General features: G+C 37.0%; 70 protein-coding genes (1 of these 70 cut by a window edge). 53 read left to right on the top strand and 17 right to left on the bottom strand.

Features of this window, described 5'->3' with window-relative positions; all coding sequences use genetic code 11:
• The first annotated feature begins 129 nt into the window (after positions 1-129).
• From P4V41_RS12715 to P4V41_RS12780, 14 genes are all read left to right on the top strand, one after another.
• Positions 130-651 (top strand): GrpB family protein, encoded by a 522-nt coding sequence (locus tag P4V41_RS12715; RefSeq protein WP_328085340.1) that lies wholly within the window; start codon positions 130-132, stop codon positions 649-651.
• A 102-nt stretch (positions 652-753) separates the two neighbouring features.
• Positions 754-1,320 (top strand): GNAT family N-acetyltransferase, encoded by a 567-nt coding sequence (locus P4V41_RS12720; protein WP_328085342.1) that lies wholly within the window; start codon positions 754-756, stop codon positions 1,318-1,320.
• A 114-nt stretch (positions 1,321-1,434) separates the two neighbouring features.
• A complete protein-coding gene (locus tag P4V41_RS12725; RefSeq protein ID WP_328085344.1) occupies positions 1,435-2,298 on the top strand; it encodes an aminoglycoside phosphotransferase family protein in 864 nt (287 codons plus the stop codon).
• A gap of 236 nt (positions 2,299-2,534) precedes the next feature.
• Entirely contained in the window at positions 2,535-2,771 is a 237-nt protein-coding gene (locus tag P4V41_RS12730) for a hypothetical protein (RefSeq protein WP_328085346.1), read from the top strand.
• A 690-nt stretch (positions 2,772-3,461) separates the two neighbouring features.
• Positions 3,462-4,181, top strand: coding sequence for an HAD family hydrolase (locus P4V41_RS12735; RefSeq protein ID WP_328085348.1), 720 nt, complete (start codon positions 3,462-3,464; stop codon positions 4,179-4,181).
• Positions 4,182-4,358: 177 nt separating this feature from the next.
• Positions 4,359-4,829 carry a hypothetical protein gene (locus P4V41_RS12740; protein ID WP_328085350.1) on the top strand — a complete coding sequence of 157 codons (471 nt, stop codon included), beginning with the start codon at positions 4,359-4,361 and terminating at the stop codon, positions 4,827-4,829.
• Positions 4,830-4,964: 135 nt separating this feature from the next.
• Positions 4,965-5,465: an Lrp/AsnC family transcriptional regulator gene (locus tag P4V41_RS12745; protein ID WP_419181312.1), complete on the top strand. Its 501-nt coding sequence runs from the start codon at positions 4,965-4,967 to the stop codon at positions 5,463-5,465.
• Positions 5,462-6,634: an aminotransferase gene (locus P4V41_RS12750; protein WP_328085353.1), complete on the top strand. Its 1,173-nt coding sequence runs from the start codon at positions 5,462-5,464 to the stop codon at positions 6,632-6,634. The genes P4V41_RS12745 and P4V41_RS12750 overlap by 4 nt, the downstream gene beginning before the upstream one ends.
• Before the next feature lie 148 nt (positions 6,635-6,782).
• Positions 6,783-7,322 carry an AAA family ATPase gene (locus P4V41_RS12755; RefSeq protein WP_328085354.1) on the top strand — a complete coding sequence of 180 codons (540 nt, stop codon included), beginning with the start codon at positions 6,783-6,785 and terminating at the stop codon, positions 7,320-7,322.
• Between the two features lie 84 nt (positions 7,323-7,406).
• Entirely contained in the window at positions 7,407-7,904 is a 498-nt protein-coding gene (locus tag P4V41_RS12760; RefSeq protein ID WP_328085356.1) for a DinB family protein, read from the top strand.
• Between the two features lie 14 nt (positions 7,905-7,918).
• Entirely contained in the window at positions 7,919-8,386 is a 468-nt protein-coding gene (locus tag P4V41_RS12765; RefSeq protein WP_328085358.1) for a DinB family protein, read from the top strand.
• A gap of 177 nt (positions 8,387-8,563) precedes the next feature.
• Positions 8,564-8,836: an autorepressor SdpR family transcription factor gene (locus P4V41_RS12770; protein ID WP_328085360.1), complete on the top strand. Its 273-nt coding sequence runs from the start codon at positions 8,564-8,566 to the stop codon at positions 8,834-8,836.
• On the top strand, positions 8,836-9,483 hold the full coding sequence (locus tag P4V41_RS12775; RefSeq protein ID WP_328085362.1) for an SdpI family protein: 648 nt from the start codon (positions 8,836-8,838) through the stop codon (positions 9,481-9,483). The genes P4V41_RS12770 and P4V41_RS12775 overlap by 1 nt, the downstream gene beginning before the upstream one ends.
• 185 nt (positions 9,484-9,668) lie before the next feature.
• Positions 9,669-9,827 carry an imidazoleglycerol-phosphate dehydratase gene (locus P4V41_RS12780; protein WP_328085364.1) on the top strand — a complete coding sequence of 53 codons (159 nt, stop codon included), beginning with the start codon at positions 9,669-9,671 and terminating at the stop codon, positions 9,825-9,827.
• A 90-nt stretch (positions 9,828-9,917) separates the two neighbouring features.
• Here P4V41_RS12780 and P4V41_RS12785 read toward each other — a convergent pair whose 3' ends face one another.
• Positions 9,918-10,451, bottom strand: a complete 534-nt coding sequence (locus P4V41_RS12785) for a hypothetical protein (RefSeq protein ID WP_328085366.1) — start codon at positions 10,449-10,451, stop codon at positions 9,918-9,920.
• A gap of 257 nt (positions 10,452-10,708) precedes the next feature.
• Here P4V41_RS12785 and P4V41_RS12790 point away from each other — a divergent pair, with 257 nt between their 5' ends.
• The gene (locus P4V41_RS12790) at positions 10,709-11,080 is read left to right on the top strand and encodes a hypothetical protein (protein ID WP_328085368.1); all 372 of its coding nucleotides are present in this window, start codon (positions 10,709-10,711) and stop codon (positions 11,078-11,080) included.
• Positions 11,081-11,197: 117 nt separating this feature from the next.
• On the opposite strand, the gene P4V41_RS12795 is transcribed toward P4V41_RS12790, so the two are convergent.
• The 4 genes from P4V41_RS12795 to P4V41_RS12810 all read right to left on the bottom strand — a co-directional run bounded on the left by P4V41_RS12795 (position 11,198) and on the right by P4V41_RS12810 (position 17,239).
• Entirely contained in the window at positions 11,198-12,745 is a 1,548-nt protein-coding gene (locus tag P4V41_RS12795) for a SagB family peptide dehydrogenase (RefSeq protein ID WP_328085370.1), read from the bottom strand.
• Positions 12,746-12,772: 27 nt separating this feature from the next.
• The gene (locus P4V41_RS12800) at positions 12,773-14,716 is read right to left on the bottom strand and encodes a TOMM precursor leader peptide-binding protein (RefSeq protein ID WP_328085371.1); all 1,944 of its coding nucleotides are present in this window, start codon (positions 14,714-14,716) and stop codon (positions 12,773-12,775) included.
• Positions 14,713-16,587: a bacteriocin maturation protein gene (locus tag P4V41_RS12805; RefSeq protein ID WP_328085372.1), complete on the bottom strand. Its 1,875-nt coding sequence runs from the start codon at positions 16,585-16,587 to the stop codon at positions 14,713-14,715. Before P4V41_RS12805 ends, P4V41_RS12800 begins: the two co-directional genes overlap by 4 nt.
• Before the next feature lie 340 nt (positions 16,588-16,927).
• Positions 16,928-17,239 carry a hypothetical protein gene (locus P4V41_RS12810; RefSeq protein ID WP_328085374.1) on the bottom strand — a complete coding sequence of 104 codons (312 nt, stop codon included), beginning with the start codon at positions 17,237-17,239 and terminating at the stop codon, positions 16,928-16,930.
• A 659-nt stretch (positions 17,240-17,898) separates the two neighbouring features.
• On the opposite strand from P4V41_RS12810, the gene P4V41_RS12815 reads away from it, so the two are divergent.
• From P4V41_RS12815 to P4V41_RS12835, 5 genes are all read left to right on the top strand, one after another.
• A complete protein-coding gene (locus P4V41_RS12815) occupies positions 17,899-19,095 on the top strand; it encodes a metallophosphoesterase family protein (protein WP_328085376.1) in 1,197 nt (398 codons plus the stop codon).
• Positions 19,096-19,286: 191 nt separating this feature from the next.
• Complete coding sequence (locus P4V41_RS12820; RefSeq protein WP_328085377.1) at positions 19,287-19,928, top strand: HNH endonuclease family protein; 642 nt, start codon at positions 19,287-19,289, stop codon at positions 19,926-19,928.
• 54 nt (positions 19,929-19,982) lie between these two features.
• Entirely contained in the window at positions 19,983-20,225 is a 243-nt protein-coding gene (locus P4V41_RS12825; RefSeq protein ID WP_328085378.1) for a hypothetical protein, read from the top strand.
• A gap of 158 nt (positions 20,226-20,383) precedes the next feature.
• Positions 20,384-21,358 (top strand): arsenic resistance protein, encoded by a 975-nt coding sequence (locus P4V41_RS12830; RefSeq protein WP_328085379.1) that lies wholly within the window; start codon positions 20,384-20,386, stop codon positions 21,356-21,358.
• A 241-nt stretch (positions 21,359-21,599) separates the two neighbouring features.
• Entirely contained in the window at positions 21,600-22,349 is a 750-nt protein-coding gene (locus tag P4V41_RS12835) for a sulfotransferase domain-containing protein (protein ID WP_328085380.1), read from the top strand.
• Positions 22,350-22,430: 81 nt separating this feature from the next.
• Here the strand turns inward: P4V41_RS12835 and P4V41_RS12840 are convergent, their stop codons facing one another.
• The 3 genes from P4V41_RS12840 to P4V41_RS12850 all read right to left on the bottom strand — a co-directional run bounded on the left by P4V41_RS12840 (position 22,431) and on the right by P4V41_RS12850 (position 23,840).
• Positions 22,431-22,877 (bottom strand): GNAT family N-acetyltransferase, encoded by a 447-nt coding sequence (locus P4V41_RS12840; protein WP_328085382.1) that lies wholly within the window; start codon positions 22,875-22,877, stop codon positions 22,431-22,433.
• Between the two features lie 391 nt (positions 22,878-23,268).
• A complete protein-coding gene (locus tag P4V41_RS12845) occupies positions 23,269-23,532 on the bottom strand; it encodes a hypothetical protein (protein ID WP_328085384.1) in 264 nt (87 codons plus the stop codon).
• A 101-nt stretch (positions 23,533-23,633) separates the two neighbouring features.
• Positions 23,634-23,840 (bottom strand): hypothetical protein, encoded by a 207-nt coding sequence (locus tag P4V41_RS12850; RefSeq protein ID WP_328085386.1) that lies wholly within the window; start codon positions 23,838-23,840, stop codon positions 23,634-23,636.
• A gap of 175 nt (positions 23,841-24,015) precedes the next feature.
• Here P4V41_RS12850 and P4V41_RS12855 point away from each other — a divergent pair, with 175 nt between their 5' ends.
• On the top strand, positions 24,016-24,558 hold the full coding sequence (locus P4V41_RS12855; RefSeq protein WP_328085388.1) for a GNAT family protein: 543 nt from the start codon (positions 24,016-24,018) through the stop codon (positions 24,556-24,558).
• 53 nt (positions 24,559-24,611) lie between these two features.
• Here P4V41_RS12855 and P4V41_RS12860 read toward each other — a convergent pair whose 3' ends face one another.
• From P4V41_RS12860 to P4V41_RS12870, 3 genes are all read right to left on the bottom strand, one after another.
• A complete protein-coding gene (locus P4V41_RS12860; protein ID WP_328085389.1) occupies positions 24,612-25,460 on the bottom strand; it encodes a mechanosensitive ion channel family protein in 849 nt (282 codons plus the stop codon).
• Between the two features lie 299 nt (positions 25,461-25,759).
• Positions 25,760-26,044 carry a hypothetical protein gene (locus P4V41_RS12865; protein ID WP_328085391.1) on the bottom strand — a complete coding sequence of 95 codons (285 nt, stop codon included), beginning with the start codon at positions 26,042-26,044 and terminating at the stop codon, positions 25,760-25,762.
• 66 nt (positions 26,045-26,110) lie between these two features.
• Positions 26,111-26,449, bottom strand: a complete 339-nt coding sequence (locus tag P4V41_RS12870; RefSeq protein WP_328085393.1) for a hypothetical protein — start codon at positions 26,447-26,449, stop codon at positions 26,111-26,113.
• 156 nt (positions 26,450-26,605) lie between these two features.
• On the opposite strand from P4V41_RS12870, the gene P4V41_RS12875 reads away from it, so the two are divergent.
• The 14 genes from P4V41_RS12875 (at position 26,606) to P4V41_RS12940 (ending at position 38,346) form a co-directional block, all read left to right on the top strand.
• On the top strand, positions 26,606-27,088 hold the full coding sequence (locus tag P4V41_RS12875) for a DUF4188 domain-containing protein (protein ID WP_328085395.1): 483 nt from the start codon (positions 26,606-26,608) through the stop codon (positions 27,086-27,088).
• Positions 27,089-27,143: 55 nt separating this feature from the next.
• Entirely contained in the window at positions 27,144-27,821 is a 678-nt protein-coding gene (locus P4V41_RS12880) for an HAD family hydrolase (protein ID WP_328085397.1), read from the top strand.
• A 126-nt stretch (positions 27,822-27,947) separates the two neighbouring features.
• On the top strand, positions 27,948-28,637 hold the full coding sequence (locus tag P4V41_RS12885; RefSeq protein WP_328085399.1) for a response regulator transcription factor: 690 nt from the start codon (positions 27,948-27,950) through the stop codon (positions 28,635-28,637).
• 3 nt (positions 28,638-28,640) lie between these two features.
• Positions 28,641-30,005, top strand: a complete 1,365-nt coding sequence (locus tag P4V41_RS12890; RefSeq protein WP_328085401.1) for a HAMP domain-containing sensor histidine kinase — start codon at positions 28,641-28,643, stop codon at positions 30,003-30,005.
• Positions 30,006-30,082: 77 nt separating this feature from the next.
• Positions 30,083-30,790, top strand: a complete 708-nt coding sequence (locus P4V41_RS12895) for a PepSY domain-containing protein (RefSeq protein ID WP_328085402.1) — start codon at positions 30,083-30,085, stop codon at positions 30,788-30,790.
• Between the two features lie 139 nt (positions 30,791-30,929).
• A complete protein-coding gene (locus P4V41_RS12900; protein WP_328085404.1) occupies positions 30,930-31,514 on the top strand; it encodes a PepSY domain-containing protein in 585 nt (194 codons plus the stop codon).
• Between the two features lie 436 nt (positions 31,515-31,950).
• Positions 31,951-32,730 (top strand): TerC family protein, encoded by a 780-nt coding sequence (locus tag P4V41_RS12905; RefSeq protein ID WP_328085405.1) that lies wholly within the window; start codon positions 31,951-31,953, stop codon positions 32,728-32,730.
• Between the two features lie 147 nt (positions 32,731-32,877).
• Positions 32,878-33,867: an aldo/keto reductase gene (locus P4V41_RS12910; protein WP_328085406.1), complete on the top strand. Its 990-nt coding sequence runs from the start codon at positions 32,878-32,880 to the stop codon at positions 33,865-33,867.
• Positions 33,868-33,870: 3 nt separating this feature from the next.
• On the top strand, positions 33,871-34,458 hold the full coding sequence (locus P4V41_RS12915; protein WP_328085407.1) for a TetR family transcriptional regulator: 588 nt from the start codon (positions 33,871-33,873) through the stop codon (positions 34,456-34,458).
• Between the two features lie 122 nt (positions 34,459-34,580).
• Entirely contained in the window at positions 34,581-35,342 is a 762-nt protein-coding gene (locus tag P4V41_RS12920) for a class I SAM-dependent methyltransferase (RefSeq protein WP_328085462.1), read from the top strand.
• 25 nt (positions 35,343-35,367) lie between these two features.
• Positions 35,368-35,520 carry a hypothetical protein gene (locus P4V41_RS12925; protein WP_328085409.1) on the top strand — a complete coding sequence of 51 codons (153 nt, stop codon included), beginning with the start codon at positions 35,368-35,370 and terminating at the stop codon, positions 35,518-35,520.
• Positions 35,517-35,939, top strand: coding sequence for a VOC family protein (locus tag P4V41_RS12930; RefSeq protein ID WP_328085410.1), 423 nt, complete (start codon positions 35,517-35,519; stop codon positions 35,937-35,939). Before P4V41_RS12925 ends, P4V41_RS12930 begins: the two co-directional genes overlap by 4 nt.
• A 60-nt stretch (positions 35,940-35,999) precedes the next feature.
• Positions 36,000-38,039 (top strand): molybdopterin-dependent oxidoreductase, encoded by a 2,040-nt coding sequence (locus P4V41_RS12935; RefSeq protein WP_328085411.1) that lies wholly within the window; start codon positions 36,000-36,002, stop codon positions 38,037-38,039.
• 154 nt (positions 38,040-38,193) lie between these two features.
• Positions 38,194-38,346, top strand: coding sequence for a DUF1540 domain-containing protein (locus tag P4V41_RS12940; RefSeq protein ID WP_328085412.1), 153 nt, complete (start codon positions 38,194-38,196; stop codon positions 38,344-38,346).
• 133 nt (positions 38,347-38,479) lie between these two features.
• Here P4V41_RS12940 and P4V41_RS12945 read toward each other — a convergent pair whose 3' ends face one another.
• The gene (locus P4V41_RS12945; RefSeq protein ID WP_328085414.1) at positions 38,480-38,617 is read right to left on the bottom strand and encodes an FbpB family small basic protein; all 138 of its coding nucleotides are present in this window, start codon (positions 38,615-38,617) and stop codon (positions 38,480-38,482) included.
• Positions 38,577-38,783: a Fur-regulated basic protein FbpA gene (locus tag P4V41_RS12950; protein WP_328085416.1), complete on the bottom strand. Its 207-nt coding sequence runs from the start codon at positions 38,781-38,783 to the stop codon at positions 38,577-38,579. The genes P4V41_RS12945 and P4V41_RS12950 overlap by 41 nt, the downstream gene beginning before the upstream one ends.
• 299 nt (positions 38,784-39,082) lie before the next feature.
• On the opposite strand from P4V41_RS12950, the gene P4V41_RS12955 reads away from it, so the two are divergent.
• From P4V41_RS12955 to P4V41_RS12970, 4 genes are all read left to right on the top strand, one after another.
• Positions 39,083-39,703, top strand: a complete 621-nt coding sequence (locus P4V41_RS12955; RefSeq protein ID WP_328085417.1) for a GNAT family N-acetyltransferase — start codon at positions 39,083-39,085, stop codon at positions 39,701-39,703.
• A complete protein-coding gene (locus P4V41_RS12960) occupies positions 39,700-40,662 on the top strand; it encodes an alpha/beta hydrolase (RefSeq protein ID WP_328085419.1) in 963 nt (320 codons plus the stop codon). Before P4V41_RS12955 ends, P4V41_RS12960 begins: the two co-directional genes overlap by 4 nt.
• Before the next feature lie 325 nt (positions 40,663-40,987).
• Positions 40,988-41,860 carry a zinc-ribbon domain-containing protein gene (locus P4V41_RS12965; protein ID WP_328085421.1) on the top strand — a complete coding sequence of 291 codons (873 nt, stop codon included), beginning with the start codon at positions 40,988-40,990 and terminating at the stop codon, positions 41,858-41,860.
• Between the two features lie 106 nt (positions 41,861-41,966).
• The gene (locus tag P4V41_RS12970; protein WP_328085423.1) at positions 41,967-42,338 is read left to right on the top strand and encodes an iron chaperone; all 372 of its coding nucleotides are present in this window, start codon (positions 41,967-41,969) and stop codon (positions 42,336-42,338) included.
• Between the two features lie 109 nt (positions 42,339-42,447).
• On the opposite strand, the gene P4V41_RS12975 is transcribed toward P4V41_RS12970, so the two are convergent.
• On the bottom strand, positions 42,448-43,209 hold the full coding sequence (locus tag P4V41_RS12975; RefSeq protein WP_328085425.1) for an AraC family transcriptional regulator: 762 nt from the start codon (positions 43,207-43,209) through the stop codon (positions 42,448-42,450).
• A 261-nt stretch (positions 43,210-43,470) separates the two neighbouring features.
• On the opposite strand from P4V41_RS12975, the gene P4V41_RS12980 reads away from it, so the two are divergent.
• The 8 genes from P4V41_RS12980 (at position 43,471) to P4V41_RS13015 (ending at position 51,402) form a co-directional block, all read left to right on the top strand.
• Positions 43,471-44,256, top strand: coding sequence for a sugar phosphate isomerase/epimerase family protein (locus tag P4V41_RS12980; protein ID WP_328085427.1), 786 nt, complete (start codon positions 43,471-43,473; stop codon positions 44,254-44,256).
• Between the two features lie 4 nt (positions 44,257-44,260).
• Positions 44,261-45,439, top strand: coding sequence for a Gfo/Idh/MocA family oxidoreductase (locus tag P4V41_RS12985; RefSeq protein ID WP_328085429.1), 1,179 nt, complete (start codon positions 44,261-44,263; stop codon positions 45,437-45,439).
• 35 nt (positions 45,440-45,474) lie between these two features.
• Positions 45,475-46,836 (top strand): ABC transporter substrate-binding protein, encoded by a 1,362-nt coding sequence (locus P4V41_RS12990; RefSeq protein WP_328085432.1) that lies wholly within the window; start codon positions 45,475-45,477, stop codon positions 46,834-46,836.
• Between the two features lie 127 nt (positions 46,837-46,963).
• A complete protein-coding gene (locus P4V41_RS12995) occupies positions 46,964-47,392 on the top strand; it encodes an SRPBCC family protein (protein WP_328085434.1) in 429 nt (142 codons plus the stop codon).
• Between the two features lie 194 nt (positions 47,393-47,586).
• Positions 47,587-48,279, top strand: a complete 693-nt coding sequence (locus tag P4V41_RS13000) for a response regulator transcription factor (protein WP_328085436.1) — start codon at positions 47,587-47,589, stop codon at positions 48,277-48,279.
• A complete protein-coding gene (locus tag P4V41_RS13005) occupies positions 48,257-50,458 on the top strand; it encodes a histidine kinase dimerization/phospho-acceptor domain-containing protein (protein ID WP_328085438.1) in 2,202 nt (733 codons plus the stop codon). The genes P4V41_RS13000 and P4V41_RS13005 overlap by 23 nt, the downstream gene beginning before the upstream one ends.
• Positions 50,455-50,592, top strand: a complete 138-nt coding sequence (locus P4V41_RS13010; RefSeq protein WP_328085440.1) for a hypothetical protein — start codon at positions 50,455-50,457, stop codon at positions 50,590-50,592. Before P4V41_RS13005 ends, P4V41_RS13010 begins: the two co-directional genes overlap by 4 nt.
• Before the next feature lie 357 nt (positions 50,593-50,949).
• Positions 50,950-51,402, top strand: coding sequence for a helix-turn-helix transcriptional regulator (locus tag P4V41_RS13015; RefSeq protein ID WP_328085442.1), 453 nt, complete (start codon positions 50,950-50,952; stop codon positions 51,400-51,402).
• Between the two features lie 86 nt (positions 51,403-51,488).
• Here the strand turns inward: P4V41_RS13015 and P4V41_RS13020 are convergent, their stop codons facing one another.
• Positions 51,489-52,670, bottom strand: a complete 1,182-nt coding sequence (locus P4V41_RS13020; RefSeq protein WP_328085444.1) for an FtsW/RodA/SpoVE family cell cycle protein — start codon at positions 52,668-52,670, stop codon at positions 51,489-51,491.
• Between the two features lie 157 nt (positions 52,671-52,827).
• On the opposite strand from P4V41_RS13020, the gene P4V41_RS13025 reads away from it, so the two are divergent.
• From P4V41_RS13025 to P4V41_RS13050, 6 genes are all read left to right on the top strand, one after another.
• The gene (locus tag P4V41_RS13025; protein WP_328085446.1) at positions 52,828-53,412 is read left to right on the top strand and encodes a TetR/AcrR family transcriptional regulator; all 585 of its coding nucleotides are present in this window, start codon (positions 52,828-52,830) and stop codon (positions 53,410-53,412) included.
• 2 nt (positions 53,413-53,414) lie between these two features.
• Positions 53,415-53,756, top strand: coding sequence for a multidrug efflux SMR transporter (locus P4V41_RS13030; RefSeq protein ID WP_328085448.1), 342 nt, complete (start codon positions 53,415-53,417; stop codon positions 53,754-53,756).
• Positions 53,756-54,070 (top strand): multidrug efflux SMR transporter, encoded by a 315-nt coding sequence (locus tag P4V41_RS13035; protein WP_328085450.1) that lies wholly within the window; start codon positions 53,756-53,758, stop codon positions 54,068-54,070. Before P4V41_RS13030 ends, P4V41_RS13035 begins: the two co-directional genes overlap by 1 nt.
• Before the next feature lie 66 nt (positions 54,071-54,136).
• Positions 54,137-54,331, top strand: a complete 195-nt coding sequence (locus P4V41_RS13040; protein WP_328085451.1) for an NUDIX domain-containing protein — start codon at positions 54,137-54,139, stop codon at positions 54,329-54,331.
• Between the two features lie 376 nt (positions 54,332-54,707).
• Positions 54,708-55,946 carry an ATP-binding protein gene (locus P4V41_RS13045; RefSeq protein WP_328085453.1) on the top strand — a complete coding sequence of 413 codons (1,239 nt, stop codon included), beginning with the start codon at positions 54,708-54,710 and terminating at the stop codon, positions 55,944-55,946.
• An 86-nt stretch (positions 55,947-56,032) separates the two neighbouring features.
• Complete coding sequence (locus P4V41_RS13050) at positions 56,033-56,506, top strand: GNAT family N-acetyltransferase (RefSeq protein WP_328085464.1); 474 nt, start codon at positions 56,033-56,035, stop codon at positions 56,504-56,506.
• 76 nt (positions 56,507-56,582) lie between these two features.
• On the opposite strand, the gene P4V41_RS13055 is transcribed toward P4V41_RS13050, so the two are convergent.
• Positions 56,583-56,711 carry a hypothetical protein gene (locus tag P4V41_RS13055; RefSeq protein ID WP_260858542.1) on the bottom strand — a complete coding sequence of 43 codons (129 nt, stop codon included), beginning with the start codon at positions 56,709-56,711 and terminating at the stop codon, positions 56,583-56,585.
• On the bottom strand, positions 56,708-56,908 hold the end of the coding sequence (locus P4V41_RS13060) for a tetratricopeptide repeat protein (RefSeq protein WP_328085456.1). It continues 879 nt past the right edge of the window; the window shows 201 of its 1,080 coding nt (coding positions 880-1,080); its start codon lies off the right edge, out of view; its stop codon occupies positions 56,708-56,710. Before P4V41_RS13060 ends, P4V41_RS13055 begins: the two co-directional genes overlap by 4 nt.

Raw genomic sequence — 56,908 nt, forward strand, 5'->3', positions numbered from 1 at the left:
GGCTCCGTTCTACTCGACTGGTCCAAGAAGGATTAACGCCTTCTTTATGGAATTAATTGAACAAATGTAACAGAATTGTGGAATGAATTACTAGTTTTGAAGAAGTGGAATTTTAAGCGGGAGGAGTAAATGCTGGTGAGAATGACAGAAATACTTCCATGGACTGAAGAATGGAAGAACCTTTATTTGAAAGAAGTAAGTAAACTTCAAGAAATTTTTAAAGATGAGATGATTGAGATTTATCATATAGGCAGTACTTCAGTACCTTCAGTTGGTTATGCAAAACCAATCATAGATATCTTAATCGTTGTGAAAGATATCGAGAAAGTAAATTTATTCAATGATGAAATGTCGTGCTTAGGGTATGAACCAAGGAATGAACACGGAATAACAGGAAGAAGATATTTTACAAAAGGGAAACTGAAAAGGTCTCATCACATTCACATCTTTCAACTTGGAAATAAAAACATTAAAGCACATTTAACGTTTAAAGAATACTTAAACAATAATCCAGAGGATGCAAAAAATTACGGAGATCTTAAAAAGATATTGGCTAAACAGTTCCCTGATGATACGCATCAATATCAAAAAGTTAAAGAGAAATTTGTTGATGGGTTAATGAAGAAAGCGGTTATTTGGAAAGAAACCTAAGATTCTTGTTCCTACGCTATTGGGTGCATTTTTTTTAGAAGTAGAAATGCTCTGGCTGCTTTTCATTATTCATTTAAAATAATTAAGGCGAGGGAAGATAACATGAACCCATTATTATTAGATATCCCTTTACAATTAGAAACTGAAAGACTTATTCTTCGAGCCCCACTTCAAACTGGAGATGGAGTGATTGTGCACCAAGCCATTAAAGATTCGTTTGATGAATTAAAAGCGTGGCTTTCACTTTTTCAAGAAATCCCTACTGTTGAAGAAACCGACATTCTACTAAAGAATGCTCATATACATTTTTTAAAAAGAGAAAGTTTTCGTTTTCTTATCTTTGATAAAGATGGCGGCAAGGACTTTATAGGAACTGCGAGCCTTCACAGGATTGACTGGGACATTCCAAAATGTGAAATGGGCTACTGGATTAACACAAAACATAGCGGAAATGGATATATGACCGAAGTAGTAAAGAAGTTAGTTAACTTTGGATTTGATTACCTTGCGTTTAAGAGGATTGAAATAAGATGTGAATCAAGAAACGTTAAAAGTCGCTTTATACCGGAAAAACTAGGGTTTATTTTAGAAGGTACTTTAAGGAATGATGATCTATCCGCAGATGGCAGCATGCTGACTGACACTTGTATCTATTCTAAAATAAATTAACATTACTAAGAGTAAAGGCAGCAAGTCTTCAAGAAAAGGGTTCTTTAAAGGAAGAATAAACTAAATAATTGTCTAAGTATGAAATGTTATTGTAGCAAAACAAGGAGTATACCAATGAATAATTATATTGAACGTATTAATGAAGTCTATCCTGAACTAATAATTAAGGATGTTTATCCAAATGATATTGGTCAAAATAATGATGTTTTAATTATAAACAATTCTCTTGTATTTAGATTTCCCAAGTACAGTAAAGGAATTGAAAGTTTAAAAGAAGAAACTAAAATCTTAGAATATATTAGTGGCACAATATCAATACCAATTCCATATCCCAAATATAAGTCGCTTCAACTATTTGAACCTGGTAAAGTATTTACTGGTTATGAACGAATAGAAGGTAATCCTTTATGGAACGAACATTTAATCAAAGTTAATCAAGTGGATTCTATGAAACTTGCAAAACAACTTGTAACATTTCTAATTGAAATTCATTCCATATCACAAGAGAGTTTGGATAAGTATCTAAATTTAAAAGATATTCATCCTTACGAAGAAATGAAAGAACTATTTAGTAATATACAAGACAAGCTTTTTCAATTTATGAATGAGAACGCTCAAAGAGATATTATCTACTCATTTGAGACTTTCCTTAATAATGAAGAACACTTAAAAACAACCCTTATACATGGAGATTTTGGAGCTTCGAATATCCTATGGAACACAGAAAATCTTACAATTTCAGGGATAATAGACTTTGGTAGTACCCGTATTGGTGATCCTGCATATGATTTTGCAGGAATTCTATCAAGTTATGGTGAGGATTTCTATAACAAGTGTATAGATCTTTATCCAAATGGTTCAAAAATAGCTAAACGTGTTACATTTTATAGGAGTACATTTGCTTTACAAGAAGCGTTACATGGTTTAACAAATAACGATGATCGTGCATTTGAAAACGGAATAAAAGAGTATCGCTAACTATTACTGTCGATTGCTTATGAACCTATTTACATAGATAGTTATTGCTCATTTAACACAGGGGTACGTTAATCTAAGAAGGATTAACGTCTTTTTTTTGGAACTTATTTAACAAACGCAGGATTGTGGAATTAAGATGAACATAGAATATTAAAGAACAAACCTTAATTAAATAGTCTCGAAACGTCTGAAGAACTAAGTAAGGAGTATTAAAATTTACTGAAAAGAGGGATGTTGTGAAAATCTGGATTTCATTAATAGCAGGGTTAGTGATTGGAGTCGTACTTTCTTACTTTTTCCTTAATTATAATGGTTCGAGTATAAATGAAGTTGGTAAAAACGGCGAAATAATTAAAACCACAAACGAATTGGATTTTAATTTGATAACCAATAGCTTTTTAATTATAATTTCTGTGTCGATTTTGATTTATGTATTCTGGACATTGGTTGAAAAAAAGGGAAGAGAGGTTTAAAACATTTATTCCAGAACGGGTGCATTTCTTCAAGAAGAGGTGTGCTTTTTTATTGGTTACAATCTAAGAAATAGACGTATTATTATTGATTATGATGATGAATATGGTACTGGCGTTAGTTTCAATAATATTTCTTAAAATGATGAGAGTAAAAATATTAAATAGTAATGTCATGAAAAAAACATGGATTCTCCATTGTTAATATATGGAGTAAAGATAAAATGAATATTAATAATGTATAATTTTGTAAGGGGGTTTAATGTGCGAAAAATAATCTTACCCACATTTACTATATTACTTGTGCTATTAGTTCTAACTAAATCCCTATATGTTCAGTATAATGAGCTATTCTTAATAATAGGGGCACTAATTATTTTAACTACAACCTATAACTTTGTTAATATTCGAGAGAAAAACGTGAAGATTCTTTTGCATACAGCAATTATCAGCTACTTCTCATGTTGGTTATTATGCATAGCTGATATAATAATTGATCATTATTCACTATCTAAAGGACAAGAAGATGGGGTTCCAATGACAATTGGATTTAAGATAGATGAGTTTAGTGAAGATATGTTATTAGCTAATTTGGTCTGTATGCTTATCGTAATTATCATCACATTTATTACTACTAAGACTATTTCATGGATGGTTAGTTCAAGAACATACTAATTGTGGAAAGAGGTAAAGATGAAAAAATTCAGGTTATTGTTACTTGATTTAGATGATACTTTGTTAAAAAACTCTTCCTGGTATTATGACGGATTAACTCATTGTTTAGCAGAACATCCACTTACGAATCAGTTAAACGCGACTACGGTATTAGATATGTTAAAACAACCACCAAGATCTTTAATAGATAAGTTGATATCTGGTGAATACAGTCCATCTGAATTTAAGCGAGTAAGATGGGAGCTTGTATTAAAACAGTTTAACTTAAAAATGGATAAGGATGCCTTAAATGAGTTGGACAACTACTTCTACCAAACGAGCATGAACTTCATAACACCAAATGAAGAAATAAGAAGTTTAGTAAAAGAGCTGAGTGAAAACTTTGACTTAGGGATCGTCACAAATGGTCTATATGATCCACAACAAAAGTTAATCAACATGGGATTAGGAGATATATTTAATAATGACAACGTTTTTCATGCTGAAAAATTAGGTTATCGAAAGCCCGACCCTCGGATTTACTACTATGTGCTAGACTATTTCAAACATGAACCGAGTAAGACGTTATTTATTGGAGATTCATGGACGCATGACGTGATCGCTCCCATGGAAATTGGTATGGAAGCCATTTGGATAAATCATAGAAATGTGTCAGCCCCCACATTACATAAGCCATTTGCAGTTGTATCAGATATCATAAAGATACGAGACATTCTACTGAATACAGTAAAGGAATAAGTACAGTTCAAGGAAAACTGCTCTTTTTATTGAACTATTTTAGGGGGATTTGGGGATCTTTTGTATAAAGAAAATATTCTTAACAATAATGGTATTACTAGCTGCATGTAATCAAAATAGCTGGAGTGAAAGTCCTTTATTTATTTTTAGTTTTATTTATCAGGAAGGATCTTAAATATGAACAAAACAAGATACATAATCATTCTCACGGCGATGATTCTTGTGCCTTTATTATTAACAGGCTGTATAGGCGAGGATTATTATGAAAGTCCACCAGAAGCATTTCTTCAGGTGGGGGATGAGTTGTACAAGCTTAAAGAAGGAAATCGAAAATGGAACTTTACTGACGAAGATTATGATAAAGAATACATAAATTTAAAAGAACTTGCTGCTAAGGAAAAGCAGATTTTCGTTAAACCTGGTAGTAGCGGTTTCTTAATTATTGAACAAAATGAAATCGAAGGGATATATCCATATTCAGGAGTTAGCATTGGTGTTGTAGCTCGAAAAGGGGACGATCTTACAATGCTTAATGATGCTGACAAAACGTTCTTTTTCCCGAAAGAAAAGGGTAATTATGTTCTAGAAATAGACTTTGATTCTGATCAAGGAGACACAGAGTTCGTTGCTAACATTAAAGTAGAATAGAGGATACAAGGAATTTTTGAGAAGCATTTCAACGTAACTAATTATCTAACATATTTCAATTCATTATGTAAATTCTAAGTGGCTTAACCTAGAGGGTTTGTTATAATGGTCAGCATAATCTACTAAAAGCGAGTGATTGATTTGGATTCTACAGAACGCGAATTATTGCAACTTATTGAAAAAAACGGACGTCTTGAAACAGCAACGATCGCAAAGTTAATGGGAATAACAGAGGATGAAACAAAACAAATCTTAGAGAAACTCGAAAACGAGAAAGTGATACTGGGCTATTCGGCCATTATTGACTGGACGAAAGGTACCGAGGATGGAGCTGTAACAGCCATGATCGATGTAAAAGTCACACCAAAGCGAGGTGTCGGCTTTGATAAGGTCGCAGAACGAATCTACCGTTTTCCTGAGGTGAAAGCCGTATATCTCATGTCTGGCGTATACGATTTGTCGGTGTCGATCGAAGGTAAGACGATGGCAGAAGTTGGACGATTTGTATCTGAAAAACTTTCGACTATCGATTCAGTCATCTCAACAACTACTCATTTCATTTTAAAAAAATACAAGCATGACGGCCTTGTATTTAGTGATAATGATGAAGATAAACGAATTGTGGTGTCGCCATGATTACTGAACCTACTTCAAAATATTTATCAAATACGGTGCAGTCCATTCAGCCGTCTGGTATCCGTCGTTTTTTTGATCTTGCTTCCTCTATGGAAAACGTTATTTCTCTAGGCGTTGGTGAGCCAGATTTCGTTACACCTTGGAACGTAATAGAAGCGAGTTACCATTCATTAGAACAAGGCTATACGGCTTATACAGCCAATGCCGGTTTGTTTGAGCTCCGAAAAGAGATCTCTCGCTATATGAAACGACGGTTTGGTGTTACGTATAGCGCTGAAGATGAAATGGTCGTTACAGTCGGTGCATCACAGGCGATTGATATAGCTTTGCGTGCGGTCGTTAATCCTGGTGAGGAAGTTATCGTTGTTGAGCCAAGCTTTGTTTCTTACGCACCAACGGTCACATTGGCTGGCGGAGTCCCTGTTCCGGTAAATACGTATAGCGAGGATGATTTTAAGCTTCAGCCTGAACAAATAGAAGCGGCTATCACTGACAAAACGAAAGTCATTATGTTATGCAGTCCGAATAATCCAACAGGAACTGTTTTGTCAAAAAGCGATTTGGAAAGAATTGCGGAGGTCGTGGAGAAACATGACCTGCTCGTTATTTCAGATGAAATATATGCTGAACTCACGTACGATGAACCGTATACAAGTTTTCCAGCTATAAGAAATATGCGCGACCGCACAATCTTGATTTCTGGATTTTCAAAAGCTTTCGCCATGACCGGTTGGCGTTTAGGCTTTGCTTGTGGACCTAAAGCTATTTTACAAGCCATGCTAAAAATACATCAGTATACGATGATGTGCGCTCCTACAATGGCTCAGCATGCGGCTCTTGAAGCTCTCGTTAACGGGCAGAGAGATGTAGTCAAAATGAAAGAAAGCTACCGGCAGCGCCGCAGTTTAGTTATTCATGCTCTAGAGGAGATGGGTTTATCGTGCCATGTTCCAGGTGGCGCTTTTTATGTATTTCCCTCAATTGAAAAGACGGGACTTTCATCTGAAGAATTTGCAGAACAGCTGCTGATGAAAGAGCAAGTTGCAGTTGTACCTGGTAGTGTTTTTGGCGAGAGCGGAGAAGGGCATGTTCGTTGTTCTTATGCGACCTCTGTTCAAAAGCTTGAAGAAGCAATGCGCAGAATTGAGCGGTTTTTACAAACGTTATAAGAAGATGGTTCGTGAAGGGTACATTTCTAGAACAAGGAATGTATCTTTTTTATGGAAAATTGAGTTGCAATTGTTGGTATTACGTTAATTAAACGTTTTACAAAGTTTAAAGAAGAAATAGAAATTTCACAATTGAGAGGGGATATTCATGAAAGTACAAATAATTGGTGGGTCAGGGACAGGCAAAAGTACATTAGCAAAATATATAAGTGAAAAAGAAAATATTAAGTGGATAGATACTGATTATTACCTTTGGAAGGACGATTCATTTTTAGAAAATCATCCGATTGATAAACGAATTGAAATGTACAATAGAGATATTATTTCGAACGATAGTTATATAGCTTCAGGTTCCGTTTTCATGTGGCTCCCAGAAGGTTTTAGTAACCGTGACCTTTTAGTATTTCTTTCCCTTGATGAAGAAATTCGAATGAAACGTTTAAGAAAAAGAGAATTTGAGAGAAATAGTCGCATGTGGCTAGATGAAAATAAGGAGTACACAAATAACTTTTTAGAGTGGTGTAAAACGTATTGGGAAGAAAAAGATAAGAATATGGCAGGGACATATTCGGAACAAGCCTATCAAATGAAAATATCAAATAGTCCTGTTTTAAAGCTCGACGCAACGAAACCTCTTGATGAACTTTATGCTGAAATAAGAAGATCGGTTCGTAAAGAAAAGTGTTAAATACAAACATTCTCAATCAACTTAAAGAAGGAAATCTCCTTACCGATAGGGAAGTAATCGTGAGTTAAAAAGGAGAGTGAGAGTATGAATTTGTTCAAAATTCAGTATGACTGGATTCGTTTAACGAGAGAGACTCTTTTTCAATATTGCGAGACGTTATCTCCAACCGATTATGAAAAGAAACTTGATGGATTTAGTGATGAGTCTATTCTGAGCTTACATGCCCACGTAGCGGGTTGTTACCAAGGATGGCTTGGTGCACGTGCTCTTGGAAAATCTCTGCCAGATATTACGCCTGAGTCCATACATAACGTACAGGAGATGCGTGAAATTTTCAGGAAAACAGATGAACTGGTATATGAATTTCTAGAAAAATTTGAAGACAATTGGGATCAATCGGTAGAAGTGACATTCAGAAATGGAAGTCAAGCAGACTTTACGGCTTTATGGCTATTTACGCACACGATGACTCATGAATTCCATCATAAAGGACAGATTGTGAAGATCGGCAGACAACTTGGATACGCTCCGCCAGATACAGACCTCATCGAACCGATGATAAAAAAACCTGCAAACCATTAGGAGGTCATGTACACATGAGCCGAGCAGAATTCTTAGTAAATGTGTTAGACTCGACGTTTGATAAAGAGAGTTGGTATGCGCCACTCAAAGCTTCAATGGAAGGATTAACTGCTAAGCAAGCGAGCTGGAAACCGCCGGGAGAAGCAACAAAATCCATCTGGGAGAATGTCAATCATCTTATTTATTACAAAGAAAGACTTGTTGCGACCTTGGAAAATCGTGAGTGGAAACGAATAGATGGGAACGACACCTTTTTTATTACAAAAGTAACAGAAGACGATGATGATTGGAATCTGACAATCGAGCGGGCTGATAACGTGCACAACAAACTAAAAGATTTACTCATTAAGATGAGTTCTGAAGATTTTAAAGAGAATGGATTAGAAAGTGATCTCATCGATATATTTCTTCACGATGCTTATCATACCGGTCAGATCATGTTATTAAGAAAAATGCAAGGATCATGGCCATCTCATCGTTGACTAAAGATAGAATATTCTCTTCTGTAAGCACATTTATTTAATTCATAAATGTGCTTATTTTTATTGCTCAATTATGTAGGAAAGATTGACATAATCGTAAAATTAACATAATATGTAATTAGATATTTAGACATTTATCTAAATTTCTAATAATGTAATTCATCCAGAGGTGACATGATGTCTATTAATGAAGCGTTTAAAGCATTATCCGATCCGACTCGGAGACAGATCCTAACATTGTTGAAAGAAGATGAGCTTACAGCGGGAGAAATCGCTTCACATTTTGACATTCAAAAGCCAAGTGTGTCACATCATCTGAAAATATTAAAGCATGCTTCATTAATCGATGATGAAAGAAGAGGACAGCATATCTATTATTCTTTGAACACTACGGTTTTTCATGAACTTATGAGTTGGTGTTTCACGTTTACAACTAAGGAGGGGAAATGATGAAAAAGTATGGGTGGAGTTATCTTCTTATTGTACTTAGTGTATTAATTGGTGTAATTGCTTATCCTTATTTGCCCGATCAAATGCCGATGCATTGGAACATCCACGGTGAGGTGGATGAGTATTGGGATAAACAAAATGCTGCATTCTTTCCACCACTTTTAATGATAGTAATGATGGCGTTGTTTATCTATATGCCGAGAATTGATCCGAAGAAGGAGAACTATAAGAAATTTTCTGGCAGCTATCTTATTTTTATTACAATAATGAACGCGTTCTTCTTACTTCTTCAATCCGTAACCATCGGCTATAGTCTAGGTCTTAATATAGACATCTCATTAGTCGTAAACTTAGGGATTGGGTTACTTTTTATCGTACTCGGAAATTATCTGCCACGAATTAAACATAATTATTTTATCGGAGTCCGCACACCATGGACGCTTGCGGACGAAAAGACATGGAGAAAGACACACCAGCTAAGTGGGAAACTCTTTGTAATTGCTGGAATTCTCCTTGTCGCGAATTCGTTTTTGCCAGGTATATATAAATTTACGGGTATGCTAGTAGTGGTGGTCGCAACCGTATTGATTTCAACCATTGCTTCATATATTTTTTACAATCGATACAAAAATGTAAGCAGTAATTGATCGAGTCATATTACCAAGAGGAATGAAAGAAACCATAAACACGACACAGTTTTTCCGTCTGCAAAACGAGTCATTATAAAATCAAATCTTTAAAATATGTGCTAGCAAAAAAGCTCGAGATGTGATTAAAAGGGGAAAGATTAGACATACTAAAACAGAATTTTTTTACCATAGGAGGAAACATAATGACAAATCGCAATGGTAGTGAAGGAAGTAAAAATCAAGGCTCTCCTAAAGCGCAACATGATCAAGAGTTCAGCAATGAGTTAATGAGTGGCGATAATAACAAAGGAAATGAATATCGTTCTCAAATAGGTAGTAAATCAAAAAATAAATCAAAGTAAACGTAACGAAAAAAACGTGAGATGTAGTAGACCTCACGTTTTTTTGTTTTCAGCTGAAAAAATCGCCGCAACTAATCGCTAATCAGCTAATTAAGATCGAGGGCCCCATCCGCCTAAATATTGTTGAACCCACCATGGTATCCCTTGTGGACCGCCTTGGCCCATTTGACCACCTTGCCCCATCTGTCCACCTTGACCCATTTGACCGCCTTGACCCATCTGTCCGCCTTGGCCCATTTGTCCACCTTGACCCATTTGACCCATTTGACCCATCTGGCCCATCTGACCGCCTTGGCCCATCTGACCGCCTTGGCCCATTTGTCCACCTTGGCCCATCTGACCCATCTGACCCATCTGACCCATCTGGCCCATGCCAGAACCGAAGACAGGAGGAATAGGTCCTTGGTAAGGAGCAATTCCGTACATATCTGTTTCGTGGACTTGTAACGCTCTTACTCCACTTGGTGTAAAAACGTTAAGTGTTGCCATCTTGCTCGCTTTATCGTATTTAACAACTTGTGCCACAACCTGCCCATAACCTGTAATGGCAGTAGTAATATATTGACCGACAAATTGTTCGATTGTTGAACCTGGTACTAAAAATGCTCTTTTATTTTGAAACAAAAAAACCCATCCTTTTATAAATTTTATTCCGTATATATATATGTTCATTGTAAAGATAAGTATGGACGAGAACCTAAAAAATACGATTATTTAAGGGGTAAAGAAAATGAATGAACAGCAACTTAATAAATATTCTTGTTGATTCGTCATAAAGAAGGGAGCTTATTAAAATATTTTATGTACTGATGTCTATACAAAAATTAATGTAAATTCATATACTTTAACAAATATACGCTATTTTGAAAGGATTGCTTTTTTTGTTTCAATACTCTAGATTGAGTGCTCAAGAAGTAAAAGATATTCTTAACACTGGAAACTTTTATGGGACAACTAATATAGTGGGTTATGGTCAAGCTATTGTTAGAATCTTAGATTATTATTTGAACCTTCAACAAAACACGGGATCAATACAATTTTTAATATATACCCCTACAGAAGATATTAAGATTGCTGTATCTATAGAGGACGTAATGGGGTGGACTCCTTATACTGGTCCTATTCCTCCTCAATTCGGACACCAAGGAGGTCTTCCAGGCGGCATGGGCGGCCAGGGATATGGTCAAGGTCAAACTTTTCCATCTGGTGGAAGTCAAGGCACTCCAGGTGGTTGGGGTACTTGGGGTTATTAATCTTCAATTGAAAATAGATATAGATCTAACGAGAAGAAGCTGCTGTGAACAGCCTCTTTTTTTTTAACTCAAGAATTTTTAGGAACGAAAGCTTTTGGTTTATATACAAATGCCCAACTACATATGCAAACTTCCTTGCAGTCTTGGATGTGGTCGGTTGTGACCGACCGGAATCTGTAGCAGACTGGTCGTGTCTTTGTGATAGAGTTGGTGAAGTTTATCATACGAAGCTACATCAAAACCAAGTATAGGATGGCCGTTCATGTCTCGTATAGAGGCAGCGAGGAGCAATTTATGAGCGAGAATGCCAACTTCCATGTGCTGAATCCGGTGACCTCGAAAACCGTACAGCTTTCGATTATGATTTCTGCTGCCGCTAAAATTAAAGGAAAGTGGTATTTGTGCCATGTTTACAAAATCGGAAAGAAGACCATCTTGTTGAGCAGTTCGATAATCTCCTAGCGAAATCAGCTTTATCTCATGAGTAGAATCAATGACTCTATACATGCCGTTAGAAAGTCCCTCTACACCATATGAGGTGAATTGAAGGGAAACACGGGAAGTAAGGCAAGAAATTTCTTGATCTAAATCGTTCCGATAGTGGCTCATTAAACGTAGATCATTTAAAAGATTAGAAACGGTTTCGGTTTGTAATGGTTTTAATACAAAATCTTGTCCTGGGGAATATCGATCTCTGCATGCTTTTACAAATGAATAGAATAAATCGTTTTTTTGCTGCAATATTACAAGAGATGGATCATTGTTTTTAGAATGCTTCATCTTATTTTTTGAAAAAGAATGTAACATACATGCTTCGTTTAATTTACACAGCATGTGATAGGGGCGTATAACTTTTGACTTCATGTAATGATGATGATGTATGGGCTCAAGCTTTGCACTTAATTTTTCGGTGGTGATCTCGGCGTCTTCTGTATCGTTAAACCACTTCATCTCTTTATCTACAGAAAGGGGAAGGACTGCATATACACTTTCTTCATCCGCATGAATTCCAAGTAGATGGTTGACTGCTCCGTCTAGGAATTGATAATAAACACCAGTCTCGAACCCCTTACGCTTTCCGACTTCTAACATCTGACCGATTAAAAAACCTGCATCTAGTCCTTGAAGACGATAAGAGAAGTTGTGATATTTAAAGAAGTTCTTCCAAAAGAAAGTAGAAACAAAAACGACAGCAAAACATTTTGACACGTTGCAACGACTTCCTAATGCTTGATCCAGATAACCGTCAAAGTTCCCTTCACGCAAACAAATTAACGCATGATGTGCGACGTCGTAATGATAGATGCCAGTAGGTAGTTCTTGTAACTTTAGATACAGGTACACTTCACTCGGATAGAGTGCACCTCCAGAAGGAGCATAACGACGATAAGTCATCCATGTTTCAGCTGTATCCATTGAAAGAAACGACTCACTGATTTGTGTGATTCCATATGAATACAGAAGAAACTGACTTAGATCAGCTAATATTGGTTTATTACTTGTTGAGAGAGTGTCTGAATGATTGGTACTCAATTCAACTACGGGCAGACCTGATTTGTACAATTTATAGGGAAGCGGGGCATCTTCCCAGTTTACCTCCCAATCGGGCGGTGTTATCTGATCGGTCTCGTAATGAAGTTTGTATAAAAACTCATCGAGGTTCATCATCAATGCCCCTTTCTTTTAAAGTTTTTACGGAAACGGATGAGGATGTTGATTCAGTTCGTCAGGCGATAACGGTTGTTTCACATATCCGAGCTTCATCGGAACAGTGAATACTCGGTCCAATCCTTGTAATCGGGTGAGATGATGTCCGAACGTCATCGGCAGCATGCCAGGTATGATCACTTTTACACAATGTAGGCCGTTCCGTTTTAATTCTGGTCCGGTCTGATCAACAACGATTACGTCAAGGTTCAGTTTCTTGAAGGTATCTAGCACACTATTAAGGTCCTCTAACAGATCGAGAGTATGGCGAACAGGCTTGAATTCTTCTTCAAAGTCTCTAACTTTCCGTTTATCTAACAAAAAGTACATCCTTTTTTCAGCTTCTTTTAAGCCATATACCATTGAGTGATCTTCCATATGACGAACCAGGTTAGAGTCTCTATACATCTTTTCGTATTTCTTCCGGTCTTTAACAAAGCTTTCTTCCATATTAAGCAGCATGCCCGATAGCTCCTGAACCGCTCCCTTAGCTGCTCTCAGTGGATCGAGGTGTGCACCTGCTGCGCAAAGCAGATTCAAGCCATCTTTCTTTGTATTCTTTGCCATGGCCCAAATACTTGGAATTTTGTTTTCAGTCGTAGCATTGAATAAATGAATTTCAAAACCTGTCACATGTTGGATACGCTGAACCATAAGCTGAAGCTCAGTATCATCAATTGATTTCATGTCAAGACGAGGAATAGGCAGTTCACCGTACCAAGTCATAAGAAAAGCGTCGCGTTCCACGATTTCAAAGATTCCGTACAGAATGGCTTCTTCCAAACTTCCTCCGACTGCACAGCCGTTTGACGTTTCATAAACAAAGCCCTCTCCACCACCCATGCTGTAATAGGCGAATGTTTCAGGTACTAAGATGGGTCGGTCCTTAGATAATGAATAGCCCCACACCCAATGGATCGAACGGTCTGGATCGAACGGCTGAAAAGGAAAATGGTGCTGACTGTATTGTTTCTGTGAATGAGTTCCGATCGATAGAGGATTCATCGCTACATTTTTCACTTTGTTGTAGGGTTCATAGACAATCGTTTGTTTACCTCGTGGCGCATAACCAGAATACCGTTCAAGCCCCTCCAAAATGCCCGCTTGTTCACTATGCAGATACGAATGTGTCCGGCCAGCATTTAGTTCGTTACCAGAGAGCAGCGGAAGATTAACGACGGTGTCCGCGAAAGGGGAAATCAAGTCATATCTTTTAAAGTTAAGAAGACCTGTGCGATTATCTAAATAATTTCGGCTTAATACGTTTTGTAGCTCATCTATTGAACGGCAACGATAGACGTCTCTTGAAATTTTCGGACTGAATTGCAGCGAAATCTTGGCGTAATCATCGGTATCAAGAGGGATGTCACCGCATGTTTCACAATATGGATCGGGTAAAAAGAAATGCTTTGATAGTTTATACGTTTGTAGATGCATCAAAAAGACATGTTCGGTTGTATGTGCTGCACCATCGTTCATGAAACGCTCTACCTCATTACAAACTAGAGTAGCCGTTTGACTGAGTGCTAGATTTGTTGCCCAAGGATCTTGTAAGAACTCTTGTTGTGACATCTGATAGTCTTTCATACGAAAATGCTCTCTACGATCCTGCCCGGTGATGAAAAAGCGAAGGTCTGCACATTGTGAGCAGCCCTGTTGATTTGGAAGTGCGAGAGGGCCAACATGTGCTTCACCAAAGAAAACAAAACCACGCAGCCAAGGCAGGTTGCTTGCTCGGAAGATTTCTTCTGCCTTCAGATGTTGAGCTGGATTCCAACTATCATGAAGAACCAACGCGAGCTTTTCGTCATTACTAATTTCCGCATCTTCTACCGTATTGTAGCGAGAAATCATGTAAGTTTCATTTAGTTGCTGATAGACATCGTTTGCAAGACTACTATTTCCAATGATAATCATTTTTTGAGTCATGACTGGACCTCCGAAGAGAGTGTGATTCCATACAAAGAGGTATTGTCGTTTAAAATTGATTCTGCATGAAGGGTGTAGAACTGGGCGTTGAAGTTGTTATCTTTTAACGTTTGTAGAGCTGTTGTTAAAGTTTCTGTTATAGAGACTTCTTTTTGTTCTGGAAAATTTATCATTTTTAGCTCGCTGTTTGGAATAATAGTAGATGAGATTACGCAGTTCATGCTTGAAACATTTTCTTTATTTTGCCGATGCATGAGCGCTCCTTGAAGTGCATTCTGTAATGTGAGTTTCTCGTTAAGACCTACACTTCCGTAGAACTTCTCATTCTGCTGCACCCAAATAACAGGAAAACCGAGCACTTTTTCTCCAAGGTAGAGTATAACTTCACCACCTAGTGTAGAGAGTGCTGAAATCATAAACAATGAATATGAGTCTTTTATCGAAGGTAGATCAAATTTCGCGGCAACTTGAAACTTGTCTTTAGATTTCATAAAGATTTCTTGAAGACTGTTTTGAAGTGCTCTACTCATTCCTTCTGCTGCCGTACGGCCGGTTCCAACATTCATAGCTTCTGGTAATTCTTTAAATAAATTCTTAACGTATGTTTCAATTCCTGAAAGACCTGCTTCTAAACGCGCATCTTCATGTGTTCTGCCAGAGCAAGTGATGATCGTTGAGGGGTTCTCCCAAAAAGGATCCGCTACTTTTACTTTGCATTGTGACAAAGGCAGTTGAATTAAGTCTTCTTCCTCAAACATATGAAAAATCCCAGTCTCACTAGAGGTAATCTGATAAAACAAAGAATGCAGGTCAAGCTCACGGTTTGATGATTTCTTTAGAAATGATAGAGGGTTGTCGATATGCTCAATCTTCATTTTTTTGTTCACTAACGGATGAGGAGAAACCGGATGCCAGCTTCCTTCCAACGTTTCCACGTCCAGTTGATAGATGGCGTTTTCGTGATTTTCCTGTACACCAGTAATCTTTTTAAACAACTCGAAAACAGCGACGTTCGCGAGCATCATAGAAACTGTACGTGTAGATGATGTCGCAAAATTCTCTTTGTAATCTTTGTTACTTAACCGTAAGAAGGCAGATCTCCAGCAAGCGGCAGATTCAGATAGAATGAAAGGGCCGACGAATGCATGATTGTTTTGTAACGTTACGGGTAGAAATGATTTTGAGTGACTGCTGCAGATATTTTGAATCATGGAGAGCTGTTGTGTGTCTTCGTTTTCATGGCCGTACAATACGTAATCAAAGTTTTGTAGATCATTTATACATGTGTCAGGTTTTAACGGGGTGAGTGTAATGTTAGGTTGCGGTTCGGCAGTTGTTGCCGCTTCTATAATTTTCTGTAGCTTATTAATTTCACTTCGTTCTAAGTTCGTGTGAAGTAAGGTGAACGCAGGAAGCCCTGATTGTACGAGTGATTGTGTGAGTGAGTAGAGAAGTTGACCACAACCAATTACAGCGATCTTTGACTCACGATAGTTTTGAAATCGGTGCGCACCCGAATGACTAAGGTGATCGATAAACTCAATCTGTGAAGCATATTTTTCTAAAATTGAAGTTGGAAGCTGATGCGGAAGGTCCTGGCTTGTGTCGCGAACAAAACCATTCGTATATAACACTTCAGCAATCTTAAAGACTTGTTCTTTATATGGATCAGGCAGGCCGTCCGTAATTGCCTCCATTGAACGGCTGCCATCTAACATGGGCATTAATTTTTCCAGCCATTGCTCTATCGTATTTCCTTCCATTTGAATAGAAGTGATGTTGTTACGGAGATAAACGCCTCCATTATTTTGCGGATAGACGAACGTGTCTCTGTTCATTTTCAAACACATTGAGAGAGTGACGCCTGGCATGATACCCCTCCTTAACCTAATGCTCATCATCTATGTCTATGGATTTTGCTTGTCCATTATGTCACATTGTTATTTCGTAATTGAGGAACGTGAATATATAACCAATTACCGTGAATAAATAACTATTTACCGTGAATATATCCCGGATTACCGTGAAATTAATTGAGATTACCGTGAATATATTTATGTATGTCATTTTGAAAAATACATTTAAAGGGATTGTCTACTTCAGGGAGACGAAATCGTGATTGCAGAGGTGTCAGAAATTAAAATAGAGGACCGATGCTCAAAAGCTTGAGCAGAGCCCCCTGAAATTTCTTCGAACAATGCATGTATCTGATTATCTGCCTCCGCAACGGCCGCCGCAGCCGCCACAGCGTCCACCGCAACCACCACAACGTCCTGCGCAGCCGCCACAACCGCCACAGCCTCCGCAACGACCAGCACAACCGCCGCAGCCGCCACATCCAGCACATCCGCCACAACCTGCGCAACCTGCACAAAAGTTAAAACAGATTCCGATTACACAGCCCGGAATGATAAGCCGAGGGTCTTGTGCTTGCTGATCTTGGGGATGATGTGGCTGACCACCACTAACCTGAAAGTCTCCAGTACTTAACCCATCCAAGTTCCATTGGTGTTTATTATCCAATACAAACACCTCCTTGTTTTTTGTCAGATCTAGAACGAGTAGAGAATCTCTGCTCGAATTCCTCATAATAAAATATGGAAACAGCCTGTCCATCGTTACAGGATTGGGTGCTGGAAATAGAAACAGCCTGTGTTTGAGGTTAAACACAGGACATTAGCAAATCGTAATGATTAAAATGTGCTGGTGAACGATTAGTTTTATGCGAGAAATGTTATTTTAGAGCGCTTTTATACGTTTTGAAGGGTTCAGCGAGTTGTATTTAACAGAAGGTATGTAATTTAAGACTATATAGATGGGTGAACCATATTGATTTTATATACCATTAGGGGTATTCAACCTCTTTATTCATGAGATTTATAAAATAATTCTAGAAATTTCTGCATTAATCCGGCGAGATTGAACAATAATACGGCGAGTTTTGGTCATATATCGGCGAGTTGCTAATTCTCGACAAATTCTGCGAACTGCATACTCCCACCATAGATCGTTTTTTAACCCACTACTTCATAAAACCAGCTTTATGGGGGCAACCATTTGTAAAATCTCTCACCTGCAACACTCACATAACCTTTACAACACACAAACACTATCTAAAAATAGCCTTGCTACTCTTGAACTTGTAACAAACAAATATTACATATCTAAGGAGGGGTAGCTAGATGAGTTCAAAACAAGTGAATCGTCGCGATTTTATTAAAATTGGAGGAGCGAGCACGTTGGCATTAACAATAGGTTCACTCGGTGATACTTCCAACTTGTTCACTGAAAAAGTTCATGCAGATCGAAAGGAACAAAAAGTTCTAAAGTTTCATTCTGATGGCACATTTAAGGTCGTTCAGTTTAACGATACGCAAGATGATGAGCGTATCGACCGTCGTACCATTGAGTTGATGGAAAAAGTGCTGGATGCTGAGAAACCAGACTTTGTTGTATTGAATGGAGATAATATCACAGGTGGATGTGACACTGAACTTGAAATGAAACAAGCGATGAACAACGTTGCAGGGCCGATGGAGAAGAGAGGCATTAAGTGGGCCATTACATTCGGAAACCATGATGAAGATTCAACAACGAAAAGCGGCGTGGACGAGAAGAAGATGCTAGCGTTCTATCAATCTTACAAACACAATTTGAACGAAAAGGGAGCGAAACACATCACAGGAACCGGCAACATGAACCTTCTCGTGTGGGACGCGAAAGGAAAGAAGCCCGCTTTTAATTTCTGGTTGATGGATAGTGGACGGTACGCACCAAAAGAGATTGTGGGTCAAAACTTTGAGGGCTATCCGACATGGGATTGGATTCGTTTTGACCAAGTCAATTGGTACAACGAAACGTCTCAAAAGATCGAAAACCGTTTTGGTTTCAAGGTGCCTTCTCTCATGTTCATACATATTCCGCTGTGGGAGCATCGATATATGTGGTACTCGAGTGTGGATAGCCGTACCGAAGCTGATCATGCGCGAGCTAAAACCAAACATCAGATCACTGGTGAGAGAAATGAAGAAGAATGTCCAGGACCGGTCAACTCTGGCTTATTCTCAGCTATGCTGCACCGTGGCGATGTAAAAGGTGTATTTTGTGGACATGACCACATTAACACGTACGCTGGAAACTATTATGGCATTATGCTAGGTTATGGCGGAAGCGCGGGATTTGGAGCGTACGGACTTCCTGGTGAGGAGAAGAACAGACTTCGCGGAGCTCGAGTATTTAACTTAGATCTGAATCAAGAAAATGTTCTAAAAGACACACGCATGCTGTTTGCAAAGAATTATGGCATCGATCTATCGCCAAACGATCAAAGCATGGACCCCGCTCCTTTACCAGGAGAAAAACAACCTGTTATGCAATAGTGAATAACAGTGAGAAATAATTATATTTTACTATAATGGTAGCTACTAGAATAATTAACTGTAAAATACCAGACTATCCACCTATAACCAAGGTCTAGATTATGTTTAATTGCAAAATATCAAAACCACTTCGTGAATATATGTTATAAAATTATAACGATTCAAAAAACTACATATTGGAGGATTTAAGCATGTTGAAGAAATCGATGGTGTGTTCGTTTATTTTTACACTGGTTATGACTTTTGTTTTCGTTTCATCTGATGATAATCAAAAGGCATGGGCGCTACCACCTGGAACGCCTACTAAATCAGCTGCACAATCTCAGTTGAACGCATTAGTTGTTAAAACAGAAGGTTCAATGACGGGCTATTCTCGTGATTTGTTCCCGCACTGGTCCAGTCAAGGCGGAGGATGTGATACACGTCAAGTTGTTCTTAAGCGTGATGCGGATTCATTTAGCGGAGATTGTCCTGTAACATCTGGCAGCTGGTACAGCTATTATGACGGTGTAACAATTACGAATCCATCTGATCTTGACATCGATCATGTCGTACCATTAGCTGAAGCGTGGCGTTCTGGTGCAAGCAGCTGGACAACAGACAAACGTGAGGATTTTGCAAATGATCTTACTGGACCGCAACTTATTGCCGTGACGGCAAGTTCGAATCGTTCAAAAGGAGATCAGGATCCATCAACATGGAAGCCTACTCGTACTGCTGCTGGATGTGGATATGCAAAATGGTGGATTCAAACAAAGTACACCTGGGGATTAAATCTTCAATCAGCGGAAAAAACACAACTTCAAAGCATGCTTAACACTTGCACGTATTAATTAATTTTTGTATAAACAATGTACTAACTTGTTTTAAAGAAAGGAGCTGCTCCAATGGAAGAGAAATCAACTGTCTTTACCGCAACGCATGGTGTAATGACTACAGAGGTAGGGGTAATCAGCGGGGAGCTCGAGCTTAAGACAAGCTGTAATGAAGAAGGTATTCTAAAGCTCGCTATCACATATGTGGGAGCCGCAGAGTGGTATACGCTTCCAGGTGAAGAATATCAATTGCACGATTCACGCGATCACGAGGTTGTTCACCGTATGTTGGCTAAAGTGCTGGAACGGGCTTAACAAGTTTTATCAAATATTTCGTATTCGTAGAACCGCCTGAAATTAGGTGGTTCTTTTTTAATGATAATGAAAATGGTATATTTATTTTTTGAAAAGTCATTAGAAAAATGCTTATTACATAATTGCAGAATGAAGTCTTTTGATAGAAGGAGATACACATGATTACGAGGGAAAGTCTAGAAAATCAACAAATATGGATTTATGGTATTTCATTACTAATAGGTGGTTTTATTGGACTCACTTTTAAAAGTTTCGGAGCTGGACTCCAATGGACGATCTCTCCACTAATCGCTATTCTCATGTACGGGATGTTCGCCCAAATTCCTTTCTTAAAACTAAGAAAAGCTGTTTCAAACATCAGATTTATGCTAGCTTTATTAATCGGTAATTTTGTATTCGTACCAATCATTGTATGGGCTTTAACTTCTATTTTTCCTCAGCCAACACCAGTATTATTGGGTATCTGTTTAGTTCTTCTTACGCCGTGTATTGATTATGTAATCGTCTTTACTCAGCTAGGCAAAGGAAATGAGAGGTTGATGCTTGCTTCTACACCTATTTTGTTTATTGTACAGATGGTTATACTGCCTTTTTATCTATGGATATTTATTGGTGAAGAGATGATGTCAGTCGTACAGATTGAGCCATTTGTTGAAGCTTTTCTTTTATTGATCGTGGTGCCTCTATTATTAGCGGTTATCACACAACTATGGGGAGAAAAGAAGGCGATGGGAGTTAAAGCGATGAAACTTACAGCTTGGTTACCCGTTCCGTTGATGGCTGCTGTCTTAATCGTCGTTGTGGCATCGCAAATAGGTAAAGTATACAAAGATCTCAATATCATTATGGAAGTCGTCCCCATTTATCTATTGTTTTTAATTATCATGCCTATTATTGCTCGCATAATCGCACTGATATTTTCTTTAGACACAGGTGCAGGAAGAGCATTGATCTTTAGTATGGGAACGAGAAATTCCCTTGTCGTTCTCCCGCTGGCACTAGCATTACCAGAGTCTTGGCGAACAATAGCAGCTACCGTAATTGTGACGCAGACGATCGTTGAACTGATTGGCGAATTGATCTACATAAATTTAGTACCAAACTGGATGTTAAGAGATCCTAAAATAAAATGAGCATAGAGAAAAAGGCAGGGAGTGCATCCCTGCCTTTTTCTCGGTTTCATTCTGCTAACAATTAGGGGTTAAGGTCTTGCATTACATGTTTCGTGCGTTAAACGATAAAAGTGGATGTATACATAAAAATATTTCTTATGAGCAGAAAGATGAGATTACAGGCGGTTGTACAAACGTATTGTAGTGGAGCGAATAAGCTATAAAAGGCATGTTATGTAAATAGAAAAGGTGATCATTAACAATGAATAAAAAAACAATTAGCCCTTTTTTCTTTAACTCGTTTCCTAAAAGTGGAACACATCTTATGTTTCAAATATTAACGGGAATTCATTCCGTCAGATTTGATCAAAATCTGCATCTGTACGAAGGGGTTTCTAGACAATTAGCAGAACATCAGCGCGAGTTAGAAAAATTAAGAATCAATGAATTCTTGTCAGGGCATATCTATTATTCGACTGCATGGGCTAAGCTTCTTCAAAATCTTAATATGAAACAAATCTTCCTCTATCGAGACTTACGCGATGTTGTAGTCTCTTATAATTATTATATTGAAAAGATAAACGCTCCACTTCATCAATACTTTAAACAGAAACAACTATCTAAAAAGGAACGAATGCTTTCTATCATTAGAGGAATTCCTGAATTGGGTCATCAAGATATTCACGATTGGTTTTCTGAATTTAAAGGGTGGTTAACTACACCTAACGTACTTTCCGTTAAGTTTGAAGATCTATTACGAAGTGAAGAATCATTAGACAGATCCGTTCAGAAAATCGTTCAGTTTGTTACAGAAGATAAGAAAGAGAACATCGATCATACGGTGATAAGACGTGCCAAAGAAAATATTTCAACTCAAGACTCTGCTACGTTTAGAAAAGGAACGATTGGCAATTGGAAAGAAGAGTTTGATGAAGAGATTATCATTGCATTTAAAGAAAAGGCTGGCCAGTTGCTCATTGAATTAGGGTATGAAAAGAATTTACTTTGGTAATTACGATATTATATTAAAAAGGAGAGGATGTTCTCTCCTTTTTAGTTTGTATATAGAAAGTAATCGTGAATCCCTAATAACCTACTTTTTGTTCTGTGTGACTAACTCCTTACGAAAATGAATATCTGCAGCATCTGGAGTCGGTAATTCCTCCCAGCGAAACAATTCTTGATAGCCATGACGTTCATAGAAGCCTGGTGCTTGAAATGTGAAAGAAGTGGTGAAGACGTGTGCGCAACCTCTTTCTATAGCTGCCTGTTCAAAATCATGTAGCAATTTTGTACCAAGACCATCTTTTCTCACATCTTCTCTGACCCATGTCATAGCGATGCCGGCAGCAATTCCCCACGTCCATCCACTCATCCCAGCAGCAAGTTGGCCATGACTATCTAGAATTTGTACCGTCAACTCCCGTGCAGGCGAGATCCCCGCTGTAGCTTCGGCGTTAACTTTGTCCAACTCATCAGAAAGTCGTTGATCTAGCTCAGCATTTCCTTCTCCAACAATCAATTTGTAATTTTCATTCATTTGTTCTATCAACTCCTTCAATAGTTAGAAAAATTAGAATTATTATGTACATAAATAGTATATCAAAAGAGAGAATTAGTTGTTCGAGTAGAAAAATAAATGAATTGATTGGAAATCCACAGGAGAGTGTAGCAAACGGGTGCCTAATTTATGTACATGAGACATCATAGGTGTTCAGTTTCAACTCCAAGGTGGTTAAACATTAATTATGGGTGTAGTTCTGTAGAACATAGGTGTTCAGCACGATGTTAAAGGTGAACACAACTTATTTACGGGCGAACGTGTAAGAATGATAAATCCACGTACCGTAAAACTCTATCCCAAAACATAGCAAAACCCCCGAAAACCATGATCGGGGGTTCCATTTAGAAAGAGTAATTACACTTTGGAATTACTTCTTTTTGCTTTTTTTCTTACATTTCTTGTGCTTTTTATTACAATCACATTTTGTCGGAGCACCAGGATCGATCACTTCGTGAATTACTTTCTCCTCATAAACGTCACGGCGAACATATTTAATGTGTTCACGTTTTACACGAATAACAGGATGAACGAATGTGACTTCTTTCTCTTTGTAACAATCCTCAATAATATAAATAGGATCGCAACAGATTACTTTTTTCTTCTTTTTCTTACAATGCTTGTCTTTACTCAAGATAGCACCTCCTACATTTCATACTTTAGTAGATGCAGTTGGAGGGTAAAATGATCTAGACAAGTCACTATTTTTAAAAATTATAAGGAAAAGTCCTATTTTTAAACATCCCAAAAATCACTTAATTTTGCTGAGTCTTCTTTCTTTTTGACAATACTTAATACGACTCTCATTGTAGTACCGTCTGGTCTATAATGAGGATCATTTAACAGTTTCTGCACTTGATAGGAAGGAAATTTACTAGCTTCTTGCAGCCATTGTAGATCTAGATTGTGTTTTTGAATCCACGTATTTAATTTTGTATTCATTATTGTCTCTCCTATAGAGTCATTATGTTTATAATAATATATCATCACTTTAATTAAAGTTCTACAAATTTTGTACATGCATTAAACATCGAGGTGTTCGACTTTATGTATAAAGGGTTTATTGATGCTAAGTTGAACTTTTAATAGGATAACTATCGAGTATGGGGGACACAAGATGAAGACGAACATTTATATTAAGCCGCTTTCTATAAGTGATCTGCAAGCTTTGTTAAATATCGAAATGAGGAACAAAGAATTTTTTCAGCAATATTCACCTGATCGAGATTCTAACTTTTATTCAATAGAAGGGCAAAAAAATCGATTAAATGAGATCAATGAACGAAAAGAAAAGGATTTGGGGTACTCGTTTGGAATTTTTCTTAATGATACAGACGAACTGATCGGACAGATTGGTCTTTTCAAGATTGAAAGAGGTCCTGCGCAAAAAGGGATGGTAGGGTATTCTCTCGATAAAAACTATAACGGTAAAGGATATATGACAGAAGCTTTACCGCTTATTATAGATTTTGCGTTTAAAGAGCTTAAACTTCATAGAATCGAAGCAGAAGTGATGCCTCATAATATCGGATCCATTAATATCTTATTGAAAACCGGATTTCATAAAGAAGGAATTTCAAAGAAAAATGTGAAGATAAATGGCAGGTGGGAAGATCATCAGGTTCTTGCCATTATTAATGAAGAGGACATAGAAATTTAACTTGTATTAGAGCAGGCTGCAACCTTTACAGCCTGCATTATTTTACTTTTTACTCAATGTGATGCTTGAGAATCAGTGCGTTTATCCAATTCCATTTCACCGTTCTCGGCCATCGCCAACTGATTTGCATAAGCTGCGCGTGCAAGCTCATACCTCACTCTTTTGCTGGCATCCACAAAATAAGCTTCCTTTACAAGACCAGAAAGGGAATACCGATGTCCTTTGTAGTCAACGTTTAATTCGGTAATTTGATTGAACTTAAAACCCTCCACGGGCTCACCGTTCAAATCCTTTAAGAGGTAATCGCTATATTTCTCGTTGCACGTTCTTGCTACATCTTCCATTACTTTAAAAGCATCGTCAGGGTTTTGTCTATAGTTCAAAATTAGACTTTCGTTCACTCGGCGCATCCCACGGTTTCCGTTCTGAAGCTCATTAATACTTCCATGGGAAACCGTATAGAGGTAACCATCATATTGACGAATCTTAAGGTGACGCATGCTGATCTCCTCAATTTTCCCTTGTCTGTTGCCGTTAATGATGACATAATCGCCAAGGTTGATCTGTCTTTCAAACAAATAAGCAAGCCCCATAATATAATCACGGATAATATGCTGGAAAATTAATGCCAGGGCACCGGCTACAACGACTGAACCTGTAACGAGCCTAGTTAACTCGAAGAAATGGCTTAGGACATAAATGAAGAAGAACACCAAACCAAGCACCTTAAGAACTTGATCAGTAAAATGCATTAGTGTTTCTTCACGATTTTCATCTAGAAAACTTGTTTTATCAAAGAAAAGTTGAACAGATTTTCTGATGAAATAGGCAATCAATACAATTAAAACAGCTACAATAAAAATTTTTACAGGTAATTTGTTAAGCAACTCTAAATTAATCATTCTTTCAACTCCCACTCTTACACTATACCAATAGAATGCGAATAAAAAGAAAAATTATTTTCTACTTCTAAAAGGACCTAAGAAAATATTGCGAGAAAGGGTAATCATAGAAAAGATGCTAAACGAAGAGAACATATCGTAACTACAAAATGCGCTCATTTTTGTGCACGTGGTTGCTTCCATGTACAATTGAAGAGTAGTTAGTAAAATAGTTCAAACAAAAAAACGATCTCATTAAAAGAAATCGTTTTGTTTTACTATGTTCATGTAAACAATTGATTATAGGGGTGGGGCTTTCATTACGCAGGTATCAAAACAAACTGTTCAGTTTCTTGAATTGCAATTATTTGATACGTATGGCTTTTCAATTCTTGTCTAATCTCAATAGGAATTGTAAGTCTTCCTTTCACTCCAATTATAGGAGTAAAACGTCTTGCATTCAATTTATCTATAATAATTTTTCCATCTTCAACATCAATGCCTACTTTTTCTCCAATCTGAAACTGAAACTCTTCTCGCCATACGACAGGGAGGTGAAAATATCCTTTCTTGTTGTCGTAAAATTTATTTAATACAACTGACATCGTGTCACCCCTTAAAAAAATTACAAAATTTGTATACTTATACTAAAATGTTTATTTTTATAAATGTTACCATAATATTTCTATAATGTTCAATAATATTGATCTTGAAAAAAAAAGTCGAATGCCATGAATGATATTTTCTTTATCAAAAACAACACTTATCGCTTTTTCTATTTCATTGTCTACCCATAAAAAGTGCCTTAGTTGATTGGTAAGAAGTGTTAGGTTTTCAAGTGTGTAATGTTGGACATCTAAATTAAACGAAGACGATAAATCAATAAATTGTTCTAACGTAACAATTTCCTTAAAGCTACTTAGAGTTTGTTCATAGATCAATTGGAAATCACCTTTTAAAAAGCTAGCCCCAAATGTTTCACCCTTAATGTGTGATTGTATATTCTTCATAGGTTCACTCCATCTTTTACATATTTATGTGGGAAACGTTCTACATTTCTAAGTTTGATTAGCCAAATTTTGTTTGTACGGTTAACATATATTTTAACATTATATTCCATTTAATGTTAATTTAAAGTAGGAAGTTAAGATCTATAGCGTTAAAAAATGGGGGGGATAATTGTGGCAATTATTCATAAGGGAAGGCACACAGCAGCAGTGGAAGGGGACTTTGTCGTCTTTGTAATAGGGATGCGAGTTAATAAACTGCTTTCATTTACGAAGTGGATGCCTGTATTTAAAGCAATGGGTCCGATGATAAGAGAATTGTATCAAAACCCAGAGATTGGTTTTCTACATACAGAATTTCATTTTAGTTGGAGAAGAGTAACACTTATTCAATATTGGAAAAGCTTTGATCAACTTGAAGCATATGCACACGGTAAAACACACTTAGTAGCATGGAAAGAATTTAAAAAAAATATAGGTAACGATGGAAGTGTTGGTATATTTCACGAAAGCTATAGAATTATAAATCGTGGCGCAGAAGCCATTTATAACAATATGCCAAGAACCGGACTTGGAAAAGCATATTCAATAACTTCTGTAACGAAACAAACGGAATCCGCGAGAGAGAGAATGAAAATATAATGTAAATAAACCTGTATTCTAATAAATTTCCCCTACAGAGAGGATTATCAATAACATGATTAAAGCGGCTTTGTTTGATTTAGATGGTACGCTATTAGATCGGGATGAGTCTGTGAAACAATTTATTGATGAGCAATACAACCGGTTTGCAAAGCTAAAAAATTTTGTTAGCAAGGAGAAGTATGTTAAAAGATTTATAGAATTAGATCACCGAGGATATGTTTGGAAGGATAAAGTATATCAGCAGATCGTTTATGAATTTTCATTACCTGAACCTTCGTGGGAAGATCTTCTTACTGATTACATCAATGAATTTAAGAATTCCTGCGTTCCATTTCCTCATCTTATCGAAATGTTAGAGAACTTAAAAAGTAAAAACTACAAGCTTGGAATCATTTCAAACGGATTTGGACAATTTCAGATTGATAATATTAAAGCTTTAGGTATTAAAGAATATTTCGATATGATTCTAATTTCTGAATGGGAAGGAATAAAGAAACCTGACCCTCGAATTTTCAAGAGAGCATTAGAACATTTACAAGTATCTCCTTATGAAAGTATTTTTGTAGGTGATCATCCAGAGAATGATGTGAAAGCTGCTCAAGATGTTGGAATGAAAGGGATTTGGAAGAGAGATGCTCATTGGGAAGATGTTGAAGCGGATTATATTGTGAATGAATTGTCTGAAATTCCATTCATCATTGAAAAAATGAATAGTGCATGTGTTACTTAAAGCGATTTTTCATTTAGAAAAATCGCTTTTGTTTTGCAAGTGATTTCCCCATTCATCTCTAATTAGTAAAGTGCGATTTACTCCTTTATAATAATCCTAACAAACTTCTTTTTAGGAGGTACAACGATGAGCGCTGAAAAAATTCTAATTGTTGAAGATGAGAAAAAGATAGCAAGGATTATTCAACTGGAACTTGAACACGAAGGATACGAAACGGAAACAGCTACGACGGGTACGGAAGGATTAGAAAAATTCAAATCAGGTAAATGGGATCTGATTCTGCTCGACGTGATGCTGCCTGAGCTAAGTGGTCTGGAGGTTCTTAGAAGGATCAGAGCGACGGGTAGTCATATTCCAATCATATTACTAACAGCTAGAGATGCATTGCCCGATAAAGTCAGCGGGCTTGATCTTGGGGCAAACGATTATGTGACCAAACCGTTTGAAATTGAAGAATTGTTGGCTAGAATTCGGGCATTTCTCCGCATGAATCATCACAACACAGAAAATCAAGAAAGCGAAACTTATGAGCTAGGTGATCTGACCGTTCATTTAAAGACGAGAGAAGTTAAACGTGACTCTACCTTAATCGAGTTAACACCAAGAGAATTTGACCTCCTCGTTTTTTTGATACGAAATAAAAATCAGGTATTAAATCGTGATCAAATTTTATCAAAGGTATGGGGTTATGATTATTATGGCGATACCAATGTTGTAGATGTTTACATACGTTATCTGCGCAAGAAGATTGATTCCACTTTTTCGCATCCCTATATCCATACAATTCGTGGAGTAGGTTACACGATGAAGGAGTAACACATGAACATAAAGAATCGAATAACCTTGTTTTCAACAGTATGGCTTTTAATCATCCTTCTCATCACGAATAGTGGCATTTATCTTTTGTTTCAAAAGAATCTTCATGATCATGCTTTAGAAGGTTCAGAGACAAGAATAGTAAGCTTAACGGAAGCGGTTAAAACATCTTCTGAGACAAAAATGAACATGACACAGCTATTACGAGCATACCTTCCTGCAGATTCAATGATTCGAATTATTACGGGTGATAACCGTATAGATGCAACTTCATCAAGAATTACTGATGACGAAAAGGTCCAGGAAATCAAACCAATCTATAGATCCAATCAATACAGTGATGTTAAACACATAGACGGAATGGTATATACGGTTTCTCAACATCCGGTCATTTGGTCGGACGGAGAGATTGTTTCTTTACAATTGATCGAAAAAGAATCTTCCATTCCAAACACGTTGCAGATCTTAAGAATTGTTTTAATCATAGCAACTTTCCTCATCTTAATTCCTTCATATTTTGGAGGTCGGTTCTTGAGCAGGTTGATTTTAGTTCCGATCAGCAACTTAACGCGAACGATGGAAGAAAACCAGAAACGTGGGACATATAAGCGTATTGCGATCAAGAAGAAATCTAATGATGAACTGAATAAAATGGCAAGAACGTTTAACCATATGATGGACCTACTTGAAAACAACTACAAAAAACAAGAACAGTTCGTATCTGATGCTTCACATGAACTTAGAACGCCTCTTACTGTAATCGAAAGCTATGCGAAAATGCTGAAGAGGTGGGGAGGAAGTCAGCCGGAAATTTTAGAAGAAGCCGTAGAAGCGATTCACTCAGAATCACTCCGGATGAAAGAGTTAACCCAACAAATGCTTGTTTTGGCAAGAGATGAATCGCAAGTTGACCTGCAACTTCAACAAACCGAGTTGGTAGAGATGGCTAAAAATGCGGCAAAGAATTTGAGCAAGGCGTACGAACGTGAAATACACGTTCAATCCAATTTAGACGAAATTCATATAGACTGCGATTCATTAAAACTTAAGCAAGTACTCATCATCCTTTTAGATAATGCCATTAAGTATAGTTCGGACATGATTGAAGTGGAGTTAACCAAACAAGGAAACTCTGTCAGGCTCTCCGTAAAAGACTATGGAATCGGTATTCCAAAGGAAAATCTTGATAACGTCTATGATCGATTCTTTCGTGTAGATCAAGCTAGGAGCCGTGATACAGGCGGAGCTGGGTTAGGACTGTCCATCGCAAAACAAATCGTTTCTGCCCACCAAGGAAAGCTCCATTTAGTAAGTGAAGAAGGAAAAGGAACATTGGTTACAATGGAGATACCTGTGCAACAGAATTAATTCTCATCATTTTCTCATCTTATTCTTATGGAGCTTTCATTCTTATATGAGAAAATTCATGTAAAGGGGGAATACATATGAACAAAAAAATCGCTGTGATTTCTGGAATAATGATCGTTATTCTCCTTCTTGTTTTCGGAACAAGAGAGTGGGTGAACGGAAAACAGGGCAGTACATTAGAAAAAGAGGAAATGAACAGAATCGTAAGTACAAAATATACTGGAGAGATTCTATCTACAGAATTAACGAATAGAGACGATAAGCATCAGTACAAAACAGTGTTGAAAAGTGAACAAGGTGTTTATGTAATCTGGTCTGATGCGGTTTCAGGAGACATTCTTGACATGAACCGATCAGGTAAACAAGAATCACAAGAGGGTCGTATAACAAAGAATGAAGCAGAAAAAATAGCTGCTAAACACGGCGAAGTGAAGTCTGCTGAATATATGGAAGAAAACAAAGTCTATCTTGTCTCTGTCCAGAATGAAGGAAAAACATATACTTTACAAATTAACGGGACCACTGGGTACATCGTTAGTAAAGACGAGGTTGAAATTGAGAATGAACCGGCCGAGCCAAACACAAAAATAACAAAAGAAGAAGCTAGGCAAATCGCTCAAAAAGAAGTAAAAGGAACCATCACGGATATTGAGTTAGATGATGAAGACGGTGTGATTGTTTATGAAGTTGAGGTTGAAACGAAAACAAAAGAATCTCAAGTGATTATCAATGCGTTTTCGGGCGAAGTAACCTCCGTAACAATGGAAACAAAAGAAAGTGACTAAGAATGCTCTTATCTCTAGAGTGTTCTTTTTTTTGTAAAAACACCACCTTTTCTCATCGTTTTCTAATCTTCTCTTCTCTTTGTTCTCATTTTACCTGTCTATGATAAGGATATAGTAAAAAAACAAGGAGGAAATAAAAATGAAAAAACTAACAAAATTTATTGCTGGCACAGTATTAGTCGGTGGTATTGGAGTAGGAACATATACTTATGTAGAAAACACACCGAGCGCGTTTGCTGCTAAGAATGTAATTTCAGAAAAACAAGCAAAAGACATTGCGTTAGAAAAAACAAAAGGCGGAACTATTACTGAACTGGAACTTGATCGAGATGGTCTAAAAGATAAATATGAGATTGAGGTTCATAACGGCGATAAGGAATACGATCTTGACATAGCTGCAGAAACTGGCAAAATCTCTAAAATTGAAGAGGGTATGAAAGATCAAGATGATGATAACGACGATGATGGAGATGACGACAATGAAAGCTCCGATCTTAATGAAAGCTCGGATCGCGATGATAAGATAGATCCTGAAAAAATTAAGATTACTTCTGAACAAGCGCAGTCCATTGCATTAAAAAAAGTATCAGGAACAGTAAAAGAAATGAGTCTTGATGATGATTATGTTTACGAGTTTGAGATTCAAAAAGACGGTAAGGATATAGATGTCAACGTGAATGCTGTAACAGGTGAAGCTGTAGTTGATAATAATGACAATAATTAATGACAATAATTAAAATGAGGTTTCCTAACTAGGAGCCTCATTTTTTTGACTTAACGGTGTTATCTCTTCACGTTTTCATATACTCCAAGTATGGATAGTCTGTTCAACTATAGTTTAATGTCATTATTTTAATCATATAATGGGGCAACTTTTGCTAATTTACAATAGAAAATAAACAGTAGAATTAAGAAGAATACCCCTGTATAAAAAGTGAATTTCTTTTTGACAAAAATTCTCTAAACCCTTTAAGTATCTAACTTTGTTAAGTTTAAAATTCGCTTAAATAAGGAAAAAATCTTAAAAATAATATATAATCTTGTAAGTATAGAGTTGTTCATAGTAGTGTGAGGATTTTCTAAAAGAGTATCTTGACACTAAAATGGTCATTCTATGGATATTACATATTATTGGTTAGGATTTGAAAGGAGATTCATTGATGGATTCAATTTGGTTAGAGTACGGTTGGGCATTGTTGATATTAATTGGACTTGAAGGTCTTTTATCTGCTGATAATGCCCTTGTACTAGCGGTTATCGCAAAACATTTACCAGAAGATCAGAAAAAGCGTGCGATTAGTTACGGTATTATAATGGCGTTTGTCTTCCGATTTGGAGCACTTTTTGCCATTTCGTTCATCGCTAACGTTTGGCAAATTCAAGCGATCGGGGCAACTTATCTTTTATACTTAGGATTGAAGCATGTTATTCAAGCTAAATTCGGTAAAGAGAATGAGAAGATCCAAGAAGAAGTGGAAGAAGAAGCAAAAGGAAAAGGTTTCTGGCCGACAGTTGGTAAAATTGCTATCGCTGACTTAGCGTTTGCAATCGATTCAATCTTAGCTGCAGTTGCTTTGGCACTAGGACTTCCAGACTCACCACTAGGCGACTTTGGCGGCATGGATGCTGGACAATTCATAGTGGTAGTTCTTGGAGGAGTTGCGGGTCTAATTTTAATTAAGTATGCAGCTACTTGGTTTGTTCAATTACTTGATAAGCGACCTGCATTAGAAACTACGGCTTATGCGATCGTGGCATGGGTTGGGGTGAAACTTGCAGTAATTACCCTTGCTCACAAAGATATCGGTGTATTAGATCACCACTTCCCACACAGTACGGTATGGACAATCATCTTCTATGGTGTGTTAGTTGGTATTGCGGTAATCGGATGGTTTGCACCAGCTAAAGAGTCAAATAAGACTACTGAATCCTCAAGTTAAATAGAAGATCACAATTGCATATGTAATGAAAAGTCAGCAGAGAATGCTGGCTTTTTTATTTCGTGACAAATGACAAAAATAAATATTTGTCATTTGTTATTGAATGAGTTATTATAATTTTATTACTGATAAACGGAGGAGAAAAAGTTGAAAACAATTAACATTGGGAAAAACGGTACGGAAATTTCGGCGATTGGTTTAGGTTGCATGGGCATGTCAGATCTATACGGTAATGCTGACAGAAAGGAAAGCATAGCTACAATACATGAAGCACTTGAAAAAGGGATTACCCTTCTTGATACAGGTGATTTTTACGGTGTAGGTCATAATGAACTCTTATTAAAAGAAGCATTGCAGAGTACAAAACGCGAAAATGCTTTTATTTCTGTAAAAACTGGTGTGCTAAGGTCTCCTAATGGTGGATGGATCGGAATTGATAATCGTCCGCAAACGATTAAGAATGCTTTGGCATATACTCTTCAGCGATTAGGGACAGATTATATCGATTTGTATCAGCCGGCACGTGTAGATCCGAATGTGCCAATTGAAGAAACGATTGGTGCTATGGCTGATCTAGTAAAGGAAGGCTATGTAAAACATATTGGTTTATCAGAAGCGAACGCAGAAACGGTGCGAAAAGCACATGCTGTTCATCACATTAGCTGGTTGCAAATCGAATATTCATTGTTCAGTCGCGGTGTTGAAGAGGGAATTCTTCCAACTCTACGTGAACTGGGAATCTCGCTATCTGCTTACGGAGTATTATCAAGAGGACTTTTAAGTGGAAAATGGACAAAAGAACGTCAAGCTCAAATCGATTTTCGTTCATTTGCACCACGTTTTATGGGTGAGAACTTAGATCAAAATTTAGCTCTGGTAGAAGCTTTACGAGAAATTGCAAATGAAAAACAAACTACAGTCGCTCAGCTTGCAATAGCATGGGTAATGTCGCAAGGTAACGACATCATCCCGTTGATTGGTGCACGTAAACGTTCGCATTTAGAAGATGCATTTGAGGCTATAAACTTACAACTTAACGAAGCGGACCTTGTAAAAATTGAAGCGGCTGTACCTGCTAACAAAGTTGCAGGAACTCGGTATGCTAAAGAGCAAATGGCGATGTTAGGAGTAGAATAAAGTATGGCAGAACCATTAACAAAGAAACAAATTTTAGATGCAACTGAACAAGTACTTCGAAAGTTTGGACTAGAGAAAACTTCGGTTGTAGACGTAGCGAAGGCTCTTAATGTGAGTCACGGTACACTTTACAGGCACTTTAAGAGTAAAGCTACGTTAAAAGAAGCAGTAGCTGAACGGTGGTTGCATGAAGTCTCGGTACCACTCGCGTCAATTGTTGATAAAGAGGGAAGTGCAATTGAGAAGGTTCGCATGTGGTTAGAAAAGCTTATTCATATAAAACAAACCAAAGCTTCAGAAGATCCTGAGCTATTTGCGATGTATAATGCCCTTGCTGAGGAAAACGTAGAAAGCATTGAAAAACACATTAAAGAATTAATTTCTCAACTTGCAGAAATTGTTGAGGAAGGTGTTAACGCAGGAGAATTCCAAAATGATAACATAAATGAGAAGGCTTCAGCTATATTTTTCGCAACGGCTCGATTTCATCACCCTGCATTGGCAAAAGAATGGACTTCCCCCAATATAAAAAAAGAATTTAATGTTGTTTTTGATATTATAAAATTTGGGATTGTGAAAAACATTAAGTAATTTTAATTTTCATTAAGAGTCATTCTGAACTATTTTGTGCGTTAATTCATAAAGGATTAACGCATTTTTGTATGGAAATAGAAAGGTGATGCTATTTGCTAAAAATAAAGGAAGTGGAACATGTGGAAGCAACTGAAATTTTAAAAATAAATAAAGAAAGATGGGAAGTATCAGCCGAACGCTTTTTTGGAAGAACCGCTCTCCCTGAGTATGGGCCGCATTCGTTTAATGAAGAGAAACTACAACTTTTTGATTCAATACGAGATAAAAAGGTATTGGATATAGGTTGTGGCAGTGGACATTCGTTGCAATATATGGGGAGAGAAGGTGCCAAAGAATTATGGGGACTAGATTTGTGCACGAAGCAGATTGAAACAGCGAGCAATGTTTTACAAGATCAGCAAGTAGAGGTTACATTAGTTGAATCACCTATGGAAGAAAATCCGGGATTACCAAGCAATTATTTCGATATTGTTTATTCCATCTATGCTTTGGGATGGACAACAAATTTAAGCCTTACGTTCTCAAATATATTTAGTTATCTCAAACCAGGTGGTGTTTTTATCTTCAGTTGGGAACACCCACTTCATGATCGATTGAAATATGAGGAGTCTTCGTTACAGGAGTCTTCGTTCATCTTTAACAAACCTTATGTGAACGAAGGACCGGAATATAATGAAGCATGGCATAATTTAGCCGTTATCCATCACCGAAAACTAAGCACATACATAAATGCTTTAACTGAAGCAGGATTTAGGATAGAAAAAGTAATTGACGATGTATACTTACCTGAAGAGCATTCGGAAGATCCTGCAAGATGGTACTCCACTCAAAAAGCAAACCTTGTTCCAGCAACATTTATTATAAAAGCGACCAAAAAGTAAAAAACGTTTCAAAGGAGTTCATAAAATGTCTAAATGGAAACCTCAAGAATTCACTACAGAAGACAGGTTACAAGTTGCGAATGAGATTTTTGATACATTATTAAGCAAGTATAATGAACAGTTAATTTCGGTGGCTATTTTAAATGGAGAGATATTTGAAATGGAGTTGAAACTATGAAACCACGAGTCACGGTCATTACATTAGGAGTTGAAGACTTAGAGAGGTCGCTACAGTTTTATCGGGATGGTCTAGGTTTGCCTACTAAAGGTATAATAGGTAAAGAATTCGAGCATGGAGCTGTAGCTTTTTTTGATCTGCAGCAGGGATTGAAGCTTGCCATTTGGACCCGCAAAGATTTAGCACATGAGGCTAAGGTATCTCAGGGTACACCGAATCCAACTGAATTTACTCTCGGTCATAATGTGGGAAGTAAAGCAGAGGTTGATCAGATCATGGAAGAAGCGGAACTTGCAGGAGCCTTCATAACAGATCCAGCTCATGAAACGTTTTGGGGTGGGTATTCTGGTCACTTTCAAGATCCAGATGGACATCTGTGGGAAGTCGTTTGGAACCCTGATTGGGAAATTTCAGATTAAAGAAGTAATCGTTGAATTAAGAAATAAAATGATTGTGACATCTCGGAGAGGAGAACGCATATGACTAGTTTTGTAGATAGCCCTAACGGTGTATTTCCATCAGTTTGTTCTTTAGACTGCCCGGATCAATGTGGGTTGCTTATCCATAAAGAAAACGGAAAAATCGTTAAAGTCGAAGGTGATCCGGAACATCCGGTTACTAAAGGCTTTATTTGTAATAAAGTTCGAAACATGACTGAACGAATTTATGATGAAAAGCGGTTAAAATATCCGATGAAGCGTGTTGGAGCAAAAGGTGAAGGGCACTTTGAACAAATAAGCTGGGATGAAGCAATTGATACGATTACGAAGCGATGGAAGGAACTGCTTCAAAACGATGGTGCAGAGAGCATTCTACCGTATAGTTTTTATGGAAATATGGGTAATTTAGCAGCTGAAGGAATGGACCGTCGTTTTTTTCATAGACTAGGAGCTTCCAATTTGGATCGAAACATTTGTAACTCAGCAGGAGCTGCGGGTTACAAATATACGATGGGTGGGAGTTTCGGAATTGATCCCGAAGATACGATCCACTCTAAACTTTTCATTTTCTGGGGCATTAACGCCGTTAGTACGAATATGCATCAAGTATCACTTGCACAGCAAGCTCGTAAACAAAATGGAGCGAAGATTATCGTTATTGACGTCCATAAAAATCAGACTGCGCGCTTTGCAGACTGGTTCATCCCCATCTTACCCGGGACAGATACGGCTCTTGCATTAGGATTAATGCACATTCTATTTGCTGAAAACATGGTGGATCATTCATTTTTGGAACAATACACGGTTGGATCTGAACAGCTGCGTGAACATGTCGAACAATATGACCCTATTACGGTTTCAAGCATTACAGGTATTCCGGTAGAAGATATTTTGACGCTCGCTCGGATGTATGGCCAAACGTCTCCTGCGTTTCTTCGGATTGGAAACGGCCCACAACACCACGATAATGGTGGTATGTTTGTGAGAACTGTTTCTTGTTTGCCGGCTTTAACGGGGCAATGGACAGTTAAAGGTGGAGGAGCAATCAAAGGGAATTCGGCATATCTTGCGTTCAACACTGCTAACTTACAGCGGCCAGATCTGCAGCAAAATAAGAACACGCGTGTGATAAATATGAATTTGCTTGGAGAAGCATTGCTTACATTAGATCCTCCCATCAAATCTCTTTTTGTATATGGAACGAATCCGGCTGTTGTGACACCTGCAGGGAATAAAGTTCGTAAAGGGTTAGAGCGAGAAAACCTTTTTACAGTCGTTCATGATTTGTTTTTAACAGAGACGGCAAAATATGCTGATATTGTTTTGCCAGCCACATCTTCTTTTGAGAACACTGATTTTTATACGTCTTACTGGCATCATTACATTCAGCTTCAACAGCCTGTGATCGAATCTTACGGAGAATCTAAGTCGAATGTAGAGGTGTTTCGATTACTTGCTAAAGGCATGAATTTTTCTGAGACGGCATTTGATGATACGGAATCAGAACTAATTGATCAGTCATTAGATACTCCATCGAATCCATATATTAAGAGAATAAATTATGAAGTCTTGAGTAAAAAACAATATGTAAAGGCAGAGGTTGAATTTCCAACTAACCTCCCAACACCAAGCGGAAAAATAGAGTTGTATTCTGATAAGATGAAACAAGATGGATATCCAGCACTGCCGACATACATTCCTTTAAATAATGATTCTGATCATCCTCTTCGGTTTATCGCAGGACCAAACCATAACTTTCTAAACTCAACGTTTGCGAATCAAAACAAGCATGTCGACCTTGAAAAAGAACCAGTAATTGTTTTGAATCAGTTTGACGCCGATCAAGCAGGAGTGAAAGATGGTGAGAAAGTACGGGTGTGGAATGAGCAAGGAGAATGTGTACTAAAAGCGAGTGCAGGTGAGAATGTCTTACGTGGTGTAGCTGTAACCCAAGGGCTCTGGGGAGCAGATGATGATACAAAGCATCTAGTCAATTCTCTTACACCAGACCGCATAGCAGATATGGGTGGGGGAGCAACGTTTTTTTCAGGAAAGGTTTCTGTAGAAAAAATTTCATAAACATTAAACTAGGAAATTGCCATAACACATGAAGAAGCAGAAATTCTATTGTAGAGTTTCTGTTTTTTTACGTGTTGAATGCGATTCAATTTTATGATTCCTCGTTTTTACAAAAGGGTATACTACTTTTATAAACAGGAGGGAGGTGGAACGGATGGCTCAAGATGTACTTTGTGAAGTAAATAACTGTGTGTATAACGAGAAGGGTAATAGATGTGGTGCTTCTCAAATCTATGTAGTAAGCAACAGAGGAAATAAAGCGGATTCAAGTGATGAAACAGATTGCAAAACATTTAAAGCAGAATAACTTGTTTTGAAGACAGCCTCTAGCCAGGCTGTTTTTTTTGTTTTACCTGTTGTACATCCTAAATCCGCTAAGTGATAAGCTTTTTCAAATGAATTGTATATACTCTTTTCTTATGAGTCAAGAAAAAACATTATTACTTCTTGACCTTAATCTTATTTTGTGTGATTCTACGTTCATCGATTTTTTCATAGATAGTATCTATTTGACTTTTATCATTTAATATCATCAACTTATTTTCTATCATTAATTGTTTTAAACTTTTCTTTTTCATGTGATTTTTCCCTCTCAAATTGTAATGTATAAGTAAACTCCTCTAATTCTGCAACGCTTAATTCATATAAATGAATATCTTCCTTTTTATAGATCCCTTTTAACAACAAACTACTAATAAGGTAGTCCTTTTTATTTTGTAAATCATTTTGAAGATCGACCTTCATATTCATCACCTAATTTATATGTGGAATAGTATTTGGATATATAACCAATTGTTGTTTATATTCAGTATAAATGATAATGATTATCAATATCAAGTTTTGTTATGAGAATCTTTCAAAAACAATATTTATGTGAGTATTCTTTTAACTTAGGAATGAAATTAAAATAAAGAAAATGAGAGATCACTAATCTAATTTCTTTCTTAAAATTAAAAAGAGTGATTGACAATAAGTTATTTTGATACCTATAATTAATTATTGAAATTGATAATCATTATCATTTGGTTTATGAGGTGATCTGTATGAACGAGTCAAGATTTGTTATTGAATTAGAAGGTAAGCAGGATGTTTTTAGTTTTCGTCCAGTAGAGTTTGAGCGTGATGTAGATACTCTTTTTAATTGGATGCATCAGAGCCATATTGCACCTTTTTGGAAATTAAATCTACCAATTAAAGAATTTACTCAATGGCTAAACCATTCAATAGAATCAAAACAAAAAGATATCTATATCGGGTCGTATAATGATATTCCCATCTGCTATCTGATCGCTTATGCAGTCAAAGACGATCCAATTAAAAAGTATTATTCTTACCACAAAGATGATTTAGGCATGCATCTATTAATTGGTCCGCGATCCTATTTAAATAAAGAAGATGGTCTATCGATTATAAGAGGGATGATCTTGTTCCTGTTTGAACACTATGGAGCTCAAAGAATAATCGGAGAACCAGATGTCCGAAATCGTATAATTATTCCGATTTTAAAAGGTATGGGTGGTGAAGTAAAAGGAACGATTCAACTCCCGCATAAAAAAGCTACATTAATTATGGGTGAGAGAGAGTTAATCATGAACAAACTTGATAAAGATGGCATTCAAGTTACCTTCATTAACAAACTTTCACAAGAAGGTATAACATTATGATTACGATAGAGAATGTAGTAAACCCTCAGGTCACAATGTTGTTAGATTCTATTGCAGGCAAAATGGCAGAACTTAAACATCCGCCTCTTGATAAACTATCACCTGAACAATCAAGAACCTTTTATAAGATTGCTAGAACATACTTCCAGCCTTTACATGTGGACGGAGTAAAAATAACAAACTCAGTTATACCATCTTCGCATGGTCATAACATACCAATACGAATCTATACTCCATCTAACGTTGGTCCTTTTTCAGTTCTCGTTTATTTCCATGGCGGAGGATGGGTGTTTGGTGATCTCGATAGTTGTGATAACGTCTGTCGATACATTTCCTTACACGCCAATGTTATTGTAATCTCAGTCGGTTACCGCCTTGCACCTGAACATAAATATCCAGCAGCATTTTTAGATGCTGTTGAGGCAGTTAAGTGGACTTATCAACATGTCGAATCATTAAACGGTGATGTCAGTAAAATTGGAATAGGTGGCGAAAGTTCAGGAGGAAACTTAGCCGCAGCTACAGCTATGTATTTTAGAGACGAAGAAAACATTGAACTTTCGTATCAATTTTTGATTACCCCTGTATTAAACTATTGCTTTGATACCCCTTCTTATCAAGCAAACTATGTATACAACTTAACTACAGAAAAGATGAAATGGTTTTGGGGACATTATTTGCAAAAACCACAAGATGGGCTCGAGATTTATGCTTCTCCACTGCGTTCACAAAACTTCGATTTATTACCAAAAACGCTACTTGTAACTGCGGAATTTGATCCTTTGAGAGATGAAGGTAGTTTATATGCAGAATGTTTAACAAAAGCTGGTGTTAGAGTAGAACATCTTCATTATAATGATCTTGTACATAGTTTTATTAATATGATTGGCAATGGAGATCGTGCAAAACAAGCGTTAGTAGAGATATCTTCAAAACTTTATAATCTTCATCAACCCTAACAAATGCTCAGGTCATAACCTGGGCTAATTTTTTTAACAAGATTTCAAGTAAATTCTTTTTAAATTCCTCATATCTGTATCATTCTACTAATCCCCATTATATCGTCTTTTGAATCTATGCAATTTTTGAATTTCCTTTTTAAAAAGAAGTTAAATAAAATAGTTGGGAAATATATCCCGTCTCAAGTGCCTTTATAAGGCCTTAAAGACTAGGTTTTTCCCAAGTTCACGCCTTCAGTTAATAGGTATAATTATCTATGTAATCAAAGTTCGTATAGTTCTTTTTTAACATACGGTCTTTAATAATTTCGAAAGGGTGAATATTATGAAGCGAACTCTACTATCTGATAAACTACAATCACAATGGCATCCTACAAGGAATCAAGGGATTGATCCTAGTCAAACGAGTTTTGGTAGCTATGAGTACATATGGTGGGTCTGTTCCAAAGGGCATGAATGGGGAGCGACTATTCGTGAGCGTTATAAGAAGAACTTGGAATGTTCGGATTGTGTAAGAGAAGAAAGAGCATTAAAAAGATCGTACCAGTTCGAAGGAGTTTCAAGCGAGTCATTAGCGGAGGCAGATCCTGAACTATGTCTGCAATGGCATCCTACTTTGAATAAAAATCTTACAACAGCGGATGTTGTAAGTAACGAAGATTGGCCACGTAGATGGTGGAAATGTAAAAGAGGACATGAGTGGGAAGAAACCGTGAAGGATCGAATACATAACCCTAAAAGTGTATGTGTGTATTGCTCAGACAAAAAGGCGTATGAAAAAAACTGTTTGGCAACTATTCATCCCGAGTTTGTAAAAGAGTGGTCTACAGCGAATAATGGAAAAAGTCCACAAGATGTGGTTTATAATTCAAACGAGGAAGTGGCATGGGTTTGTGAAAAGGGACATGTGTGGCGAGAGAGAATTCGTAAACGGATTAAAAATAATTCGCGATGTCCAGAGTGTGTGAAAATGGAGCAATCATTATTCAATATGTTTCCAGAGATTGCAGCTGAATGGCATCCCGATCGAAATGGTACATTGTTCGGCGTTCATAAAACAGCTAAAGATGTTTCTTTTACTTCCTATAATAACGTTTGGTGGAAATGTAAAAAGTGTGGAGAAGAATACACAGCTAGGGTTAAGGATCGTGTGAAAGGAATCGGGTCTCATAATTGTTCTACACGGTATGATACATAATTGATTAATCTATTGAATTTCCAATTGTGATAACCCATTTATACAATTAATATAAAAGTAGGTAAATTATTATTTGTTCAAAATAAGATAGTTGAAGGAGGAAAGTATGGACGTTTATTCAGAATACTTATCAGCAATCGATGATCCCGATCAACGAAATCGAACTGAGGAATTATTAAAATGGGTGATTGAAAAGTTTCCTAATTTAGAACCTCAATTCAAATGGAATACACCCATGTTTACAGATCATGGTACATTTATAATTGGCATTTCAATAGCGAAACAGCATTTAAGTATTGCACCAGAAGAAGTAGCTATGTTGAAGTTCGCTGATGAAATTAAGAAAGCTGGCTATACTTTTACCAAGGGCTTATTCCGTATTCGTTGGAAAGATGAAGTGAATTATGAGCTACTTGAAGATATAATTGCGTTTAATATACAGGACAAAGCAGAATACACGAAATTTTGGCGTGAGTAATGAACGTAAGCATGATGTAAGAGTCATGCTTTTTTTACTTGTTGAAATCGCTCTACAGTTAATCTAAATCTTTATTAGATCAACATGAATGTTTCAATTAATTATTTGACTAATGATTATACTGGCTTGGTGCTACTCCCATCCATTTTTTAAACATCCTATTAAAATAAGATTGGTCACAGTACCCAAGATATTCAGCAATCTCACTAATTGTCATCTGTGTATTTTGTAGTAGATGTAAGGACGTGTTAATTCTTATTTGGTGCAAGTATTGAATGGGAGTACTTCCCACTACCTCTTTAAAAATTCCCGATACATAGTTAGGGGTAACACCTGCAAGTGAACTCAACTCTTCTATCGTAATATTACTTCTAAAATTTCGGAGTATATATTCTTGTATCTCGTTTGCTATCCGCTCTTTAGAAGGGGCCGTTCTGACTTCAGATGATTCTTGCGCGATTTGTGTAAGTAATTCTGACAATATACACCTTGCCATCCATTCAAAATATGGTTTTTTCAATAGCATTTGTGTAAAAAGGGATGAAAATCTTTGTTCAAAATATGGAGAGTTAAATGTCTTATACCGATACATCTCATTTTTATTTGTATAGTGCAAGATTTTCCAGAGATTTTCACTCTCCCATAAAAAGACGACAGTAAATTTTTGGTGAGTATCGTCAGCGTGGTTTTCCCATGCTCGATCTACACCTGATGGAATATATAGGATCTCTCCTTTAACCAACTCCACATCGACTCCATCGATCCAATACATCACCTTACCCTGTGTGACATAAACAAGTGTCGCACATCCACGGTCTTTTCCTATTCTCCACGTAGGATTAACGTCGTGATAAACGCCTTGAATGTTCATATATCCAACTCCAATAAGAAAATTTACTGGTGAATTATACAAATGAATATGGTTTTGTTAATTCCAATAATAACCTCAATATTGATAATATCAAAATAATCAGAAAATATATATAACCAAGTGAGGTGAGGTAAATACTTTGAACTCATTAATGAACCATAGTCAGTTTTGGAGATTATAGAAGGTAAGTAGCGTTAGATCAACTTTATACTGAGTTTTGAATCATCCAAATTCTATCTAACAAGTATCGGGAGGGGCATTATGAAATATACAGTTGCTTCATATTCATTCAATGGCTTGTTTAATCAAGGGAAAATAGATCTTTTTGGGTATTTAGAAAGCGTCAAATATCGTTATCATCTAAACTCAGTTGATATTTGGAACATGATGTTAACTAGTTATGATGAGGATTACTTAAAGAAGATAAGAGAAGCGATGGATGAGAAAGAGTTAACGCTCGCTAACCTTTGTGTGGACTGTGCAGAGGTATGGGACCAAGATCCGAATGCTAAAGAGCAGTGGTACCAAAACGCTCTAAAAAATTTGCGTGCTGCGGAAATTTTAGGAGCACGTACCGTTAGAATCGATATGGGTGGAAGAGATTTGACAATGACAGATGAACAATTTGAATATACAGTGAACCGATACCAAGAATATGCAAAAATAGCACATGATAGCGGTTTTAAAGTAGGGCCAGAAAACCATTGGGGAGCATCGAGGGATCCAGAAAACATTAAAAAGGTTTATGAAGCAGTGGATCATCCTTCATTCGGTATTCTATTGCACTTTGATAATTGGGATGTGGATAAAGAGAACGGTGATCGACTTTGTGCAAAATATGCATTTCATACGCATTTAGCAGCTTGGGTTATCCCTGACTGTGAAGAGAAGATCAAGATTTTGCAAGATGTTGGTTATCAAGGATATTTAGGTATTGAACATCACTCAGGAGAAAATGAGTACAGTCAAGTGGAATGGCAACTAGCTACCGCTCGAAATACGTGGAGAAACCTAATGTCCGCCCAGCATAAGAAAGTAGAGGTATAAGTATATGAAAAAAGTGAGAATCGGTATTATTGGTGTTGGCATGATTGGTAAAGTTCATTTGGAAAACTATGAAAAGATATCTGGGGCAGAAGTCGTTGCAGCATGTGATATTGATGAGATCGAGCTAAAACAAGTGGCAGAAAAGTACAATATTCCTGACACATATAGAGATTATCGAGAGCTGTTAGCCCGTGAAGATCTAGATGCAGTTGATGTTTGTCTGCATAATAATCTACACGCTGGGATTACGATTGAAGCATTAAGGGCAGGTAAGCATGTATATTGTGAAAAACCAATTGCAGGTTCTTACGTTGATGGAAAGAAAATGATTGATACAGCAAAAGAATGCGGTAAACAACTGCATGTTCAATTAAGCTTTCTCTACGGAATCGAAACGAAAGCCGCAAAAGTTTTAATAGATGAAGGAAAGCTTGGTAAACTATATCATGCTCGTTCTACCGGATTTAGAAGACGAGGAAGACCGTTTGTTGATGGATACGGAACCAAAGAATTTAATCAAAAAGAGAAGGCATCAGGTGGAGCATTGTTTGATATGGGTGTATATCGAATATCGCAATTGCTGTATTTAATGAATGTGCCTTCAGTTAAAACCATTACAGGTAAAACGTATCAAGAAATGGACATGGATGAAAAACGTAAAAATATAAGTGGATTTGATGTTGAAGAGCTCGGTTTAGGATTTGTTCGATTCGAGGGTGGTCTTACTCTTGATATTATCGAATCTTGGGCGATTCATTTGAATGGATTAGGTGGAAGCAGTTTAGTAGGGAATAAGGGTGGACTATCCCTTCACGGCCAAGTAAACGGAGTAAATACGCCATTAAGCTATCATACTACGATGGGTGACATGGACATGGATGCTACGTTTGATTTAGGAGCGGCAAATTATAGATGGCATCAACTTAGAGAGAACGAGGATGCCTATGACTCCTCACAAGATCATTGGATCGCGGCACTTCAAGGTAGAGTGGAACTGCTGCCGACCGCTGAGATTGCCCTTCAAACAATGTTAATCAGTGAAGGAATCTACTTATCAGATTCATTAGAGCGAGAAGTGACGGCTGATGAAGTTATTAAAATGTCTAAATCTACTATGATTCAGCCTATACTTAAAACTAAAAATGTAAGCGATTACAAAGTAAATCAGGAGCAATTAGGCTAATCGTTTAAGAAGACTACTAGAATTGAGGTGTGTTCATGAAAGGTCTTAAATTCATTATAGGTATGTTGTTGATTACAATGTTGTTCGGATGTAACGCATCGAGCGAAGGTGGAAAAAGTAATGATGCGGACGGCAATAAGGTAACCATTTCTTATGCAAGTTGGGGTTTAGGTACAGAAAAAGAACAAAATATAGAAAGACTCATGATTAAAGCGTTTGAAGAAAAATATTCAAACATTGAGATAAAACTAGTTGAGTCAATTCCTAATGATAAATGGAATGATGGATTAGCAGCTGCGGCAAGCGCAAATGAAATGCCTGATGTATTTATGCTTTCTGAAATCCCTCCAGGTGTAGCAAATGACTGGTTATTAGATCTCTCTAAATTGGCTGCTGATGATGCTGATCTTGCAAAAGTTCCTGAAGCTGTACGAAAGGCTGCAACATACGGTGACACTCTTTTCGCACTACCTGCAGGTCAGCAATTTTTAGGATATTATGTTAATAAAGACATGTTTAATAACGCTAATTTGGATGCGCCAGAAAGTGGTGCAAACATAATTGAATTCGTTGATTCTGTAAAAAGTATAACTAACATCAGTAAAGGCAAGGTTGGTATAAATAACCCAATGGCAATCCTTGACTGGTATCCTGCAGCAGTAAGTAAGACTCTTGGTTGGTATACCTACACTGAAGAAGGTTATCATTTGAACAGCACCGAATTTAAAGAAGGTCAAAAAATAGCAAAAGATATCGTTACAAACGGTTATGCCTATGAATCATTAACAGATGAACAAAAAAGCAACTTTGATGGAAGTAATCCTGGAGAAGTATGGGCATCAGGAAATATGGGGTTAATTTGGGATGGTACATGGGCACTAACTGCTTTTGAGGAAAATTTAGATTTTGATTATGACTTCATTGGAATTCCAGGTGGAAGAACCGTTGTCGCAAACGATTATATAGGGATATCCAAGAATACGAAACACCCAAAAGAAGCTTATATCTTTTCGAAATGGATGTCTTTTGGAAAAGAAGGATATCTGAAACGAATTGATATTGCTGCAGAAAAAGGGAAAGTACTTAATGGAGTGCCGGTCACAACAGATCAAGATGTGTTGGATGCATATTTTGAACTTCAAGACCTTCCTGGCGTTCGTTCAGCATTCGATAACTTAGATAATGCTATAGTTGAACCCGTAAAAGCAGTACCTGGTTACGTTCAGTCACGGTGGGAAGCTCCAACAGGGGTAAGTATTTCTGATCAACCAAACGCAAATATTCATAGTCTTCTTGAAGCATCTATTAAAGGTGAAATTAAGTTAGAAGATTATCTTTCACAGATTAATAACCTTGCTAATGCAAAGTATGAAGAAGCTAAGAAAGCCATTGAATAATAAAATATCATCTATATTTAGGGACTTTCGTTTTTGATGCATTTCTTGAAGCAGGGAAATGCATCTTTTTGTTGAATTAAGAGCAGCGAGTATTTAAATTGTAAGTGACGGAAAGGTGGTTTATGTTATGGAAACAAGCAATAAAGTAACCATCACGGTGGAAACAACCGTAAACAAACCGATTGAAGAAGTTTGGAAATATTGGACAGAACCACAGCATATTACAGGTTGGAGCTTTGCTTCCGACGAGTGGCACGCACCAAAAGCGGAAAACGATTTGAGAGATGGCGGAAGGTTTCTTACCAGAATGGAAGCAAAAGATGGCAGCTTTGGATTTGATTTTAGCGGGAAGTATGATGAAGTCAAAACAAATGAATATATTGCTTATACGCTAGATGATGGAAGAAAAGTTACGATTACTTTTGTCGGTTTAGAAAATGTAACGAGAGTCGTTGAAAAATTTGAAACCGAAGCGACGAATCCAGTTGAGATGCAAGAAGCTGGATGGCAAGCCTTCATGGATAATTTTAAAAGGTATAGTGAAGCTCAAAACTAATAGTGTTTTAAAAGAGAGTGCATTTCTTTAAATAGATTTGCGCTTTTTTGTTTGCCTATTTTTTGAATTATGGAACATTATGAGTCTTAAGAAAGTCTTAAGATTTTTGCTAACTAAATGTAAAGGATTGCTAGGTAGAATAAAGATAATTTCAAATATATGCCATGCTATAATGCAGAAGGGAGTGTGAGAACATGAATGCTTTTAACGTACTTGTTGTAGATGATGAAAAAGAAATTCGTGATGCGATAGAAATCTATTTGAAGAATGAAGGAATTACAGTTGTTCAGGCAAGTGATGGAATTGAAGCGATAGAGAAATTAGATGAACACCCAATACATCTTATTGTAATGGACATAATGATGCCAAAATTAGATGGTATCTCGACGACATTTAAAATTAGAGAACAAAAAAACATACCGATTATCATCTTGAGTGCAAAGAGCGAGGATACGGATAAGGTCTTAGGACTGCAGATCGGTGCGGATGATTATGTGACAAAGCCATTTAATCCTTTGGAGCTAATAGCACGTGTTAAATCTCAGCTACGCCGTTACGTGACGCTTGGTACATATGAGGGTAAGACAAATCTAATCAATCTGAACGGTTTAACCCTTGATAAAGAAGCAAAGGAAGTAGCTATTAACGGCGATTCTGTAAAATTAACACCTATTGAATACAAGATTGTAGAATTGTTAATGTCTTACCCTGGAAGAGTTTTTTCGATTAATGATATATATGAGCGGGTTTGGAAAGAGCCTAGTTACAACGCTGAAAACACAGTGGCCGTTCATATCCGAAAGATTAGAGAAAAGATTGAGATTGATCCGAAAAATCCTAGATATTTAAAGGTGGTATGGGGAATTGGATACAAAATGGAAAAATAGAAGCAAGTGGGTTGTTTGGATCATGTTGTTGACCTTTGGATTAAGTGGTATCGTTTCGATTTTAGAAAATGGTCATTGGTATTTTAAAAAGGATTATTTTCATACAGAGGAGTTTAACGAACATTTCGAAGAATTTATTGATTATCTCAGTATTTCTGAAATCAATTATTTATCCGAAGATGAGCTTAAGGACAATATAAAAGTTTCTAAAGAAGAGATTGAAGAACATCGAACGCGCTATGGAAGTCTATCAGAGCAAATAGCCGATATCAAAAGCCAGTATGAATACCAGATTGATGAAGCGAAGGCTGCTAAAAACGAAGATGTTGTTAAGCTTTATGAACAACAAAGAGATGCGAAAGTTAAAGATATCATGGAGAACTTTAGAAGCGACGAGCATATTAAAGCTAAGATTCTGAAGGAAAAAGAAAAAGAAGTTGAGGCACTTGTAGAAGAAAGGCAAAGTTATATCGCTGATTATGATCCTAACCTTTTGGGTTTCAACTACTATTTAGTAGATATGAACTCAAAAGATGTGTATACAAATGTTCCGACAGCTGATACAGCTAAAGATCTTAAGGATAGATCAAATTTGTTCTCGAAAGAATACTCTTCGTCATCTGAAAATGGCAACTTAAGTAGTAGTGGCCACGATTCTTTTATGCAATATTCTAATTACGAATATTTACCTCAAAAGTCAAAAACACTTCAGGGGTTTATTACTCTTCCTGAAGGAGGTAGTTGGTTACAAAAACAAGTATTTGATTTTGAGAAGAGACAAACGGTATTTTACATTATATCGATCTGCAGTATTGTGATTCTATTCATTGTGTTTATTTGGGGAAGAAGACTTCACCCATTACAGTTAATCACTTCTTCAGACAAAGTGAACATTTATCGAAAAGTGCCTATTGATATTCGGTGGGGCATTCTATTGATCAGTACTTTTTTTGCAATAATGGCTTTAGTTATGAACGCACAAAACTACGATCATATGGCATTCTCAATCTTGTATAGTGATGGCATTTTTGAATTTTTGATTACTACGCTTATGGTGGCTATCACTCTTATTCAAGTCGCATGGATCTACGGTGATGTTAGCAAAAAACATTTGTATAAAGACGCCTTTATCATGAAGTCAGCACGCTGGTTTTACCGATTAGTTTCTGATGCATTCTACAACAGAAGTGTTGGCATACAAATTATGCTGCTTCTCATCGTCATCTTTTTATCAGGTTTCGGTGCAGCCGTCGTATTCTTCCATCCTATGGCTTTCGTCGTTTATTTCATTCTGTTTTTATTCTTCACTGTACCGGTAATGATCTACCTTTTTAAAAGAATTGGATTTTTTAACAGAATCATTCAACACACGAATGAGCTTGCGGCGGGACAGATGGAACAAGATCTTCCTCATAAGGGAAAATCGGCACTAGCTATGTTAGCTGGAAACCTAAACTTACTCAAGCATGGTGTAAAAACATCAAAACGTGCAGAAGCAAAAAGTGAGAGGCTTAAAACGGAGCTGATCACCAATGTCAGTCATGATTTACGAACACCTTTGACATCGATCATTACGTATACGGAACTCTTAAGATCACAAGAGGTAACAAAAGAGGATCAGAATGCTTATTTAGAAATCATAGATCGCAAATCAAAGCGTCTAAAAGTTCTGATTGATGATCTGTTCGAAGTATCTAAGATGGCAAGCGGGAACCTGGAATTGATTAAACATAAAGTTGATATCGTCCAGCTGCTTCAACAAGCCATGGCTGAATACAGTGAAACCATTAAAGAATCGTCACTAACTTTTAGAGTAGCAACTCCTAATAGCCCTATTTTTGCTAATGTGGATGGTCAAAAAATGTGGCGTGTGTTTGAGAATTTGATCGGCAACGCTTTAAAGTACTCTATGGACAATACAAGAGTATATATATCCGTTACAGAAGAAAATCTAAAGGTCGTCGTTTCATTCAAGAATGTCTCGAAGTACGAACTAGGCGGAAACTTTGAAGAATTATTTGAACGATTCAAACGCGGAGACACATCACGTCATACAGATGGTTCTGGCCTTGGTCTTGCCATCGCAAAATCCATCGTAGATCTTCACGATGGTAGTATGGAGATCGACGTTGACGGTGATCTGTTTAAAGCAACTATTGAACTGGACGCGGTGAAATGATGAAGATGAACAAGAAATTCTTACTTGGTGTGACGATTGTATTGTTTAGTATTTTTGGATTTGCCGATAACGCGGGTAGTCCTAAATTGAAAGAATCGGTTAAAGGTACAGAGATACTTCAAACGAGTGAATAGTTTGTGTGGAGCACTTCTTCTAATGAGAGAAGTGCTTTATATTTGTTCGCATGATGGTGTAAGGGTATTTTAGAGGTATGTTGTTGTCAGAATATGTCGACTCGCCCATATATTTTAAAAACTCGCCGGTATATATCACGAATTTCTAGAATTATTTCCAAAACTTCTTGAATTAAATGAAAATATACCCTGTGTGGTATGGATTAAGAATTCGTTATTCACCTTAATTTGGCCCTAAACGAGGAGATTCCCCAATGCAACTATGGGTTGCGCCTCATAGCAACTAAAGTTATCTTTACTTTTTGACCATAAATTCACAATAATGAGCTTATACATACAAAAAGGTGGGTACAATCGATGGTTTTTGGTGAGAAGTTAAAAAGCGTAAGAAAGACGAGAGGTTGGTCTCAGGAAGAATTAGCTGAAAAGCTTTTTGTGAGCAGACAATCTGTTTCAAAGTGGGAGAACGGGCAAAATTATCCGAGCATCGAAGTTATTATCAAACTAAGTGATCTGTTTGAAGTAACGATTGATGAATTACTCAGAACGGATGAAGATTTAAAAGAAAAAGTCATAAATGATAGTAAACAACTTGCTCATCCTAAATTAAAGTTTCTTTTTGATGTTGTATTTTTACTTGGTGTTACTTTGTTAATCATTAAACTAGGTTTTCTAGGTCTAACTAAATTTGCAAATTTAGACTCTTCATTGCCTGGGGGGAAATTTCTGTGGAACTTTGGGCCGTTACTATTCATGGTGAGTGGAGGAATTGGATCGGGAATCGTTAAAGAAAGATATAAGGTGGAATAATCCTCAGAAAGTAGGGTCGGGGAAATGAATGCGAAAATAAAAAACAACGGCACCAGATTATTTCTGGTTGCCATTGTTTATATATCCTATTGATCAATCTCAAACATATAACGATTTGTTTGCACACTTACTCCAAGTACGATCCCCATTAACATCATATTGGATAATAACGAACTCCCACCATAACTTAAGAACGGCAAGGTGACTCCTGTTACCGGCAACAAGCCTATATTCATTCCCACATTCTGAAAGATCTGGAACGAAAGAAGTCCTATGATTCCTGAACACATGTACCCGCCAAAAGAATAGTTTGACTTCACACCCAAAATTACGATTTTATAGATCAACAAGAAGAACAGACTTACTACGATGGAAGTACCTAGAAAGCCAGTGTCTTCCCCAATAATGGAAAAGATAAAATCTGTATGCGCTTCAGGTACATACATGATACCTTCCATCCAACCCTTACCAGAATACCACCCTGAACCGATTGCTGTGATCGCTTGTTTGGTTTGATAACCTTGGTCTGTGTATTCAAACGGATTTAACCAGCCGTTTATTCTACTTCTTTGGTGAGGAAGAAGTAAGACGAGCAATTTAGTCTGAAAAAAGGTATTAAATTTAAAATAGATGACGATTAATGCTGTTAAAACGATAGATGGCAGTGAGATAACTGCCAATATGATCTTCCAGCTTACACCTGAAATGAATATGATAGACAGAATGATGGAAAGGTAGAGCATGATCATTCCTGAATCTGGCTGAATGGCGACAAAGATAATAGGAGCTAAACTTGCTAGACCCATTTTATAAATTAAATATAAATCAGATCTAATCGTACGCTGAATATATTGGTAATTGTGTGATTCAACGATATTACTTAGAACTAAGATCAAAGCGATTTTCATAAATTCAGAAGGTTGAAAAGAGCCAAGGAAAGGCAATTGATACCATGCTTTAGAGCCGTTTATGGGCTTAGCAATACTCTCTGGTGCAAAAATTAACATAACAATAAAAAACAAAACAAAACCATAAAAATACCATGACATTCTTTTCAGTTGCTCAAAATCTAGACGTGCAATGGCTAGCATTAAAATTGTACTTAAGGTGTACCAAAATATTTGTTTAGGAACAAAATTATCGTTGTATTGACCGGATTGTTGGCCGCTATATATGAACATCAAACTAATAATTGATAATAAGAAGAGTATAAATAGAATTCCGTAATCCAATTTATCTATGAATGTTTTACTTTTTTGAGTTTCCATATGCCGCACTCATTCCTATGATTTTCATTAATTTACCAAAAATAATGATACCACATTTTGGAGTGGTTGTTACAAGTTTAAATGGTTAACGATGTGTTTGACTTTAAAAAATAGTGTGATAAGATTACCTTACGACCGTTCGGAAGGTGGTTATCAAATGACTTATGATCAACTAAAACAAACAGCGCTCATCCAATTTGCTCAATTGGGTTATGAGGGTGCTTCTTTGACTGTAATCGCAAATGAGGTAGGCATAAAAAAGCAATCGATCTACACTCATTTTAAGAGTAAAGATGATCTCTATATACAAACGTTTCTTGATGCGACAGATTGTGAAATCGATTTTGTTAAACAATTTGTTCAAGATCATCAATCAAAGACACTGAAGGATGTCTTATTTAGATTTTTAACGGAGTATCTAAATCGATTTGAGCATAACGATAATATGAAATTTTTTATGCGCACGTCTTTTTATCCGCCTGTGCAGCATGAAGAAGTAATAAAGACTGGAAGTAACAAGTTTGTTGATCGTTTGGAAAGTTTGTTTACAGCACTTTTTGAACAAAATTCGGATGAATTAAGAAATGATGTTACAGCTGAAACAGCCGCTCTTGCGTTTCTAACCATGTTAGATGGACTACTCGTCGAGTTAATCTATGGGATTCCAGAGCGGCTGCAAAAAAGGTCTAAACAGTCATGGTTCGTTTATTGGCAAGGTATCAGGAAAGAAAGTGGTGAATAGTAATGAATCGGGCTTGGGGTTATGTCTTATTAGGTTCAGTGTTTGAAGTATGTTGGGTAATCGGTTTAAAGCATTCGTTTAATTTTTTGACGTGGACCGCAACCACTATATCCATCATCTTTTCGTTTGCGCTTCTTATTTTGGCTACGAAGCAACTTCCTGTTGGCACGGTTTATGCCGTATTTACTGGATTAGGAGCAAGTGGGACAGTCTTGATGGAAATGCTTGTGTTTGGTGAGCCATTTAAAATGCTAAAGATCATACTCATTCTTGTTCTTCTTGCGGGAGTTATGGGACTTAAACTAGTAACTGGAAAACCAAAATCAGAAGGAGGCGTTCAGTAATGGGCTGGATCTTTCTGGTGTTTGCAGGTCTTTTTGAGGTAGTAGGAGTAACAGGAATGAACCTTGTTGCAAAAAAGAGAAATAGTGTTTCTTTTCTTGTTCTTGTTATAGGATTTAGTAGTAGCTTTCTTTTGTTGAGTTTAGCTATGCAATCTTTGCCGATGGGCACTGCCTACGCGATCTGGACAGGAATCGGAACAGTTGGTTCAGGAATAGTCGGAATTTTATTTTATGGTGAATCAAAAAACAGACTAAGAATTCTGTTCATGGCAATGGTACTCTGTGCTGCCGTTGGACTTAAACTCATTAGCTAAGAAGGATTATTAGGCTAGTAAGTAGAATAAACCTCACTATACACTAGTGATAGAAGAGGGATTGACTTGGGATTTCATGATATGTTTCGATTTGGTTCTCACGCCATTATTTTTAATGCAGAAAATAAGGTACTATTGTTAAAACGAACTTACGGAAACAAAGGTTGGAGTTTGCCTGGAGGTGCTGTCGATCCGGGTGAAACGATACATCAGGCATTGTTTCGTGAATGTAGAGAAGAGCTTGGGGTTGATGTGATTTGATCCTGTTTTAACGGGAGTATATTATCATCGTTCAATTAACACTCAAGCAGCAATATTCCGATGTATGATCACAGAAGATGCTGAAATTGTTTTAAGCTCAGAACACTCTGATCTTAAATGGGCCGATTTAACGGAATTGAGTGAGAGTCAGCGAATTCGAGCACAAGATGCCTTGAATTATCAAGGACAAGTTTTGAGTAGAACGTTTTAATCCATCCAATTACGTGAAATGCGTGCATTTCTTCCTAGTGGAGAAGTGCTTTTTTTTATAAAAATTTATAGATAGTAATACCTATAAAATTCGTCCGATGACAAGGATATACTAAAAAGTTGTCGAAAATCTTGTAAGCAGGAAATCAAGGAAGTAGGGAATAGAATGTTAGAGTCTATACAAAGCATGTGCTTACACGTGGTCTTTATCCTTTTTACCATCCTTATTTATCAAGTATTCTTTAATGAGAGAGATGAAGAACGAAAGCGCATTACGTCGAAGTTCTTTCTCGTCATGCTGATCATTTTATTCTTCACGATGAGTCAGCCAGTCGTTTATTCTGAAATCTATACGTACGACTTTAAATCGGTTGCTATTATCTTGGCCTTCTTATACGGTGGAAAAAGGGTAGGATTCTCGAGTCTTTTAGCACTTCTTATGGTAGGGTACATGACAGATCAAAAAATAGCTGTTTTGCTAGGAAATTACATGGTTCTCTGTTTATTGTTATTGCCCATTACAAAGCTCTTTCATCGCTACGGCATCAAAGGCAAGGTTACAGTGATTAGTTTGTTCTATTCATTGATCCCAATTACGAGAGGAATCTCACTTTTAATAAAAGGGGACGAGCAGGAGCTCTTTTTCGAAATAAGTTCCTCGCTTATCGTATTAGCAACGTTAATTGCAGTTGTGCATTTGATTGAAAATATGAACGAGCAGATGGAAATGAGGCAAGAGCTTCTTCGTACGGAAAAAATGAATGTTGTTAGTCAGCTTGCGGCTTCAGTTGCTCACGAGATTCGAAATCCCATGACTTCTGTACGAGGGTTTATGCAGCTCATGCAAAAAGAAGATTTAACGAAGGAACAGCAGATGTATATTAGTATCTCGATTGAAGAACTAGACCGGGCGCAGGAAATTATCAATCAGTATTTGGCATTGGCGAAACCACAAACGGATCAATACGAAATTATCGATCTAACATCTACCATTCAACAATCGATAGATGTGATGCACTCCTATGCCATTTTGAACAGTATACATATCTCGCAACACGTGGAATCTTCTCTGAAAATTGAAGGGCTAAAACTGGAAATTCAGCAAGTGTTGATTAACATAATTAAGAACGCCATAGAAGCAATTAAGTCAAAAGGCGAAATTAGAATATTAGCGTTTAATGATACGAACGGGTATGTTTGCATTGAGATTAGGGATAACGGTGTAGGCATGTCTAAGGAACAATTAAAAAAACTAGGCAGTCCGTATTATTCTACGAAAGAAAAAGGAACGGGACTCGGTTTAACCGTATGCCACCAAATTGTAAAACAGATGGGTGGTAGAATTACAATCGATAGCGTTTTGGAAAAAGGAACAACTTTTACGATTAAACTACCTTCTATGTAATAGTTATGCAGTAAAATTGATTGTTGGGAGAACTGGAGTTGTGAATAAAGGGACAACGTTTACCGCACAGAGGTGAGTAGATGAAATTGAAAATTGTAAAGTACAAGGAAACTGATACAGAGGAGATTATCAATCTGTTTTATGAAACTGTACATAGCGTAAATGCCAAAGATTATTCCTCACTAGAGTTAGATGCTTGGGTTTCCTTTAATGAATTACAATCTAAAGTAAAGTCGTGGAAGGAAACATTGAGAAAAAACATAACTTTTGTAGCTAAGAATAAGGATGAAATTGTTGGCTTTAGTGATTTAACACATAGTGGACATTTAGATAGACTTTATGTTCATAAGCATTACCAGAGACAAGGGATAGCTTCGGCATTAGTAAATGTGATTGAATCGGAAGCAAGGAAAGTAAACTTATTAAGTATTGATACGGATGCAAGTATTACCGCTAAACCATTTTTCGAACAGCGAGGGTACGAAGTAGTTTCTCCGCAAAGTGTAGTTCGTAAAGGTGTGTCATTAATAAATTATAAAATGACAAAAAAACTAATGTGATTAGATATCATTCCAGCAACAAACAAAAAACGATCAGAAAATCCTCTGATCGTTTTTTTTGTGCATACATCGTATTTTATAATTTTTGAGACAAAGAGAACGTTCTACCATGCTCAGCTTGCTCAACTGATTTTGTGGATAATCCAACAAATACAGCTGTTAATGCTAGTGAAGTGATGATGATACCTGCAGCAAATTTTTTCATTTTAGTGCCTCCTTTTTTTGTAAAGCGCGTTTTGCTTCGTAAGACTCTTTAAAATAATAACTAGCTTTATTGTGGTTCTCTTTGGTGAAGAAGACCTGTGCAAGTTCTCCAGCATAATCTTCTACGAAACCAAAGAGTTCGTGTTGTTTAAAATAGTCATTTCCTTCTTTAACAATACGTTCAAGCTCGTTAATATC

Source organism: Fictibacillus nanhaiensis, assembly GCF_036213205.1.
GTDB classification, from domain to species: domain Bacteria; phylum Bacillota; class Bacilli; order Bacillales; family Fictibacillaceae; genus Fictibacillus; species Fictibacillus nanhaiensis_E.

Bases quoted from the DNA above. Each gene is read 5' to 3' on its own strand.
- P4V41_RS12835 (WP_328085380.1), top strand. From the start codon at position 21,600: ATGAATAAAAAAACAATTAGCCCTTTTTTCTTTAACTCGTTTCCTAAA.
- P4V41_RS12970 (WP_328085423.1), top strand. From the start codon at position 41,967: ATGGACGTTTATTCAGAATACTTATCAGCAATCGATGATCCCGATCAA.
- P4V41_RS12720 (WP_328085342.1), top strand. From the start codon at position 754: ATGAACCCATTATTATTAGATATCCCTTTACAATTAGAAACTGAAAGA.
- P4V41_RS12755 (WP_328085354.1), top strand. From the start codon at position 6,783: ATGAAAGTACAAATAATTGGTGGGTCAGGGACAGGCAAAAGTACATTA.
- P4V41_RS13025 (WP_328085446.1), top strand. From the start codon at position 52,828: ATGACTTATGATCAACTAAAACAAACAGCGCTCATCCAATTTGCTCAA.
- P4V41_RS12750 (WP_328085353.1), top strand. From the start codon at position 5,462: ATGATTACTGAACCTACTTCAAAATATTTATCAAATACGGTGCAGTCC.
- P4V41_RS12840 (WP_328085382.1), bottom strand. From the start codon at position 22,877: ATGAATGAAAATTACAAATTGATTGTTGGAGAAGGAAATGCTGAGCTA.
- P4V41_RS12945 (WP_328085414.1), bottom strand. From the start codon at position 38,617: ATGAAAAAGAAAAGTTTAAAACAATTAATGATAGAAAATAAGTTGATG.
- P4V41_RS12900 (WP_328085404.1), top strand. From the start codon at position 30,930: ATGAAAAAACTAACAAAATTTATTGCTGGCACAGTATTAGTCGGTGGT.
- P4V41_RS13035 (WP_328085450.1), top strand. From the start codon at position 53,756: ATGGGCTGGATCTTTCTGGTGTTTGCAGGTCTTTTTGAGGTAGTAGGA.
- P4V41_RS12930 (WP_328085410.1), top strand. From the start codon at position 35,517: ATGAAACCACGAGTCACGGTCATTACATTAGGAGTTGAAGACTTAGAG.
- P4V41_RS12875 (WP_328085395.1), top strand. From the start codon at position 26,606: ATGGGGGGGATAATTGTGGCAATTATTCATAAGGGAAGGCACACAGCA.
- P4V41_RS13000 (WP_328085436.1), top strand. From the start codon at position 47,587: ATGAATGCTTTTAACGTACTTGTTGTAGATGATGAAAAAGAAATTCGT.
- P4V41_RS12885 (WP_328085399.1), top strand. From the start codon at position 27,948: ATGAGCGCTGAAAAAATTCTAATTGTTGAAGATGAGAAAAAGATAGCA.
- P4V41_RS13010 (WP_328085440.1), top strand. From the start codon at position 50,455: ATGATGAAGATGAACAAGAAATTCTTACTTGGTGTGACGATTGTATTG.
- P4V41_RS12865 (WP_328085391.1), bottom strand. From the start codon at position 26,044: ATGTCAGTTGTATTAAATAAATTTTACGACAACAAGAAAGGATATTTT.
- P4V41_RS12975 (WP_328085425.1), bottom strand. From the start codon at position 43,209: ATGAACATTCAAGGCGTTTATCACGACGTTAATCCTACGTGGAGAATA.
- P4V41_RS12880 (WP_328085397.1), top strand. From the start codon at position 27,144: ATGATTAAAGCGGCTTTGTTTGATTTAGATGGTACGCTATTAGATCGG.
- P4V41_RS12905 (WP_328085405.1), top strand. From the start codon at position 31,951: ATGGATTCAATTTGGTTAGAGTACGGTTGGGCATTGTTGATATTAATT.
- P4V41_RS12760 (WP_328085356.1), top strand. From the start codon at position 7,407: ATGAATTTGTTCAAAATTCAGTATGACTGGATTCGTTTAACGAGAGAG.
- P4V41_RS12895 (WP_328085402.1), top strand. From the start codon at position 30,083: ATGAACAAAAAAATCGCTGTGATTTCTGGAATAATGATCGTTATTCTC.
- P4V41_RS12735 (WP_328085348.1), top strand. From the start codon at position 3,462: ATGAAAAAATTCAGGTTATTGTTACTTGATTTAGATGATACTTTGTTA.
- P4V41_RS12780 (WP_328085364.1), top strand. From the start codon at position 9,669: ATGACAAATCGCAATGGTAGTGAAGGAAGTAAAAATCAAGGCTCTCCT.
- P4V41_RS12935 (WP_328085411.1), top strand. From the start codon at position 36,000: ATGACTAGTTTTGTAGATAGCCCTAACGGTGTATTTCCATCAGTTTGT.
- P4V41_RS12860 (WP_328085389.1), bottom strand. From the start codon at position 25,460: ATGATTAATTTAGAGTTGCTTAACAAATTACCTGTAAAAATTTTTATT.
- P4V41_RS13015 (WP_328085442.1), top strand. From the start codon at position 50,950: ATGGTTTTTGGTGAGAAGTTAAAAAGCGTAAGAAAGACGAGAGGTTGG.
- P4V41_RS12960 (WP_328085419.1), top strand. From the start codon at position 39,700: ATGATTACGATAGAGAATGTAGTAAACCCTCAGGTCACAATGTTGTTA.
- P4V41_RS12980 (WP_328085427.1), top strand. From the start codon at position 43,471: ATGAAATATACAGTTGCTTCATATTCATTCAATGGCTTGTTTAATCAA.
- P4V41_RS12765 (WP_328085358.1), top strand. From the start codon at position 7,919: ATGAGCCGAGCAGAATTCTTAGTAAATGTGTTAGACTCGACGTTTGAT.
- P4V41_RS13020 (WP_328085444.1), bottom strand. From the start codon at position 52,670: ATGGAAACTCAAAAAAGTAAAACATTCATAGATAAATTGGATTACGGA.
- P4V41_RS12870 (WP_328085393.1), bottom strand. From the start codon at position 26,449: ATGAAGAATATACAATCACACATTAAGGGTGAAACATTTGGGGCTAGC.
- P4V41_RS12985 (WP_328085429.1), top strand. From the start codon at position 44,261: ATGAAAAAAGTGAGAATCGGTATTATTGGTGTTGGCATGATTGGTAAA.
- P4V41_RS12740 (WP_328085350.1), top strand. From the start codon at position 4,359: ATGAACAAAACAAGATACATAATCATTCTCACGGCGATGATTCTTGTG.
- P4V41_RS13045 (WP_328085453.1), top strand. From the start codon at position 54,708: ATGTTAGAGTCTATACAAAGCATGTGCTTACACGTGGTCTTTATCCTT.
- P4V41_RS12995 (WP_328085434.1), top strand. From the start codon at position 46,964: ATGGAAACAAGCAATAAAGTAACCATCACGGTGGAAACAACCGTAAAC.
- P4V41_RS12940 (WP_328085412.1), top strand. From the start codon at position 38,194: ATGGCTCAAGATGTACTTTGTGAAGTAAATAACTGTGTGTATAACGAG.
- P4V41_RS12915 (WP_328085407.1), top strand. From the start codon at position 33,871: ATGGCAGAACCATTAACAAAGAAACAAATTTTAGATGCAACTGAACAA.
- P4V41_RS13030 (WP_328085448.1), top strand. From the start codon at position 53,415: ATGAATCGGGCTTGGGGTTATGTCTTATTAGGTTCAGTGTTTGAAGTA.
- P4V41_RS12950 (WP_328085416.1), bottom strand. From the start codon at position 38,783: ATGAAGGTCGATCTTCAAAATGATTTACAAAATAAAAAGGACTACCTT.
- P4V41_RS12820 (WP_328085377.1), top strand. From the start codon at position 19,287: ATGTTGAAGAAATCGATGGTGTGTTCGTTTATTTTTACACTGGTTATG.
- P4V41_RS12715 (WP_328085340.1), top strand. From the start codon at position 130: ATGCTGGTGAGAATGACAGAAATACTTCCATGGACTGAAGAATGGAAG.
- P4V41_RS12775 (WP_328085362.1), top strand. From the start codon at position 8,836: ATGAAAAAGTATGGGTGGAGTTATCTTCTTATTGTACTTAGTGTATTA.
- P4V41_RS12805 (WP_328085372.1), bottom strand. From the start codon at position 16,587: ATGCCAGGCGTCACTCTCTCAATGTGTTTGAAAATGAACAGAGACACG.
- P4V41_RS12770 (WP_328085360.1), top strand. From the start codon at position 8,564: ATGTCTATTAATGAAGCGTTTAAAGCATTATCCGATCCGACTCGGAGA.
- P4V41_RS12855 (WP_328085388.1), top strand. From the start codon at position 24,016: ATGAAGACGAACATTTATATTAAGCCGCTTTCTATAAGTGATCTGCAA.
- P4V41_RS12890 (WP_328085401.1), top strand. From the start codon at position 28,641: ATGAACATAAAGAATCGAATAACCTTGTTTTCAACAGTATGGCTTTTA.
- P4V41_RS12825 (WP_328085378.1), top strand. From the start codon at position 19,983: ATGGAAGAGAAATCAACTGTCTTTACCGCAACGCATGGTGTAATGACT.
- P4V41_RS12925 (WP_328085409.1), top strand. From the start codon at position 35,368: ATGTCTAAATGGAAACCTCAAGAATTCACTACAGAAGACAGGTTACAA.
- P4V41_RS12965 (WP_328085421.1), top strand. From the start codon at position 40,988: ATGAAGCGAACTCTACTATCTGATAAACTACAATCACAATGGCATCCT.
- P4V41_RS12990 (WP_328085432.1), top strand. From the start codon at position 45,475: ATGAAAGGTCTTAAATTCATTATAGGTATGTTGTTGATTACAATGTTG.
- P4V41_RS13055 (WP_260858542.1), bottom strand. From the start codon at position 56,711: ATGAAAAAATTTGCTGCAGGTATCATCATCACTTCACTAGCATTAACA.
- P4V41_RS12815 (WP_328085376.1), top strand. From the start codon at position 17,899: ATGAGTTCAAAACAAGTGAATCGTCGCGATTTTATTAAAATTGGAGGA.
- P4V41_RS12850 (WP_328085386.1), bottom strand. From the start codon at position 23,840: ATGAATACAAAATTAAATACGTGGATTCAAAAACACAATCTAGATCTA.
- P4V41_RS12800 (WP_328085371.1), bottom strand. From the start codon at position 14,716: ATGACTCAAAAAATGATTATCATTGGAAATAGTAGTCTTGCAAACGAT.
- P4V41_RS12725 (WP_328085344.1), top strand. From the start codon at position 1,435: ATGAATAATTATATTGAACGTATTAATGAAGTCTATCCTGAACTAATA.
- P4V41_RS12795 (WP_328085370.1), bottom strand. From the start codon at position 12,745: ATGAACCTCGATGAGTTTTTATACAAACTTCATTACGAGACCGATCAG.
- P4V41_RS12830 (WP_328085379.1), top strand. From the start codon at position 20,384: ATGATTACGAGGGAAAGTCTAGAAAATCAACAAATATGGATTTATGGT.
- P4V41_RS12955 (WP_328085417.1), top strand. From the start codon at position 39,083: ATGAACGAGTCAAGATTTGTTATTGAATTAGAAGGTAAGCAGGATGTT.